This window comes from Bacillus sp. MC1252 (assembly GCF_056838025.1).
On the sequence record NZ_CM166369.1, the window covers coordinates 2240501 to 2297648 of the forward strand.

Sequence of the window (57148 nt, forward strand, 5' to 3'; positions counted from 1 at the left end):
CTCAAAAGGCAACCGTTCTTAGGTATTTATTTTACAATTAAATTGTTCATATTCGCAAATGATTGAATGACTTTAGCTAGCTTGACCATCTGTGCCAAACGATTTTGCTTCAGTTTTTCATCATCCGCATGAACCATTGTGTGATCGAAATAATGAACAATCGGCGCTTTTAAGGTATTTAACGCCTCAAGTGCTAAGTTGTATTCTCCTGCTGCCACATGTCCCTTAACAGCTTTCTCTACTTGCTGATACGCCTCAAATAGCTTTTGCTCGTGCTCATTTTCAAACAGTGCAGGCTGAATCTCTACATCTTCCCCTTTTTTACTGATTGAAATGACGCGGCCAAGTGCCTCAGCCGTTTCTTTGAAGCTTTCTTGTTTCACGCTCTCTTCAAGAACAGCTGCTTTTTTCACGACCGCATAAGGCTCAATATTTTCAACATCAAGCACTGCATCGGCCACATCATGACGGATATGCTCTGCTTGGAGGACATATTTTAAACGCTGCGTCAAAAACTCAATCAGAGCAGCTTCATGTTCTGCCTCTACTTGAGCAAGTGCTAACAGCTCTTTAAATGAAATATTCCAATGACGGTCGAGCAGGATTTGAACGATACCGCTCGCTTGTCTTCTGAGTCCATAAGGATCTTGAGAACCCGTTGGAATCACATCAATTGAAAAGAACGAACAAATAGAATCTAGTTTATCCGCTACTGCGACAATCGCACCAATCAGAGTCGAAGGCGCCTTGTCACCGGCAAAACGCGGCATGTAGTGTTCGTTTATGCTCTTTGCGACTTCTTCGTGTTCGCCAAGTGCTTTTGCATATTTCTCACCCATGATTCCTTGTAATTCTGGGAATTCATAGACCATTTGAGTCACAAGGTCAAACTTAGAAATACTTGCTGCTCTTGCGACACGTTTTGTTGTTTCGTCATCTGTGCTGACATGCGCTGCTAGGCGGGTCGCAATATCTGTCACTCTCTTCAGCTTGTCACCAATTGTTCCAAGCTTCTCATGAAATACAACCTTATCAAGCTTTTTAATATTGTCTTCAATGACTAGTTTTTCGTCTTCTTTATAGAAGAATGCAGCATCTGATAAACGCGCACGAAGTACTTTTTCGTTTCCTCTTGCGACATTTTCCAGCGCCTCACTGTTTCCGTTTCTGACCGTAATAAAATGAGGCAGCAATTCTCCTTGCTCATTTTTCACAGGGAAATAGCGCTGATGCTCTTTCATTGTCGTGACCAATACTTCTTCCGGCAATGCAAGGAACTCTTCTTCAAAGGAACCAAACAACACTGTTGGGTATTCAACAAGATCGTTGACTTCCTCTAGAAGTTCAGGATCAACTGGAATGACCCAGCCTTTTTCTGAAGAAAGGGCATTTAGCTGCTCAGTAATCCATTGCTTTCTTTTACCTGCATCTGCAATGACAAATTGATCGTGTAATGTTTGCTCATAAGAAGCAGGTGAGTCAATGCTGGCTGTCGTACCGAGGAAGCGATGTCCTCTTGTCTCCCGTCCGCTTTTTACGCCTGCAATTTCAACGGGTACGATCTCTTGCCCGAATAAGCAAACAATCCATTTAATCGGACGGATATAGCGTAAATCTTCGCTTCCCCATCTCATGTTCTTTGGAAAGCTTAATGAAGCGGCAATCTCACCTAGCGCTGGGAGAAGGTCTTTGACTTGCTTTCCTTCTTGGAACTTTTGGACATGGACATAATCCACACCTTTGATCTCTTTGAAATAGAGATCCTCTGTTGAAGCGCCTTGTCCGCGGGCAAAGCCCTCAGCCGCTTTTGTCCAATTGCCTTCAGCGTCTTGAGCAATCTTTTTAGCTGGGCCTTTTGCTTCTTCTTTGATGTCTTCTTGTTTTTCTGCGACACCTTTGACAAGCACAGCAAGGCGTCTTGGTGAATTGAATAAAACAGCATCTTCGAATGAAATATTTTGCGTTTCAAACCAAGCTTTTACTTTCTCACCTAGCTGCTTTGTGCTCTCTGGCATGAAACGAGCCGGCATCTCTTCTAAGCCGATTTCGAGTAATACATCTTGTTTATTCATGAGAAGCCGCCTCCTCTTTCAACATAGGGAATCCAAGTTTTTCTCGTTCTTCGTAATACGTTTTAGCCACTTTTCGCGCTAACTGACGTACTCTTCCAATATAGCCGGTTCGCTCAGTGACAGATATAGCGCCCTTTGCGTCGAGCAAGTTAAATGTATGAGAACATTTGAGTACATAATCGTATGCCGGGTGAACAAGTCCTTTGTCCATTTGGCTATGTGCTTCTTTCTCATAGGTTGTAAATAAATCGAACAGCATGTCAGTATTAGATGTTTCAAATGTATAAACAGAGTGCTCATATTCAGCCATTAAGAATAAATCTCTTACAGTAAATCCGTCTGTCCATTCAAGGTCAAAGACATTTTCTTTGTCTTGGATGTAAGAGGCAAGACGTTCAATACCGTATGTGATTTCAACAGAAACTGGCTTACATTCTAAGCCGCCGACTTGCTGAAAATACGTAAATTGCGTAATTTCCATGCCATCAAGCCAGACTTCCCAGCCGAGCCCTGCACAGCCAAGAGATGGATTTTCCCAGTTGTCTTCAACAAAACGAATATCATGTTTCAACGGGTCAATGCCAAGCGCCTTCAATGATTCAAGATACAGTTCTTGAATATTGTCAGGTGATGGCTTAATGATCACTTGAAATTGATGATGCTGATACAATCTATTTGGATTTTCTCCATATCTGCCATCAGCCGGGCGTCTAGAAGGCTCTACATACGCTACCTTCCACGGCTCTGGTCCGATGCTTCGCAGGAACGTGTATGGACTCATCGTTCCAGCACCTTTTTCTGTGTCATACGCTTGCATTAATACGCAGCCTTCATTTGACCAATGCTTTTGCAGCGTCAAAATCATGTCTTGAATATTCAATGATCGCACCTCCGTCTTTTCTACACCATCCGCTATGTATGGCGGGTGGGGACTAGAACCTCATAAGAGAACACAAAAACTCCCGTCTCTATGCTCACAAGGTTCCTTGCAAACATAGGGACGAGAGTTTTTCCCGCGGTTCCACCCTATTTGCTGGTGTCGTAGCACCCAGCCGCTTTGTTTTACGTTGCTCAAGAATGCCTTTCGTTACGCCTCCATCCTTAGCTTACACCGTCCTAAGGTCGCTTTTATGGATTATACGTAAGTACTTCTTTCTGTCAATGCAACATATTTTATCTTAGATGATCTTACAAAAAGTCATGGAAGATGTCAACTTTTGTTTTCTTCACCCATTAGCTTTTTCATGGATTCCATCTGATTCATGAATTTTTTTGATTTTAAATAAAGGCCTGAATACTCGTCATAGTAGTGATCCAGCACTTGACGAATTTCTTGTTTAGTCTGCGGTTTCACGTCAACTTGACCAAGCCTTGATAAATCAAAATAATGAAACAAACGAAGCAGTCTTGCAGCTGCTGGGGATAAGGGCAGTTTATATGGATCTTTAGAAAAGCAATTTTGGCAAATAAATCCGTTATCTCTAATCGAGAAATGGAACTGCCCTTCTTTTTGACCGCAGTGTACACATTGATCCAGTTCAGGCTTCATCCCCATCACTGATAACATTTTAACCTCTACAATAAATAAAATAATATCAGCATCTGTGCCTTCATTGAGATGACGTAAAGATTGAAGAAGGAGCTCAAACAAATAAGGGTTTGGCTTCTTTTCCTCCGTTCCTTTATCGAGTAATTCTGTCATATATGCGGCATATGCAGTCAGAAATAAATCTTCCCGGATGGCCCGCATGCTTTCGATCATTTCACCTTGCTGGAGCGTTCCAAGTCCTGTTGATGATTGGATAAGGAAGGTTCCGTATAAAAACGGCTGGCTTATGGCTGACAGGCGGCTGTTTGATTTTTTAGCACCTCTTGCCATCACACCAATTTTCCCATGCTCTCTAGTGAGCAGCGTGACAATTTTGTTTGTTTCGCCATAATCTGTTGTTCTAAGAACGATTCCTTCACTTTTAATGAGCATTTGTCTACACTCCGAGCGTTGGAGGGGGTCAAGAATTATAAGATTGGAAAATCAAATCGTGCTATCTCTTCTTCAAGTACATCGGGTCTTTCCAGGTTCTCCTTTTCTAACTCTTTGAAAAGCAGATACGTGTCAACGCTTCCTGTTTGTGAAAATACGTTCCATGTAAAATTCAACATAAAAACCCCACCTTTCTTTATTAGAAGCAGCAACGCTACATCCAACATATTAACTTTATCTTGACCAGGCTACCTCCATTTCATGATAAACAATTTTTACTAATCGAACCGCACCATTGTCAGATTTTATGACAAATGCAGCGATTTTTAATATTCGTCTTCTCTAAATCCGAAGTCACGCAAGTGAGTGGATTTATTACGCCAGTCCTTCTGAACTTTTACCCAAAGCTCCAGGTATACTTTTGAGCCTAGAAGTGCTTCAATATCTCTGCGCGCTTTTTGTCCCACTTCTTTTAATAAGCTGCCTCGTTTACCAATAACGATCCCTTTTTGTGAATCACGTTCTACGACAATGGTCGCCGCCACATGGATCTTGCCATTTTCATCTGGCTTAATTGATTCGATCGCAACCGCAATACTGTGAGGAATCTCTTCTCTCGTTAAATGCAGCACTTTTTCACGAATTAATTCAGAAATAATAAACCGCTCTGGATGATCTGTTACTTGATCTGCTGGATAAAATTGAGGGCCCTCTGGAAGATAACCTTCAATTTGCTGAAGAAGCGTATCAATGTTGTTGCCCTCAAGAGCTGAAATTGGCACAATTTCCTTAAACGGATAACGTGTGCGGTATTCATCAATTAAAAGGAACAGTTCATCTGGGTGAATTTGATCAATTTTATTGACGACAAGGAACACCGGTGTAGATGTTTGCTTTAGTCGTTCAATGATGAATTCATCACCTTTGCCATAACCTTCCTTTGCGTTGATCATAAACAAGATCAGGTCGACTTCCTTCAGTGTATTTTGAGCCACCCTCATCATAAAATCACCTAGCTTATGCTTAGGTTTATGAATGCCTGGTGTATCGATAAAAATCGTTTGTGACGTGTTGGTTGTCAAGACACCTTGAACTTTGTTTCGCGTCGTTTGGGGCTTATCACTCATAATGGCAATTTTTTGTCCAATGACACGATTAAGAAAGGTTGATTTACCTACATTTGGTCTTCCAATAATTGATACAAATCCTGATTTGAAGCTTTCGTTAGTCATTTAAATCCTCCGGTGAAAATGCGCCTGGCAATAGTTCGTTTACTGTTGTTTCGTATATATGTCCTTTTAAGTTTGTTAGGATCACTGGCATATCAGGTGCACATAGCTCTGAAATGACCTGTCTGCATGCGCCGCACGGTGAAACAGGTCGATCTGTATCAGCCACTACTGCAAGCATTTGAAAAGATGTGATGCCTTCTGAATAAGCTTTAAAAAGTGCTGTTCTTTCCGCACAATTACACATGCCATATGCTGCATTTTCAATGTTGCAGCCGCCATACACTTTTCCATCATTCGACAATAATGCTGCACCGACTTTGAATTTTGAATAGGGTACATATGCAAAATCTCTTGCTTTGATTGCTTCTGAAATCAACTCTTGTTTGTTCATTCCTAGTTCCCACTTTCAGAAGAAATGGACCCACTGTCACATTTATATTTTACATAATTCACGTGACATTTTCACGCCCATTTCTAAAAATGTTAATAAATAGTAATATTGTTCTATTGCATGATCTTCGGCAGGAAGATCATCAACCCAATCATAACCGAAATCGCGGCGTAAACGCAAACAGCGCCTGCTGCAGCGTCCTTTGCTCTTTCTGCAAGCGGGTGCTTTTCTTCTGTCATAAGATCCACTGTATGTTCAATGGCTGTGTTGACAAGTTCAAGTGCAAAGATTCCCCCACATAAAAGAAGCACGATCATCCATTCGACCGGTTCAATGTGAAACCAAAAGCCGCAGATCACCACGATGATGGCTGCGACTGTATGAAATCGAAAATTCCGTTCATTCAAGAAAGTTCGCCAGATTCCTCTAAATGCATAATAAAAACTCCGAAAAAAACGGGCAAGCGGGCTGCGTTTCTTACGATGATCTCGAAAGGCCATAATCATCCAGAATTTTTGTCTGTTTGGCGAACATTTCTTTCTCATCTTCCTCTGTCATATGATCATAACCAAGTAAATGAAGGAAACCATGAATCGTTAAGAATCCAAGCTCTCTCATAAAGGAATGTCCATATTCTTCTGCCTGCTCTTTCGTTCGATCAACACTAATGATAATGTCACCGAGTACCGGCGGGATGTCGCCCGCGCCAATGATCTCAATCTCACCTTCTCCTTCTTCCTCAAGTGCAAAGGAGATCACATCTGTTGGTGCGTCCTTTCCCCTGTATTCTTTGTTGATTTGATGAATTTCTTCATTCGAGACGATCGACACTGATACTTCCGCTTGATCTTTTACCTCAAGGGCATCCGCAGCAAATTGAAGAAGCTTTTCCATTTCTTCAAGATGCTCTTTTGATACTTGTCCTGTTTCATCTATTAAATCGATTAACAATGTCATTTACTTCACCTTCTGTTTCGGGGCATCTGGATATTCAATCCGAGAATGGAAAATCCCCTTTAATGTTGTACAAATCGTTTGGCTAATAATATTTAATTCTTTAAATGTCAGATCACATTCACTAAATTGCCCGTCCTGCATTTTATCTGAAATAATGCCTTTGACAAGTTTTTCAATCCGCTCTGGATTTGGATTATGCATTGACCGAACCGCAGCTTCAACGCTGTCAGCCACAGAAATGATCGCCGCTTCTTTTGATTGCGGTTTTGGACCAGGATAACGAAATTCTTCTTCTGTCACCTGATCATCACGTTCTTTTGCTTTGTAGTAGAAGAACTTTAAAAGAGATTTCCCGTGGTGCTGTTCTGCAATATCGACAAGCTCTTCAGGAAACTTCTTTTCTCTCAGCATATCAGCACCATCTGTCGTATGGGCAATAATAATATTTTTACTCAGCTGTGGGGAAAGCTTGTCATGCGGATTATCAATGTTCATTTGGTTTTCAATAAAGTATTGCGGTCTTTTCGTTTTCCCAATGTCATGATAATAAGCGCCAACCCTCGCTAAAAGCCCGTTTGCGCCGACTGCTTCACAAGCAGCATCCGCTAAATTCGCCACCATGACACTATGATGATATGTACCTGGTGTCTCTGTTAAAATCTTTTTGAGCAGCGGATGATTTGGATTCGATAATTCAATCAGCTTCATTGTCGAAAGAATGCCAAACATGCTTTCAAAGACAGGCATTAACCCAATAACCAAAATAGCTGATGCAAACCCTGACACAATCGCCATCATGAGGTTCACACCGATTTCAAGTCCTGACGGAGAGGAGTTTTGGATCAGCGTGATTGATAAAACCACAAGAACATTCGTCAAAGCCACCAAAAGCCCTGCCTGCAAAATTTTCGATCTCGCGTTATGTTTTCTCAAAAACAAAATGCCCGCCATCCCGCTAATGAGATAATACGCACAGATAACATAGTTAAAGACGCCGGTTACTCCTTGATTAAACATCATACTTCCGCAAAGGGCAAATACAAGGCCAGAGAAGATCGCTAACCGCTCATTGATCAGCAGCTTGATCAGCATCGTCCCAAGCGCAACTGGCACGACATAGCCTATCGTCGTGTATTTCGTTTCCTGGAAGAGACTGAATACTTCCATGATGATTAAAATAATGGTGAAAATAAGCGAGTAAAGCAGTAACGATTTATTCTTATGGACAAGCGATTTTTTCCTCGTTTCTAATGTGTGAATAATCGCCGCTAAGAAAAGGCCGATCAATATCATAAGACCGCTTACAGGCTTAAACAAATTTGAGCTGTTTAACAGGCCGGTCAGCTCTAATTTGCGATAAACTTCACGGTCGATCAGTTCCCCTTCTTCCACTAAAATTTGCCCTTGCTTGATTTGAACCGGCTGAATATTATCAGCTGCTTCTTGCCTTTTCTTCTCTGTTGCCACTGGGTCAAATACATAGTTTGGAATAATCGCAAATTCACCGATTTCTTTCGCTGCATTTAAATATTTTGAAGGAATCGAATTGTTTTCAAGCTCTGTTTTCACTTGTTTTTTCTCATCTTGTAACTTAGCTGCTGTGATTTCTTTACTCATCAGTGAATTCACCACTGTGATGATGGAATCCTTAGTAAAAGAGAGATTTTCGTCACTTGCTTGGAGCAGTGCTTTGATGGATTGATCCGAAACAGCTTCCTGCATATCTGTTGTGAGTTTTTCTTTTACACGCTTGACCATTTCTTGATCTGTTGGCGGGTTCTCTTTTTCATCAGCGGCTTTCTTCTCTTCTTTAATGGCTTCAAAGAGGGATGAGATGAGGTCAACACGATTGTCAGAATATGCTTTTTTGAGCGTATACTGATCTTCTACTTGATCCGTTGCTTCTTGCTTCTTTTCTTCTGTCGCTTCTTGATCATCGACGGTTGACGGAGAATAGATGGTCTGTTCGCTCACTGAAAACAAATCTAAGTCGAGCGATTCAGGCTTTACATGGAAGAAGAGCACCACGAACAGAATGGCTGCTAAACCAGCGTATAGCAAAACGTTTAAATAACGTGAGCGCTCCATTTTCTGAGGTTCTTTTTTAGACAGCAGTCTTTTGCGCTTACTGCCTTTCTGATTCTTTCTCAAGGAAAGTACCTCCTTTTTTACTTTAAACCACGATCGAAACAAAATGACCCGATGAAGACGATCGGGTCACTCAGTTCATTTTTGCTTTTCGTATGCGCCAATGATCTTCGCCACAAGCGGGTGTCTGACCACATCTGTCTGGTCTAATTCAATGAATGAGATGCCCTTGATCTCTGCAAGCATGTCCTTTGCAGCCGCAAGGCCTGACTGCATGCCCTTTGGCAGATCAATTTGTGTAATATCTCCTGTAATGACCATTTTAGAGCCAAACCCTAGTCTCGTCAAAAACATTTTCATTTGGGCTGGCGTTGTATTCTGCGCTTCATCTAAAATCACAAATGCATCATCGAGCGTCCGCCCTCTCATATAGGCGAGAGGCGCTATTTCAATGACACCGCGCTCAATTAAACGTTCCGTATGATCACTGCCAAGCACATCATGCAAGGCATCATATAGTGGTCTTAAATAAGGATCTACTTTTTCCTTTAGATCGCCTGGCAAAAAGCCAAGACTCTCTCCTGCCTCAACGGCTGGTCTTGTCAGGATAATCCGTTTCACATGTCCATTTTTCAGAGCATGTACCGCATTAACGACTGCCAAATACGTTTTACCTGTACCAGCAGGCCCAATCCCAAAGACGAGGTCATCTTTCTTCATCGCCGCAGCATATTCACGCTGACCGATCGTTTTCACCCTGATCGACTTACCTTTGGCATTTTTCGTAATTTCATCTTCATACATATTCTCAAAATAATTCAGCTTGTTTTTTTGCGCCATTTTAATCGCATAGACGACATCCCGTTCAGAAATCTCGATTCCTTTACGGATGAGATGTAAGAGAGATGTAATCAACTGGCTCACTGTATCTCTTGATGCTTCCTGACCAGAAACATACACTTTCTCTCCACGTGTAATAATGGAGACATTCAGCTCGTTTTCCATCAGTTTCAGATAAGCATCTTGATTGCCAAATAAAGCGATGGCTTCGTTTGGGCTATCCAATTTTTGTTGAATCTCAAGTAAATGTTCTGTCATTCTCTAGTCTCCCTGAACAATAGGTGTTGGTTGAACAATATCTTCTATTACTTGGTAAAGGATGATTAACTTAACTTTACCATTCCCTGTTGTCTCGTGCAAAACTTTTTCACTTTTCACCTCACCTGTTTGACCTAGCTTCTCTTCTAATTCTTTTCTACCTATTTTAATCCCTGCTTGAACTGCTTCTTTATTTGTGTATTCTCGATTGATTTTTTCACTTTCACGTGTGATTTCCTTTTCATAGGAGAATGGCAGCTGGAAGTTTAAGAAATGAAGTGGATGTTCTTCTGTTTCTATTTTTGGCTGCTCAAAATCATCTTTTTTAAAGGAAAATCCCCAAAATGGTAGTGAACCTCCAAATGCGGAGAGCTTGTGCTTTGTCTTCATTTTACCCGTAAAGACGTCAAAAGATGTTCGAAGAGGGACAGAAACTTCAGAACGATACCATGTTTCACCATAGATTTTCGCTTTGGCTCCTACCGTTTTTTGTTGATCTTCACTGCCAATTAGTCCTGAGACGAGCATCTGCCCTTTTTTCACATGTTCATCGACCGCGGCTAGCGGCTCTCCTTTTTCTACATACATCCTCGTGATGACGGCCTTTTTCTTAGCAACGATGTGCTGAGGACTCGTATATTTCTCTTTTTCAGGCTCATTTTTTTCAACGACTTTCATTTGAAATGTCGTACCGTTTAATTCAACGCCGACCCATGTAATGCTTTTAATATTGGTTGTCAGGGATTTTTGAATTTTTTCAGGTGTCCCCATAAGAAACTGAAAACGGCCTTTTTGTACCCCAATGTCGTCTAAATGCTTTCTCATCTGATGCTCTGTCTCTGGGTTTGCACCTGTGATATCAATTTTCCACACCATGTTTGAAAGAGCCAATATCGTCACCAGAAAGAAAACAATCCCAAGGGTGAACCCAATATTCTTCCTTGACCACATAAGAAGAAATGGAAAACCCTTCTTTTGATGAAATGAACATTTCACCTTATGATGTCTACGTAATTTTCTAAAGGCATGTACATCTGATAAGCGAATAAATAAGCGCACGCTGTCCTGACGGCGGCTCACTTGAAAAATTGTGATCCCCTGTCTCGTGCACTCATTCATAAGCCGCTCAATGCCGTTTCCTTTGATCTCCACTTCCACTCTGCCAATAAAATAGGCAAACCATTTATTTTTCACGCTTCTCCCCTCCGTCAGTTAAGAATCAATGTAACGGACCTCATCGATTTTCCCTTCTAATAAGATCTCTTCTGGCAAAATCGTTTTAATCACAAAGTCTTTCCCTGAAATAATGCATTGTCCTTGTTTGAGCATAAGCCTTACCTCTTGATCACTGAAAAGTAAAAGCCCTTTATGGTTCTCTATGTAAATGTGGAGTCTGCCAACCATCGTAATACGGGGAAGATCCATCATCACGTCCGGAGGGATTTCAAGTGTTCTTGTCAGCCATGCTTTAAGTCGATTTTTTCTTTTTCCCATTCAATAAGAACCCCTTCCCACCTCATGTGTATGAGATCAAACTGAAAGATGGTGAGACTGATGAGAAAGTCTCTATATCATCCTATTCCTCAGCGGTTCATATCATGCTAATGAATCCCGTAAAACAGCCTGTTCATCGTTTACGCAAAAAAAGCCCCCTTTTACAAGGGAGCTTTCTTCTTACCTTTTATATGGCCGTTTCATCGTTCGATGCGGTTTTTTAGCGCGGGGCGCTCCAAACACTTCGCCAAGAAGCATGCCTTGAACAACAGTGTTTTGGTTGAGCTTATCAATGATGTGCGGCTTCATTTCCACAGCTGAGGCTTTCGGCCTTGTCAGCTGCCTTTCAAGCGATTGAAACTCTTTGTTTAACTCGCTTTTTCTTTCTTCCATTTCAGCAAGTGTATCCGTATAGCGATCTTGTAAGGACTGCGATGTGTTTTTCTTCATCCCGCCATGATCATGTACATCGCCAAAATCGTCTAGTTGGTCCGTCACGACGAGGTCTGGACTTTTTTGTTTTGTTTGCTGATTTTGGGGCATTGGCTTACGCTGAGGAGCCGACTTGTTTTGCTGGTTCTTTTGTTCATTCTCCTCTTGTTTGCCGATTTTCCCAAAGACAGCAGAGATGATACCGATGATAATCGCAATTAGTAGCGGATTTTCAAATAGAATGTCCAATGGGCTCCCTCCTTAAAGCGTGAGAGGATGCTTATTTGTTTTCATGATCAGATGGACCTTTTGTCATTTTACCAAATGAATCTCTCATATCCGTATCAGCATCGATATTCTTAATGTTCATGTAGTCCATGACGCCAATATTGCCTTCGCGTAGTGCTTCAGCCATTGCAAGTGGTACTTCAGCCTCTGCTTCTACTACTTTCGCGCGCATTTCTTCAACTTTCGCACGCATTTCTTGTTCTTGTGCAACAGCCATTGCGCGGCGTTCTTCCGCTTTAGCCTGTGCAATGTTTTTGTCTGCTTCTGCTTGGTCTGTTTGCAGAATAGCCCCAATGTTCTTACCGATATCAACATCTGCGATATCAATCGAGAGAATTTCAAACGCAGTACCTGAATCTAATCCTTTACCAAGAACCGTTTGAGAAATCATATCAGGATTTTCTAGAACCTTTTTATGATTATTTGATGAACCGATTGTAGAGACAATTCCTTCACCTACACGAGCAATGATTGTTTCTTCCCCTGCACCACCAACAAGTCGTTCGATGTTTGCGCGAACTGTAATACGTGCTTTTGCTTTCACTTCAATCCCGTCCATCGCAACACCTGAGATAAATGGTGTTTCAATCACTTTAGGGTTTACACTCATTTGTACAGCTTCAAGTACGTCACGGCCTGCTAGGTCGATCGCTGCACAGCGTGCAAAGTTCAATTCGATATTCGCACGTTGAGCCGCGATCAATGCATTCACAACACGGTCAACGTTACCACCTGCAAGGTAGTGGCTTTCTAACTGGTTAATCGTCACATCAAGACCTGCTTTATGTGCTTTGATGAGCGGGTTGACCACTCGGTTTGGAATTACTCGGCGAAGTCTCATTCCTACAAGTGTAAAAATGCTCACTCTTACGCCAGCCGCTAGGGCAGAAATCCACAGCATCACCGGTACAAAGGTGAAGAAGATCGATAGAACGATCAAACCTGCTGCGATAATCACAAATAATAGTAAAGTAGATGGATCCATTTTATTCCTCCTATAAAATCAGTATATCTATACTTTCCTCACGACAATGCGTGAGCCTTCCGCTTTGACAATTTTTACTTGTTCATCCTTGTCGATAAATGCACCTTCTGACACAACATCAATACGCTCATCTCCGAGTACAATCGTACCGGATGGACGAAGTGCTGTTGCAGTCAATGCAATTTGTCCAACAAGATCCTCTCTTGTTTCATTTGAGACATAACCACTTTCTTTATTGGTTGAATCGGTTAAAATGAACTTTTTAAAAAATTTCATACGTTTCCCCAACACCTTTGTCAATAAAATAACTGCTATGATTGAAACAGCAGTGGCAATCAAGATGGAAATCGCCATTTCTGTAAAGCTTCCAGCTGCTAAAAATAAGCTGACAACAACACAGATTAGTCCAATGGCACCTAAGATTCCCCCTGGCAAAAACAATTCCAGAATAATGAGTGCAATCCCTGCTAAAAACAGGAACAACGTCTCATATCCTGCAAAACCTGCCACGAGATGACCATAAAAGAATAGAAGAAGCGCTGTGACTCCCATGGTGCCTGGGACCCCAAAGCCGGGAGAATATAGCTCAACAATTAACCCTAAGCTTGCGATGGATAAAAGGATTGGAATGACGATTGGGTGCGTGAGAAAACGCGCAACCTTTTCAGCAAAGCTCACTTCATCGTATTGAACAGAAGTGTCTGCTAAGGTCAGCTTCTGAAGCAAGTCATCCAGATTTTTCGCTTCTCCTTCTGCATACCCGAATTGAAGCGCCCGGTCTGTGTTGAAGGTGAGCAATTCTCCTTTTGGTGCACCGGCTTCTTTTGCATCTATATCTACATCTGCCATCGCAAGAGCATACTTTGGATCACGCCCCTGCTTTTCGGCAGCATCACTCATTTCAGCAAGCCATAGAGATTCAGATTTTTGATCGGCAGCATTGCCTTCTCCATCAATGATCGCAGCAGCCCCCATCTTTCCGTTTGGGGTCATATAAATTTGGTCGGCATTTAATGCAAGGAAGGCCCCGGCTGAAAGCGCTCTATGATTGACAAACGCTGCCACAGGGATATCAGACGCACGAATGGTATCTGCAATTTCAAGCGCCGCATCAACTGCACCACCTGGTGTATTGATGTCGAGAATAATATGTTTCGCCCGTTCCGACTTTGCTTGCTCAAATGATCGTTCAATGAATTTAGATAGTCCCTTTTCTACTGTATCTTCAATTGGAATGACATGAACTTTCTGATCTGCTGATTTCGCGGTCAATTGAACCCCTAATAACAAGCATATTATAAAACAACTGAAGAGAGCAATAGAAATTTTTATTTTTTTCATCTATTTGGTGATCCCTCCTCTCTTTCTTTTATTTTACCGTTCCTTTACATACGTTACAAATGTATCATAGGTTTCATTTTTATATGACAGATTTATGGTGGTACAAAAAAAGTACCCTTCTAACAATAGAAGGATACTTTTTTATTGAGACAGCTGCTCGCTGACAAGTCTGTTAATGACAGCACCATCAGCTTTACCTTTTACTTTTGGCATAATAGCGCTCATCACTTTACCCATATCAGCCTTCGATGAAGCACCTGTTTCAGCGATCGTTTCTTTCACGACCGTTTGCAGTTCTTCTTCAGAAAGCTGTTCAGGTAAATAAACGTCTAAGATGTCAATCTCTTTTTGAACTTTATCTACTAAATCTAAGCGATTAGCTTTCGAAAATTCATGGAGGGAGTCTTTACGTTGCTTAATCTCACGAGAAAGAACGGTCAGTTCCTCATCGCCGGTCAAACTGTCTTTCTTAAGCTTAATTGCTTCATTTTGTAGTGAAGCCTTTACCATTCGAATGACAGCAAGCTTGTCTTTCTCACGGTTTTTCATCATCAGCTTCATATCAGAATTTAATTGCTCAAGAAGACTCATAAATCCACCCTCTTTTAAAATTTACGTTTTCTAGCAGCTTCGGACTTTTTCTTGCGCTTTACGCTAGGCTTTTCATAAAATTCACGCTTTCTTGCTTCTTGCAATGTTCCAGTTTTGGATACACTGCGTTTAAAGCGACGAAGAGCATCTTCAAGCGATTCGTTTTTTCTAACGACCGTTTTTGACATTCTCTTTCCCTCCCTCCGAATACACCAATCGACTGCATTAAAAAAAGATATACATGCAAACATGTACCTAGACATTATAATATAAGCCTAGTGTGAGGTCAACTAAGTGATTTGGAAATATATTTTCGTCATGAGCAGGTAGACAAGTCCATATATTTATTGGTAAGAGGAGGACTTTTCTATGATGGCGATCATTTATTTTTGTGCACTCATTTTCATTTTTTTATGGTCAATGGGTTTGCTGAGAAAAGGATTAATGGCACTGACATCGTCTCGTATTGAGAAATCGCTTCTTCTCTTTACAGATCACCCGGTGAAAGCATTCTTGGTCAGTATTGTGTTTACAGGCGTGCTTCAAAGCAGTTCGGCGTTTATGGTCATTGTCATCGGCTTTGTGAGTACAGGCATTCTGACTTTCAAAAAATCAATTCCAATGATCCTTGGGACCAATATCGGATCCACGTTCACGACAGAATTTATCGCGATTAAGATGGACGTGTTCATGTGGGTTTTAATTGCTACCGGTCTTGTATGTATCATTTTTGGTCAAAGGTCCTTCAGGCATGCAGGAAAAAGTCTATTTGGTCTTGGGATGATCTTTTTTTGCATTCAAGGCTTTTCAAAAATTGCAGGTATGATGACAAGTCAACCGGAAACGCTACGTTTTCTTGAAATGATGCAGCACTCAGATTGGACAGCTATTCTGTCGGGCACAATCCTCACTGCCATTGTTCATTCAAGCTCTGTATGCATTGGTATTTTAATGGGATTTATGAATGAAGGGACTGTGGCGTTGCAGGAGGGAATCAGCTTTGTATTAGGATCGAATGTTGGCACATGCATTACAGCTGTCATGGCTGCGATCTCGGGCGGATTGGCAGCACGTCAAACGGCTTATGCACATGTTGTATTTAATGTTCTTGGGGTTTTATTATGCCTGCCATTTCTCACACTCATAACGCAATTTGTCGCACTTTTAGCGAGCTCTCCAGCACAGCAGATCGCGCATTTCAGTCTATTGTTTAATGTCGCCAGCTCGTTATTGTTCTTCCCGTTCATCCGCCCCTTTCATGCAATCATTTTGTTCCTTTTACCAAATCAAACATAAAAGAAAACCGGCCCCCTAGTGGCAGCCGGTTCTTGTCTCTCTTATGATGTCATTCTCACTTCGTCTGGTTGAATGTCTTCACTCATACGGACGAACTGTCCTTCGTTATAAGGGTAGCCAGCTTTCGTGATTTTCACTTTCACCAATCGACCGATCATATCTTCTGATCCTTCAAAAACGACCTTCATATAGTTATCTGTATAACCAACATAAAGATTGTGTTCTCCATCTTTTTCTTTGAAGGATTCTTCAGGAATAATCTCTAGTACATCTCCTTCGTATGCTGACGCATATTCCTTCGCAAGCTGGTCAGAAAGAGCGATCAAGCGGTGAACGCGTTCGTTTTTCACATGTTCATCCACTTGATCTTCCATTCTTGCAGCCGGAGTACCTGTACGTTTGCTGTAAGGGAATACGTGCAGCTCAGAGAATTGATGGTCTTTGACAAAATTGTACGTTTCCAAAAACTCTTCTTCTGTTTCCCCAGGGAATCCAACGATGACATCAGAGGTCACAGCTAGGCCTGGCAATGCTTTTTTCAGCTTTGTTAAACGCTCTGCAAAGAATTCCATCGTATATTTACGGCGCATTCTTTTCAGCACAGTATTAGAGCCAGATTGAAGCGGAATGTGCAGGTGTCTGACAATTTTATCTGACTGATCCAGCACTTCAATCACTTCGTCTGTAATTTGACTTGCTTCAATTGATGAAATGCGGATTCGTTTTAAACCGATAACACGTTCATCTAATTCTTTTAGAAGCTTCGCGAAGTTATAATCCTTTAAGTCTTCACCGTATCCGCCTGTGTGAATACCAGTTAACACAATTTCTTTATAGCCGGCATCAACAAGCTGCTGTGCTTGATTGATAACCTCTTCAGGATCACGAGAACGAAGAAGTCCGCGAGCCCACGGAATGATGCAGAATGTGCAGAAATTGTTACAGCCTTCTTGGATTTTTAATGAAGCACGCGTTCTATCTGTAAAGGCAGGGACATCCAGCTCTTCAAACACCCGTGCTTTCATGATATTGCCAACCCCGTTAATAGGCTGTCTTTCTCTACGGTATTCTTCAATATAACCAAGCAATTTATGTCTGTCTTGTGTTCCAACCACAATATCAACGCCAGGGATCGCCATGATTTCTGCCGGAGACGTTTGCGCATAACAGCCTGTTACACAAATGACACCATCCGGGTTATGACGAATGGCTCTTCTAATGACTTGGCGGCTTTTCTTATCGCCTGTATTCGTGACCGTACATGTATTAATCACATATACGTCTGCTTTTGATTCATAATCTTTTCTTTCATAGCCAGCTTCTTTAAACAGCTGCCAGATCGCTTCTGTTTCATAGTGATTGACCTTACAGCCAAGTGTATGGAACGCTACTGTTCCCATCATGATTCACCTCTTAATAACTCTGTTTGATAAGATATAGCAGAAAGCGCGTATAGAGGAGCTGTTTCTGTTCTTAAAATGCGTGGTCCGAGCCCGCAAATGACTGCACCAAGCTTTTCAAGCTCTCCAATCTCCTTTTCTGCCAAACCGCCTTCAGGGCCAAAAACCACTAATAAGGTTTGTCCGCCTTTCATCTGTTGAAGCACAGTTTGAAATCGGCTTTGCTCTCCTTCTTTCGATGATTCTTCGTATGCAACGACACATTTATCGAATTCATCAGCCAGCTGTGTCAGCTCTTTAAACGTTGATACTGGATGGACACGGGGAATGATATTCCGGTAGGACTGCTCGGCTGCTTCCTTCGCAATTTTCTCCCAGCGCTCACGTTTTTTATGTGACTTTTTTTGGTCAAGCTTTGTAATAGAACGAGCCGCTTGAAACGGGACAAAAGCACTTGCGCCAAGCTCGGTCCCTTTTTGGATAATCAGCTCAAGCTTATCTCCTTTTGGCAGACCACTCGCTATCGTCACACTGATCGGAAGTTCTCTGTTCTGATTCGTCCAGCCTTCAAGGTGACAAATCACTTCTTCCTTTGTTATTGTATCAATTTTACTGAGCGCTTCAAAGCCGTCTGTCGTTAAGCAAAGGATTTCCTGCCCTGCTTTCATTCGCATGACATTTGAAAGGTGATGTACATCTTCACCTTTTATGACGCTGGCTCCCTTTGCCATCACTTCTTCTTTCGTGAGGTCGATAAAATATCGTTGCATACGTGTCCTGACACCTACTCGCTTTATTTTTTCGCTATAATGCTGACCCAATCTTCCATTGACAGCACTTCAACAATGTCAAAGCCAGCTTCTTCTAAAGCCGTTTTGACTTGTAATTTCTTTTGTCCGATGATGCCTGATGTAATGAAATAGCCATCTTTCTTTAATAAGTCATATGCTTGATCTGTAAAGCGTAAGATGACCTCTGCAAGAATGTTAGCAACGATCACATCACGTTCACCTGAAATACCATCAAGTAGATTGTTTTGTTTCACAGTCACTTGTTCACTAACACCATTTAATTCGATGTTTTGCTTCGCACTTTCAACCGCAACGGTATCGAGATCAAAGGCCTGAATGTCCTTTGCACCAAGCATCGCTGCTGCAACACTTAAAATGCCAGATCCTGTTCCAACATCAATCACCGTATCGTTTTCCTTCACATAGCGCTCAAGCGCCTGAATGCAAAGGACTGTCGTTGGATGCGTACCTGTTCCAAATGCCATTCCAGGATCCATTTCAATGATCAGTTCATCAGAATGAACAGGTGTATATTCTTCCCACGTTGGAACGATGGTGAATTTTTCAGAGATTTTCACAGGATGGTAGTATTTCTTCCATGCGGTTGCCCATTCTTCTTCATTTACTTCACAAATGGACAGCGTATTTCGTCCAAGATCAATATCGTATAGAAGAAGATTGTTGATGGCTTCTTTGATCTCATCTACCGTTTCCATCAAAAAGCTATTCATCGGAAGATAGGCTTTCACAATAACCCCTTCATCCGGATAATCATTCGGATCGAGCTGGTAGATCTCACCGTATACATTTTCACGTTCCTTGATTAAATCAAGCGGGTCCTCAATCACGACACCACTTGCACCTGCTTCATGCAAAATATTGGTGACTGGTTCCACCGCTTCATTTGTTGTATGGACGCTAATCTCTGACCACTTCAATACTACCAACTCCTTATCCGTCTTACTCGCCTTTAAATGCGCGTTTTACCTTATCGAAGAAGCTCATTTCTTGTTCGTCTGGTTTATTTCCGCTCACTTCAGCAAATTTTCTAATGATATCTTTTTGATTGTCAGTTAAATTCGTCGGTGTGACGACACGTACAACGATATGCTGATCGCCTTGGCCATAGCCGCGTACATTTTTCACACCTTTTCCTTTGAGTCTAAACTTTGTTCCAGTTTGAGTGCCTGCAGGAATTTTTAATTTTACTTTTCCGTGTAATGTCGGCACTTCAATTTCGTCGCCTAATGCAGCTTGCGCGAAGGTAAGCGGCATTTCGCAGTAAATGTCATCTCCGTCACGTTCGAAGAATTCATGCGCACGTACATGGAACACAACGAATAGATCGCCTGGAGGTCCTCCATTTATACCTGGTTCACCTTGACCAGATACTCTGAGCTGCTGACCATCATCAACACCTGCCGGAATCGTTACATTGATTTTCTTACGCTTACGCACTTTACCAGATCCACCGCATGTTGAACATTTGTGGTCAATTTGTTTTCCTGTTCCGCTACAGTAATTACATACTCTGCGGTTGACGACTTTACCAAATGGGGTTGATTGCTCGACATTTAATTGGCCAGAACCGCCGCAATGTGAACATGTCTTCGCTTGCGTCCCAGGCTTTGCCCCTGAGCCATGACATGTTTCACAAGATTCTTCACGAGGAATTTCAATGGTCGCTTCTTTTCCAAATGCCGCTTCTTCGAACGAAAGCGTCATTGTATATTGAAGGTCCGCCCCTTGACGCGGTGCATTTGGATCTCTTCTTCTGGCACCGCCGCCAAAAATACTAGAGAAGATGTCATCAAAGCCGCCGAAGCCGCCAAAGTCTCCCCCTCCACCAAAACCGCCGCCGCCAAAGCCTTGGTTTGGATCGGTATGACCGAATTGATCATAATGCGAACGTTTTTGATCATCAGAAAGGGTTTCATAGGCTTCTTTTACTTCTTTGAATTTCTCATCTGAGCCAGCTTCTTTATTAATATCAGGGTGATACTTTTTTGAAAGCTTGCGGTATGCCTTTTTGATTTCGTCCTTTGAGGCGCTCTTACCAACGCCAAGCACTTCATAGTAATCACGCTTACTCATCTCTTCACACTCCCGATTTTCTCACATAAATACGATTGTATCATTTTGATTTAACCTTTTTCAATTCCTTTTCATCGTTGAAAAGAAAAAAGTCAAAGCCAAGAGATCCTGACTTTGACTTTCTGACGAGTACGTTTCAGCAGTCTTTTTCAAAAGTAAAGGTGATTATTTTTTCTCTTGATCGTCGTTTACTTCTTCGTATTCTGCATCCACTACATTGTCATCTGCTTTTTGAGCACCTTCAGCGCCTTCTTGCTGAGCTTGTGCTTGTTTTGCAGCTTCTTCATAGAGCTTTGTCGTTAATTCTTGAACGATTGTTTGCAGCTCATCTTTTTTCGCTTTGATGTCTTCAAGCTCGCCTTTTTCGATCGCAGCTTTTAAAGCATCTTTCGCATCATTTGCTTTTTTGACTTGCTCTTCATCGATTTTGCCTTCTAGATCTTTTAATGTTTTTTCAGTTGTGAACACTAATTGATCTGCTTCATTGCGCACTTCGATTTCTTCTTTTTTCTTTGCATCTGCTTCAGCATTTTCTTCTGCTTCTTTGACCATTTTTTCGATCTCATCATCAGAAAGACCTGAAGAAGATTTGATTGTAATATTTTGTTCTTTTCCAGTACCCATATCTTTCGCACGTACGTTCACAATACCGTTTTTATCGATATCAAATGATACTTCGATTTGCGGTACGCCGCGTGGTGCTGGCGGGATATCAGTCAATTGGAAACGACCTAATGTTTTGTTATCTGCTGCCATAGGACGTTCACCTTGTAAAACGTGGATGTCTACAGCTGTTTGGTTGTCAGCAGCCGTTGAGAACACTTGAGATTTACTTGTTGGAATTGTTGTATTACGCTCAATCAGCTTCGTGAATACGCCGCCCATTGTTTCAATCCCTAAAGAAAGTGGTGTCACGTCAAGAAGAACAACGTCTTTCACATCTCCTGTGATCACTCCACCTTGAATTGCAGCACCAAGTGCAACAACTTCATCAGGGTTTACGCCTTTATGAGGCTCTTTACCTGTTTCTTTTTTGATCGCTTCTTGCACTGCAGGAATACGGGTTGATCCACCAACAAGGATGACTTTATCAATCTCGCTAGCAGATAAACCAGCATCTTTAAGTGATTGACGTACAGGTGTCATTGTACGCTCGACAAGCTCAGAAGATAGTTCTTCGAATTTAGCACGAGTTAACGTTAACTCAAGGTGAAGAGGTCCTGCATCTCCAGCTGTGATAAATGGCAGTGAAATTTGTGTAGATGATACACCAGAAAGATCTTTTTTCGCTTTTTCAGCAGCATCTTTTAAACGCTGAAGCGCCATTTTATCTTTAGAAAGATCAATGCCATTTTCTTTTTTGAATTCAGCCACTAGGTGGTCAATGATGACTTGGTCAAAATCATCTCCACCTAGACGGTTGTCCCCAGCAGTTGAGCGTACTTCAAAGACGCCGTCTCCAAGCTCAAGAATTGAAACGTCAAATGTACCGCCGCCAAGGTCGTATACAAGAATCGTTTGATCTTCTTCTGTTTTATCTAAACCATAAGCAAGTGCAGCTGCTGTTGGTTCGTTAATGATACGTTCTACTTCAAGACCAGCAATTTTCCCTGCATCTTTTGTTGCTTGACGTTCTGCATCATTGAAGTAAGCAGGAACTGTGATCACAGCTTTTGTTACTTCTTCGCCAAGATAGCCTTCAGCGTAAGATTTAAGATGTTGAAGAATGATTGCAGAGATTTCCTGCGGTGTATAGTTCTTGCCTTCAGCTTCTACTTTATAATCAGTACCCATATGTCTTTTCACAGACATGATTGTGTTAGGGTTTGTAATTGATTGACGTTTTGCTACTTCACCTACTTGGCGCTCTCCGTTTTTAAAAGCGACAACAGATGGTGTTGTACGTGCTCCTTCAGCGTTTGCAATAACTTTTGGCTCGCCGCCTTCAAGTACTGCAACACATGAGTTTGTTGTTCCTAAGTCAATCCCAATGATTTTACTCATATTCGATGACCTCCCATTATGTTATGTAGTTATTGATTTACTTTTACCATTGATGGACGAATGACTCGGTCTTTGAGTTTATAGCCCTTTTGCAATTCTTCTACAACGATATTTGAATCGAAGTTTTCATCTTCAACTTGCATGACGGCTTGATGAAGGTTTGGATCGAACTCTTTGCCGACAGCTTCAATTGGTTCAACGCCTTCATTTTTCAACGCTTCTACCAGCTGGCGGTAAACCATTTGCATTCCTTCTAACAAACTTTTCGTCTGCTCATTGTCTGGATCGATTCCAAGCGCTCTTTCAAAGTTGTCAAGAGCTGGGAGAAGATCGCTGACAACATGTTGAGAACGATATTTTTGCACGGTCTCCACTTCAGTTCGAGCACGGCGTTTATAGTTTTCAAAATCTGCTTGAACACGCAGAATTTTGTTTTCTTTTTCGTCTAGAAGCTGCTGCAATTCATCGATTTTCTCTTGGAAGGCAGACTGTTCATCATGCATTACTTCCTCAGTATCTGCTTGAACTGCTTCTTCTTGTGCTTCAACCTCTGCTTCTTGCTCAGGTGTCTGTTTTTCTTCTGACATTGTGTTCACCTCCCTCAAAAAATTCAAGAATACGAAGGGGCTGTGCCCCCGCTTTTCATCACCCTACTCATCATACAAATTGGAAAGTGCGTTTGACAAGTCTTTTGATACATGATGCAAGAGACTGACGACCCGGCCGTAATCCATGCGGGTTGGACCGATGACGGCAATGGAGCCGAGAGATTTTTGATCAATCGAATAGGTCGCTGTGATTAAGCTGCAATTCTCCATTGCTTCCAAATTGTTTTCTGAGCCAATTTTAATGGTGATTCCTTGCTGATTTGGATGAAACAGCTGCATGACATCATTCTTTTGCTCAATGAGCATCATCAGTGAACGAATGCGGTCAATGTCATGAAACTCCGGCTGATTCAACATATTAATCTTCCCGCCAAAGAAAAGTTTTGATTCGTTTTGTGTCGATGTAAATGTGTTGCCTAGCGCATCTAGAATATGATCATAATCTTTTAAATGCATGCGAAGCAGCATGACAACTTCTTTGTACATCCTGTCCTTCAGCTGATCCATCGGGACTCCTGCTAGGCGGCTGTTTAAAATATTCATCAGCTTCTCAATATCGGAGACATCGAGATGCTCAGAGAAGGTAATGGTTTTGTTTTCAACATGACCACTGTCTGTAATCATGATCGCCACTGCTTTGTTTGGCTGAACAGGGACAAGCTGAATTTGCTTTAATCGATTTTCACTTAGCTTTGGACCCAGCACAATCGATGTATAGTTTGTGAGATCTGATAAAATTTCCGCCGATTTTTGAACTGTTTTTTCCAGCTCGAAAATTTTCTCCTGAAAAGCTGACTGGATGAGCACAAGCTCTTTAGATGACAGTTTTCGCGGAGAGAGCAAATGATCTACATAATAACGATATCCTTTTTCGGAAGGAATTCTTCCTGATGAAGAATGGGTCTTTTCAATAAAACCAAGTTCCTCCAAATCAGCCATTTCGTTTCTAATCGTCGCAGAGCTGAATGTGATGTCTTCTTTTTTAGAAAGAGTCCTTGATCCAACTGGCTGCGCCGAACGAATAAAGTCATTAATGATGACTTGCAGAATCAAAAGCTGACGATTTGTTAACATCATCATCACCCCTGTTAGCACTCTCTTTCAACGAGTGCTAATTGTATAAACAAAATTACCAAACTCAAATTAAAATGTCAATTATAACTCACCGAGAAACGCTTGAAACACTTCATTTCCTAACAATTTTCCTTTTCTTGTTAAACGAATCCCAATGTCATCTTGTACAATGAGACCTTTTTCTTCTAATTCTTCAAGAACAGTGGAAAAGAGCGCCTCTGGCATTGCTCCATATTTGGCTTGGAAATGGGCGCTTTTAACACCTTCGATTTTCCGGAGACCTAAAAACATTTCTTCTTCGATTTGTTCTGCTTTTGTCACCTGATGTGTTTCCTTATATGGGAACCCTGTTTGTTCAATCAGCTCCAAATAATGCTTCACTGGTCCAGCGTTCACATTTCGGATACCATCTACATAGCCGTGCGCCCCTGCACCAAAACCGAAGTAATCTTCATTGCTCCAATATGTGAGGTTATGCTGGCTTTCAAAGCCTGGTTTGGCGTAATTGCTAATTTCATATTGCTTTAATCCGTGGCGCTCCATTTCATCCATGACAAGCTCATACATTTCAGCCTCACGTTCTTGCGGCGGCAAATGCAGCTTTCCTTTTTGCATTAAGTTGTAAAAAACCGTTTTCGGCTCCACAATGAGTGAATAGACAGAATAGTGCTCTGCACCTAATGAAAAAGCCGTCTCAAGTGAATTCATGACATGGTGCTTTTCTTGATGAGGCAAACCAAACATGAGGTCGAGACTAATGTTGTCAAACCCAACCGCTCTTGCTCGTTCGAAAGAAGTTAGGACATCTTTCTGTTGATGAACTCGTCCGATTTTTTTGAGCAAATCGTCTTCAAATGTTTGTACGCCAAAGCTCAGCCGATTCACGCCTGCTGATTTCAGGACATGCAGCTTATCAAGCGATAGTTCGTCTGGGTTTGCTTCAACTGCAAATTCAATCAGATTTTTTGTCGGCTTTAATACGCGGTGAATACTGTCCATGAGCTGATCTAGCTGGCTGACTGTCAGTGATGTCGGGGTTCCACCGCCAATAAAGATCGTCTTTAGTTCTTGCTCGCCTTTTTGCTCGATCGTGTGCTGCATTTCTTTTTCAAGAGCGGCTAAGTATTCATCTACTGGCTGCGTTTTAATGAAAAATTTATTGAAATCACAATAGTGACAAATGTGCTCACAAAATGGAATGTGAATGTATGCTGCTTTCATTTGATGACACCTTCTTTACAGGTAAAGAGCCGCAGTTTATCGCTGCGGCAACTTTGTTTGTTTTCGACTATAAACGTCAAGGCGTGCATTGTAAAGCAGGTTGCCTTGAGGATATTATTTTTTCGGTGTGCTGTCGTCCATTTTCAGGACAGCCATAAATGCTTCTTGCGGGACTTCAACAGAGCCCACTTGCTTCATGCGCTTTTTCCCTTCTTTTTGCTTCTCAAGAAGCTTTCTTTTCCGGGAAATATCTCCACCATAACACTTAGCAAGTACGTTTTTACGCATCGCTTTAATGGTAGAACGAGCAACGATTTTTTGACCGATCGCCGCCTGAACTGGTACTTCAAAGTGCTGGCGTGGAATGAGTTCTTTCAGCTTTTCTACAATGAGCTTTCCTCGTTCATATGCATAATCGCGGTGAACAATGAAGGAAAGGGCATCGATCTTTTCACCATTTAGCATAATATCCATTTTCACTAGAGTGGATGGACGATAGCCAATCAGCTCATAATCAAAGGACGCATACCCTTTTGTATTGGACTTTAGCTGGTCAAAGAATTCGTATACAATCTCTGCCAAAGGAATTTCGTAAACAATGCTGACGCGGTTTGCATCAAGGTATTGCATATCAATGAAATTACCGCGCTTTCCTTGGCAAAGCTCCATAACAGAGCCTACATAATCATTTGGCACCATCATTGTTGCCTTCACGTATGGTTCTTCAATTCGTTCAATCTTTTGCGGATCAGGCAGATTGGACGGGTTATCTACAACGATTTTTTCTCCGTCTGTCATATACACATCGTAAATAACACTTGGTGCTGTCGTAATGAGGTCAATTTTAAATTCACGTTCAATCCGTTCTTGGATGATTTCCATATGAAGCATTCCAAGAAAGCCGCAGCGGAAACCGAAGCCAAGTGCTTGGGATGTCTCTGCCTCATATTGAAGTGAAGAATCATTTAATTCAAGCTTTTCTAACGCTTCACGTAAGTCGTTATATTTCGCTGTGTCAATTGGATAAAGTCCGCAGTATACCATTGGGTTCAGCTTTCTGTATCCTGGCAGTGCTTCTTTCGCAGGGTTCTCCGCACTTGTGATCGTATCCCCTACACGTGTATCACCGACATTTTTAATCGCAGCTGTTAAGTAGCCAACATCTCCAACGGTGAGTTCGTCTGTGGGCATTGCTTTCGGTGTGAAAACGCCGACTTCAAGCACTTCAAATTCTTTGCCTGTCGCCATCATTTTAATTTTCTGACCTGGCTTTACTGTTCCTTCAACAATCCGTATGTACGCAATAACGCCTCGATACGCATCATAAAGGGAATCAAAAATAAGGGCTTGAAGCGGTGCTTCTGGGTCTCCAGCTGGAGCCGGCACTTTTTCTACGATTTGTTCTAAAATATCCTCGATCCCAATGCCCGCCTTAGCAGATGTCAGAACAGCTTCAGACGCATCCAACCCGATGACATCTTCAATTTCTTCTCTTACACGCTCAGGCTCTGCACTTGGCAGATCAATTTTATTGATAATCGGCAGAATTTCTAAGTTGTTATCAAGAGCTAAATAAACGTTCGCAAGTGTCTGTGCTTCAATTCCTTGTGCTGCATCAACAACGAGAATCGCACCTTCACAGGCAGCTAGGCTTCGGGAAACCTCGTAGGTGAAGTCGACATGCCCTGGTGTATCAATCAGGTGCATAATATATTCTTCTCCATCCTTCGCCTTATATTTCAGCTGGACAGAGTTTAATTTAATCGTAATGCCGCGTTCACGCTCTAAGTCCATGGAATCAAGTAATTGTTCTTTCATTTCTCGTTGAGTAATCGCCGCTGTTTTTTCCAAAATACGGTCCGCCAATGTTGATTTCCCATGGTCAATATGGGCGATAATGGAGAAATTTCGAATTCTTGATTGCCGTTCTAATCGTTTTTCTTTATCTGTCACAATCTATCACTCCTACTATAAAACGCGGGTTGCGCTAGGTTAGATTATATCAATAGGGCTGTAAAGATTCAATCGAAATCAAGAAAAGCCGCTCATCGGTGTAAGCGGCTTTTCTCAAAAGGGTGATATCTCATGAAATGAAATCCATGGTGGTGCTAATTTGAATGGTTATTTGCCATTCACCCAATCATAAAGAGAACGGGCTGCATGTGTCATACCATCAGATAGGGCTTTTCCGGCCTTGGAGAAGGCATTGAAGCTCTCTATTTCTTCGAGCTGCTTTTGTTTTTCAGCTAAATCCTTTTCTGTGACAGCCGTTCCTAAGATAGAAGCTTCTCTTTCTTGATCGTCTTTCATTTGAATAGAGAAAGCCCCTTTTAATTGCGGATCATGGTAGCCCTTCATTTGCAGCATACCATTATTGGCTTGCTGCATTCCTAAAAAGACACCAAACAGCAAAACCAATCCTAAAATAATGGTTTTTCCAATAAATGAGCCCATACCCGTCACCACCTTAAGAACGTTTTTTCTCATCCTTTGCTTTGCCATTTACTTTTTCTGCGTCCCAGAAAATTTCACTGAACACATCAGCCGCTGCATTGGATGCATTTTTCAATTCTTTCATATTATTATCCACTCCGCCAAATTCTAAAAGAAGGGCTTTATCAGATAAATCTTGATTATAGATTCCATTATCGCCAATTTCTCCTTTTGCAAACACTCCGACGCTGAGACCTTTATATTTTTTCTCCATCAAATGGTGAAACTCTGTTGCCAGCTTTAAATTTTTTTCATAGCTTTGATTCTTCTTCCCCACAACAAACGCGATTCTCGCATATTTCTTTCCTTTGATCTCCACAGTGGTATCTTTCTTTCTCCTTGAGTCACGGTGAATATCAATTAAATATTCGAGGTCATCATTTGCAGCAAGGGCTTCTTTCACGACCAATCTGGATTCATTATACGACTGCGGATACTTTAACCCTTTTTGCAGGAGCCTTTTTTCAATTTCAGTTTTGTCAACTGTATTACCGATTCCTTGCTGATCGAGCGCTTTTCCAAACATGTCTCCGACAAGGGTGACGTTCACTTTTGAGTGCCGTGCATTGTTTGGGTTCGTTTCTCCTTTTAAAAATGGTAAATATGATTCCGTATTGTGTGTGTGATAAATGTACACGGCTTTTCGTTTCCCTGTCGAACGATCCGGCTCTTTAGCAGGCTTTTTCGGCTCATCCTCATCGAGCTTGTCCAGCTCAGCTAAATTCGCTTCTTTCTCATCTTTGATGACTTCACTTGGCGGCGGCGATTCCATTGGCATGTTGGTATAGTCTGTTCCTTCACCCGCTAAGATGATTTTTGTATCAAAATGTTCAAAGCCTGGCAGCTCTCTTCCTAGAAAACTGCGGGGATCTTCTAAATTGATACTTGTCGCAAGCTTGAGTGACAGTCCAGAGAAATTGAACCCTTTTTGATCTTCTGGAACTGTTGAGGCGAAATATTGGTTTTCCATTCCCATCAGTGTGGCAAAGAACGCTCCTGACAACTCATCAGCTACACCATATAACGAAGCTTGAGGTCTAAGCTCAGGTTTTAAAGATGTCAAAGCCCCTGACATGACAAACATGACAACAAGAGAGGCAATAAACAAGAAAATACTTTTCACTACTTTGGTTCCATTAATCGCAACGACCAACTGTCGAGGACGGCGGGGTCTTTTTTTCATGATTTACTCCCTCCAGCACGCTTTCTAGTAATTACACTATGAGCGAGCTAGAGAAAGTAGAACCGATTAATGATTATAAGAACCCATGTTATCTTGAGAGATTTTTTGATGAAGCGCTGTGTTTAATCCATTGGCAAGTACGTTTGCCATATCATCAATGAATGTATCCACTTCCTTCGGCGTCACCATTAAATTTTGTCCTAGCGGCGAAAGCACTTCATGGATCAGCTGTCTTTTCTCTTCATCAGGAAGCGTTCCTACTATTCCTAAGAATGATTGACGCGTTTCTTCATCTGGCAAGTCTTCTTCGTTTAGCACTTTTTTCTTCCCAAATGTCAGACCAGCCGGCACAAGAGAGCGGGAGGGTCTATCATCTTTCAGTTCTCTACCAAAATGCTTTAAGACATAATCAATCGTATCACTTGCGATCGTCACTGCATCAACCACTGTCGGGACGCCAATCGCAATCACTGGAATACCCAAGGTTTCTTTGCTTAATTCCTTGCGCTTATTCCCTACACCAGATCCTGGATGGATGCCTGTATCAGACATTTGAATCGTTGTATTCACCCGTTCCACCGCACGAGCAGCAAGTGCATCTATGGCAATCACAAAATCGGGTTTGGAACGTTCGATCACACCTTGTATAATGTCACTTGTTTCAATTCCAGTCAGTCCCATCACACCAGGTGATAAAGAGGACACTGGGCGATAGCCTTCCTGTACATTTTCCGGCTGTAATTCAAATAGATGACGGGTCACAAGCAGGTTTTCAACTGTGAGTGGTCCTAATGCATCTGGCGTGACATTCCAGTTACCTAGTCCCACTACAAGACAGCTCGCATCTGCCTGAATTCCCCGGTCTTTTAAAAACTGAGCAAAATGATGGGCGAAGACTTCGACTACTTTTTCTTGCATCTCAGAATCCTTCTCCCGAATGCCCTGCGCCTCAAGTGTCAAGTATGTTCCTGCCTTTTTCCCCGTCAGCTCTTCTCCTTCTTTCGTAATCTCCACAGTGCGTATGCGGATCCCGTGCTCTTCCTTTTCTTTCTCGACAATTCCTTGAATGCCATCATTTTTGACGACATTCGGATCGTTCTCTTGTTCTAGTATCTCTTTTGTTTCAACGGCCAAGTCTGTCCGGATTTGATAAGCGCTTAAATCGAGTTTCTGTTTCTTCATAAAAAGGCTCCTTCCACCAAGTAATTAACAGTAGTCTTTCCATCTCTATAAAGAAACATTCGAGCGGTTCATCAATGAAAAATACTTTACATTTATATTGCATTCTAAAGGTGTGTTTGATAGAATACAACTTGTTCTATTGTGAAGATTTAACCTTAAGACAATTGTGTTTAGGTTGTATCTTAGGAGGTGAAACACATGCCAAATATTAAATCAGCGATCAAACGTACAAAAACGAATAACGAGCGCCGTGCACACAACGCAACAATCAAATCTGCGATGCGTACTGCGATTAAACAAGTTGAAGTTTCTGTAGCTAACAACGATGCTGAGCAAGCAAAAGCTGCTCTTTCTTCTGCTGCAAAACGCATTGACAAAGCCGTTAAAACTGGTCTTGTACACAAAAACGCAGCTGCGCGTTACAAATCAAGACTTGCTAAACAAGTAAACGGACTTTCTGCATAATGCTTGCAACGCCTCAGTGATGAGGCACCTGTTTAACTGTACGTCCGTCCTGACCGGCTCAGCCATAAGGACAGACTGGCAATTATACATCTAAACAAAAACGACCCTCTTTTTAGAAGGTCGTTTTTTTTATGTTCAAGCGCCTAATAATCGAAGCAGGAACAATTCTAGCAATAGCTGCTTGTCCTTTTTACCCGTTTTCATTTCATAATCGATCGTTGAGAGCTCTTTGACGATCTGCTTTAGTTCTTCTTCTGAAAACAGTTTTGCCTGGTCCATGGCGAGTTTGACACGGAATGGATGGACCTTCAGGTTTGACGCAATTTGTTTTTGCCCGTACCCCTGCTGAGCAAAGTACTTTGTCTGCAAAATCAGCCGAAATTGATTTGAAATGAGCGCCAATATTTTAATGGGTTCCTCATTTTGCTTTAAGAGGTCATAAAACATTTGCATGGCTTCAGAACGGCGTCTGTTTACAATTTGGTTAATCAATTCGAAAATATTCTGCTCTAAGCTGCGCGCAACAAGCTGATTGACATCCGCCAGCTCGATTTCCTCTCGCTCTCCAATATATGTACTTAGCTTCCGAACCTCTTGAAAAAGTGAGGACAGACTCCCGCCGCATAGCATGACAAGCTGCTCAGCCGCTTCAGCCGTGATCGCCTTTCCTTCTGTCTTCACCAAGGTGATGGTGAAATCAGTTGTTTCTTTAGGGTTTAACTCTTTCGCCTCAACGACAGCCGCTTTCTTTTTTAGTAATTTCGTGATTTTTTTACGTTCATCCAGCTTTTCATATGGCGCTAATAACACGAGAACAGTATAAGGTGCTGGCTTTTCTAAGTAAGCTTCTAATACGGAAAGCTGATGCTCGATCTTCTCCTTTTTCTTTTCTGCTGTAAGAAAATAAGGATTTTTAATCACAACGAGACGTCGTTCTCCCATAAACGGAAAGGTTTCTGCGTCCGTCACAGCCTGTTCAAGCGGCACCTCTTCCATATCGAAGACGGAGAAATTAAAATCCTTTGCTTCCTCGTCAACCACAGCTTGTCTCAGTTTAGCAGCAGTTTCTTGCAGTAAATACGTTTCTTTTCCATATAAGCAATAAACGGGATGGATATCCCCTTTTTTTAAATTGTTCCATATCTCAAAGACCATAAATTGAATCCCTCTCTTTCACTTCCTCCTCTATCCTAAAGTGTGCGAAGACATTAGTAAAGAGGAAGCTGAAAGTGCCGCCTCCTCATTTATAGTAAACGTCTGGCGCAAGCTCCCGGGTCAGCTCGCTGTCAGACGATATTCATAAAATGATCATGAAAAAGGAAAACGGTTACTTTACCTTCTAGCAATTCCAAATGAGTTCAAGTATACTAAAATTAGCCAGGAGGGATGAAAATGAATGAATTTGAAAAAAATGTTCAAAGCAAGCGGAATGATGTGACCGACTCAGCTGTTGGTTTTATCGTCACATTCGGATTTTTCGCCTCAATGTTTATTTTGGCAACAATTATACACCTCGTTGGATCTTAACTTCATGAAGGCTCTATGACTGCCGTTTCGGCAGTTTTTTTATTGATTTTGTAAGATATCATATGGAGGTTGCGAGTAAAACGTTCCAGCCTCTTCGAGAAATTCATAGGTCACACTTCCATCAATATCTGTACGGTACACCCTCGTTTGATAATCATCTAATTTTTTCAAGACTTCTTGATGAGGATGCTGATAACGATTTCGTTCACCTGCCGAAATCAATGCATATGACGGCCTCAGATGCTGAAGCCATTCCTCACTTGTTGATCCTTTACTCCCATGATGTCCAACCTTCAGTACATCCGCCCGCAGATGAGGATAAGCTTCTATGATGTCTCGCTCGCCTTCTTGTTCAAGGTCTCCCGTGAAGATAAAACGCTTCCCCCCAAGAATAAAGGTAAGCACAAGCGAATCATTATTCTTACTTGTCACCCGATCTCGCGCCGGATGAAGAACCTCAAACTCTTGCCCTCCCACCTGAAGCTTATCCCCTCTCTGTAATTCATCAACAGATATCCCTTTATCAGCTGCTTCTTTTAAAATCTGTGCATCCTCTGGACTTCGGGCAAAGCCTTTTGGCACGGCCAGCCGCTTCACTTTATTTCGCTTGATTAAACGAACCGCTTCCCCCATGTGATCTTGATCCGCATGTGTAAGGATGAGGACATCAAGTTTCGCTATACCTTTAGAATGCAGAAACGGTATGAGCGTTTGATCACCAATCGTAGACACTTTTCGTCTTTTTTTCCACGGTTCTTCTTCGAAGGATAGTCTGCCTCCTGTATCTACTAATAAATGCCCCTTGCGATAGGGCAATTGAATAAACAAACTATCCCCCTGCCCTACATCCAGCATCATGACCTCACCTTTTTGAAAAAAATTCGGCGTAACATAGTGTACGCTCAGCACACCAACGAGAAAAAGAATCGCTACAGCATAAGATTTCATAGAGGTTTTGCACTCCAGCATATATAACAAAAAAATAACGGCACTCACTTCAAGAAGAACATGCCACCAAGTAGATTTCATAAAAATTAGGTTAAATCCATCATAAACAGCCATATGTGCTGACAACTGATGACTCAGCTGAATCACTGCATCAAGCAGCTGAAACAATGTTTGACCAAGCGGGAGGTAAACAATAGACAAAAGAAAAAAGAGTAAGGACAGAGGCATGACAACCGTTGTGTAAAAAGGGACAAACACCATATTCAAAGGGACGCTCAGCAAAGAAAATTGCTGAAAATGATATAAAAGAATAGGGAGCGAAGCAAGCTGTGCAATAAAGGAGATGAGTAATAATTGCATCACTGCACTTTTCGCTTTTGATAGGATCCTAGTGGATAACAAAATAAGTTGAAAGCCGATATCAAATAAATAAAGGGGATGAATGGCCAATAAGAGCAAAAACGTCGCACTTAATACCACCACCGAAGGCTGTTTCATTTCTTTTGGCAGGCTAGTGATCACTAAATAGACTCCCGCCATTAGACAAGCTCTTAAAACAGATGGCGAAGCACCTGTCAAACAAGCATAAACCGGTAGAAAGCATAATAAAAGAATACGTGCTGTCTCTCTTGTCACGCCAGCACGAAGCAGACACCAAAATAAACAAGCAAGAAGTGTTTGCACATGCATCCCTGAAATCGCTAGTAAATGAATAATACCGAGCATTTGATAATCTCTTAGCGTGTCAGGATCAATCAATTCACGATCTCCAAAAATGAGTGCCTGTACAATTCCAGCAGAGCTCTTCGGAACATGCTCCTCTAAGAATTTCAAGCCCTTTTGTCTCATAGCTGCAAGGTAATGTGAGGGGCTGTCTTTTTTTGAACAGTTTTTGATCGACTGCGGTAAGAAAATAGCGTCAATTCCTTTTGTTTTTAGAAATTGATCGTATTGAAACCCGTTAGGAATGGTTGCGTGTTTAGGTAGTCGCACATCACCTGCCACTAGACAGCTCATACCTGGCTCTATATCTTTCAGCGCTTCTTTTTCATGCTCAGTTTGAATTGTATAAAAAGCCGCCAGCCGATCCTTCTCTGCTGACACGGTCGCTGAAAAACGATTGCCATCTATTGTCGGAATACTTTCAATTACAACTGAACCAGAAAATGATTTTTCTTTTACCACATGATCCGCCTCAAGAGACTGATGAACCATAAAGATAAGTGTATAGACAGTTCCGCACAAGCTAACCATCAGAAAGAGCTGGGGTGTTTTTTTCAGTAGGCTGAGAAGTAATATCATGAGAAGAAAGAGAAGGAAATACATATGAAGGTGAAATGCGGCCAGGGCAATTCCGACTGCTGCTGAAATCGCCCCGAACGGCAAATAATTAAACATAGGAAGTAAATAATTGATTCGCCTTTTCATGCATGTCTCGTATTTCTGTTTCGCTAAGTCCTGATTCACTCAGCTTGCCGATTAAATCTGCAACAAAGGCTAATTTTTCTTGATTTTTTAAGTCAATGATCATTTCATCTAGTTCAACCTGTTCCGTTTGAACGCCGGCCTGCTCAAATAAATCGACAGCATATGGATGATTTTTATAATCCTTTGCATAATACACTGTTCGAATGCCCGCTTGAATAATGGCTTTACAGCACTGCAAACAAGGAAAATGCGTGACATATATTTCAGCATCAGCCGTTGGTGCACCGAATTTAGCACATTGTAAAATGGCGTTCATTTCAGCATGGATTGTGCGTACACAGTGATGATCAATGACATAGCATCCTACATCTGCACAATGGACATCACCGGCAATGGAGCCATTGTATCCTCCTGCGATAATGCGCTTGTCTCTTACGATGGTCGCCCCAACAGCTAACCGCTCACAGGTGCTTCGTAAAGCAAGCAAATGGCTTTGTGCCATAAAATATTGATTCCATGAAATTCTTTCCACGAGCTGATCCCTCCAGAATGATGGTTGGTATTAAGTGTACATGCCTTTCTTCTATACCGTCAATTCTACTTCACGGTCAATTGAATTTTCAGCCGTTCGACTGTCTTCTCCCCAAAACCCGAAATGTTCCGCAAATCTTCAATTTGTTCAAATTCTCCATGTTCCTCTCTATAGGCAATGATGGCTTCTGCTTTGGCTGGTCCGATTCCGTTAATTGTTTGCAATTCCGCTGTATCAGCTTGATTGACATTGACACCTTGACTCTTTTCATTCCCGGATAACGCGACAGCTGCTGATGTCTGCGTCTCCGCCTCTCCCTGCTTCCGAACATAAATCATCATACTATCCTCTAATTTTGCCGCTTGATTGATTTCATACGTATCCGCTTTACTTGTAAAACCTCCTGCTCTTTTAATCGCTCCCTCAACCCGGTCCTCTGATCGAAACGTATATACCCCTGGCTTCCTTACAGCACCTTTGACCTCTACAACGATGGGTGGTGGTTCACTTTTTGCACTCTCTTGTTTTTCTTCCAATGCGACTGGGCTTTCTTTATTTTCCTTCAATACACTTGGCTCTGCGCTGTTTTCCCCTTTTCCTGCTAAAAAGAAGAAACTGATGGTGATCAAGATCATGATCCCGGTAGCGATATAAAGACTGTATTTTTTCAATAGAATGAGTCGCTTCACGTGCTCACGCTTCTTTCAATCATATTTTTCTATTGCTCAACATACTGTTTAGAAGATAACAGATCCTATGCGTCTAAGGAGGGAGAACGTTTGAATATAGGGATAATCGGTACAGGAAACATGGGTACCATACTTACTGAGGCATTTATTGAATCAAAGGCAGTCAATCCCTCATCCATCACCATCACAAACCGGACCATTGAAAAAGCGTTCAATATAAAAAAGAACCATCCAGAGCTTGAAGTAACGAAACAGCTTTCAGGAGCTGTAACAGATAAAGATTTCATCTTTGTTTGTGTGAAACCACTTGATATTTATCCACTATTAAAAGAGCTCAGCTCTCTTTTAACAGAGCAGCAAACGATTGTCATCATTACAAGTCCGGTTCATCCTGAACAGCTTCAGGATATCGTTCCTTGTCAAACAGCTAGACTGATCCCAAGCATCACAAACCGCGCTTTATCAGGTGCGTCACTTTTAACTTTCGGTTCATCATGCAATGTCGCGACGAAAACAGCGTTAAGACAGTTAGCTTCCCGCATTTCAACACCAATTGAGATCCATCATTCGATTACAAGAGCGGCCTCAGATATTGTCAGCTGCGGACCTGCTTTTATTAGCTTTCTCGTTCAGAAAATGATTGAAGCAGCTGTCGAAGAAACCGATATTTCAAAAGAAGAAGCCACCACCTTATCAGAAGATATGCTTGTAGGACTTGGTCGTTTAATTGAAAAAAGAGTCTATACCCTTCCGACACTGCAAGATAAAGTGTGTGTGAAAGGCGGCGTCACTGGTGAGGGTATTAAAGCTCTTGAAGCAGGTGTTCAAGATATGTTTCACCGTCTTTTTCAGAACACCCATGAAAAGTTCGATGAAGATCTTGAAGCGGTTGCACATCAATATCCGCCAAGTGTGTTTACTGATGATCGCAGAAATTAACGATCTTTGCAATAAGCGAAAAAAGGGTTTTAAAAAACCATCGTTCCATTAAACGATGGTTTTTGGTTTCTTGGCTGAGATAAAATATCTTTCGGCCAATTCCTGAGGTGCTTGATTTGTAAAATCAGCCGTCACTTCAATATTTTCGAAGCCAGCGGACTCAAGGAACGCTGCATATGTCTCAAATGGAAATGTACGCTGTTCATGTGTCTCATCATAACGCTGATACACGTCTCCATCCTTTACAAAAAAGCTTAAATCATGAATGACCGAATACACGTCATCCCCTTTATCGCTCTGCCAAATATAGCTGACCTCTTCATCTTGATCTGCATAAGTAGAACCAGGGAATACCTCTTCCATTTTATAAGGGGTATGAACATCAAAGAGTAAAACCCCATCTGCCTCTAAAAGCTGAAACATGTTTTTAAAGGTTTTTTTGACGTCATTTTCGTTTTTTAAGTAGTTCAGGGAATCACAGCAGATAACGGCTGCTTGAAAGGCTTGTTCAAAGCCAGTAATCTCTCTCATATCTTGATGTAAAAATTGAACGGACTGCTTGTGAGCCTGCGCTTTTTGCTGCGCGAAGGCCAGCATCTCTTCACTTAGGTCAATTCCTGTGACGATGTGACCTTTTTCAGCTAACCGAAGAGAAATCTCCCCAGTTCCACAGCCTACATCGATGATTGCGGCATTTGGCTGGATATACTGCTGTATCCACTGAACCCATTCATCATAAGGTGCATGTGCCATGAGCTCGTCATACACACCTGCAAACCCTTGATAAATCATGAGTTAATGCCAAGTGAAAGCGTTTCTCTCGGCGCATCTCCCCATAACTTCTCTAGGTTATAGTATCCTCTTTCTTCTTTATGGAACACATGAGCAATAACATCTCCTAGATCAATCAATACCCATCTTGCTTCATCAAAGCCTTCCATCTTCTTCACTTCAATTCCACTTTCCTCTGCAAGATGTTTCACTTCTCTTGCGATGGCCTGCACTTGTTTGTCAGAATTCCCGTGACAAATGAGAAAATAATCTGCAACAAGTGAGACTCCTTGCATATTCAGGGCAATAATATCCTCAGCCCGTTTATCATCGCATGCTCCTGCTGCGATGTTTAAAATTGATGATGCATCCATCCAAAATTCCTCCTTATTTGTTCTTATGCACAAGCGAGTTGTAAGTAGCAAGTGTATCTGGAAAGACTGGCTGATTCTTTTTCATTAAAAAAATGATTGTGTTTTTTAACGATTGAATCAATGCACCATCCAAATCATGCTCTGCTAACTCTCTTACTTCTTCTACACCAGGAAAATGACGGCCTGGTTCTATATAGTCAGCGACATAAATGACTTTTTCAAGTAACGTCATATCCGGTCTGCCGGATGTATGGAATTCGATCGCTGTTAAAATGGATTGGTCGTCAATTCCGGCTTCCTTTTTGACCAAATATGCACCGACTGGGGCATGCCAAAGCTCGGGCGAATATTCAAGCAATAGAGGATTCATCTGTTCTTTTTGAATGATGCCCTCCATCTCTTCCTTTGGTCTAAATTTGGCATAATCATGAAAAATAGCGGCGATCTCCGCTTTTCTCACATCTGCACCAAACCGTTCCGCTAATGAAATGGCTGTATCCAAAACCCCAAGTGTATGTGTATATCTATGCTCTGTTAACTGCTCTTTGACACAATTCAATGCTTTTTCACGATTCATATAAATGATGCTCCTTTATATAACGCTCAACAGCTTTCGGAATCAAATAATCTACAGGTTCTCCCTGCTTTATTCGCTGCCTAATCAATGTCGATGATACATCAAAAGCTGGAACATCTGCAAATAAAAGAGGATATGTCGTGCTTCCTTCATAACCTCGTCTTTTCATCCCAATAAAGGTAATCATCTGAAGCAAATCATCAATCCGGTGCCATTTTGGCAAATAATCCACCATGTCCGCTCCAATCATAAAAAAGAACTCATTTTCAGGATGGCGCTTCTTTAACAGCTCCACCGTATCTACTGTATAAGATGGGCCTTCTCGCTCCATTTCAATGAGCTCCAGCTGAAAATGCGGATTAGACTGAATCGCTGTTTCCACCATTTTCACGCGGTGATGACTATCTGCTCGTTTTCGGCCTGTTTTATGAGGAGGCTTGTGATTTGGGATAAACCAAATTTCATCAAGCCCCACTTGAAAGCGTACCTCATTCGCCATCAGCAAATGCCCAATATGCGGGGGATCAAATGTACCGCCGAACAACCCTATTTTTTTCATATCGCATCCACCTTTACGGCAGCTTAATTTGTTTATTTTCCTTAGATTCTTTATAAAGGACAATCACATTTCCGATCGTTTGAACGAGTTCAGCTTTTGCACCCTTTACAAGTGCTTTAGCGACCTCAGTTTTGTCCTCGTCGCAGTTTTGCAATACGCTGACTTTTAAAAGTTCTCTTGCTTCAAGCGCCTCGGAAATTTGCTTGACCATATTGTCATTTACCCCGCCTTTTCCAACTTGAAAAATAGGTGATAAATGATGTGCTTGTGCACGTAAAAAACGTTTTTGCTTACCTTTTAACATGGTGTTCCTCCTAATTTCTCTATCACAATTGACTTCATTTTTCTGGCGTCAGGCGTGACGCCTGTCCACAGTTCAAAGGCTCTTGCCGCTTGACCAACAAACATGCCAACACCATCTACTGTTTTCAAGCCTAACCCGGCTGCTTCACTCAGCAGTTTTGTTTCTATTGGATTATACACAATATCACAAACGACCGCTGTTTTTTTTGCGTTTGTTAAAGAAATCGGGGTTTCTTCAACATTCGGATACATGCCGATCGAGGTTGTATGGATGATGACATCATAGTCTCCAAGCTGGTCTTCTGCTGTATTTAATGCGATTGCATTTGATGTCACTTTTCCATCCGCACTTTGAATTAAAGCCTCCGCTTTTTCAATGGTACGGTTGGTGATATCAAAGCTTTTCGGTGCATACTCAGCAATTGTCGTATAAATTGCTCTTGCCGCTCCGCCAGCACCAATCATGAGAAATGACAGCTCTGATAACGGCTGATCTAAGGCTTCAACCAATGAATGAAGGAAGCCCTCTCCATCTGTGTTGTACCCAACGAGCTGACCTTTTTCAAGCCGCACAGTATTGACCGCTCGCAGGCGTTCAGCTGTCACATCAATTTTGTCAAGGTACTGCATGATCTCTACCTTGTGCGGAACAGTGACGTTAAAGCCGCTGATGCCTAAGGCTTTCATGCCTCTAATCGCATCTTTAAGGTCGCCACCTTCTACTTGAAAGCCATGATAATGTCCATCAATCCCAGCATCCTTTAATGCTGCATTATGAATATCCGGAGACATTGAATGGCCAACAGGGTTACCGATTAATCCGTATAAAGGTTTCAAGGTCTCTCCCCCTTTGAACGTTTAAATTAACGAACGTCTCATAAACACATGAACGCCTTTTGGCGCATAGACTTTGATTTGCTTTCCTGCATCATTCGCTGTTACCCATCCTAATCCTGAAAAGACGATATCCATTTTCGGCTGATCAATGGTAAAGGTATGCGGAACGAGCGGAGGAAAATCTTCCATTCCCTCTTTTGATGGCGGTGATAGCAGTTCTCCTGCATGTTTTTCATATAAGTCATCTGCATTCTCTAACTTTGTCCGGTGAATGTTGAGTTCATTTGGCATATAGCAGACAAATGATGTTCTGCCGCCTTTTACATAGTCAAATCGAGCAAGACCGCCAAAATAAAGCGTTTGGGCTTCATTTAATTGGAACGTTCTCGGTTTCAATTCTTTTTTCGGCGTTAAAATCTTCAAGTCATTTTTACTGACATAGTGCGCCATTTGATGGCGATTGATGATGCCCGGCGTATCGAATAAAGCAGACCCGTCATCAAGCGGAATTTCGATTGCATCAAGAGTTGTACCTGGATATTGGGATGTGGTGATGACGTTCTCTTCTCCAGACACTTCTTTGATGATTCGATTGATAAATGTTGACTTCCCAACGTTCGTACAGCCGACGACATAGACATTTCTTCCCTCACGGTAATGGTCGATCGCTTCCATCACCTCAGGCACGCCTTGACCTCTGCTTGCACTGATTAAGAAAACATCGATTGGGTTTAATCCGTTTTCTTTTGCTTCCCGCTTCATCCAATGAACAAGACGGTCTTTTTTCACTGATTTCGGTAAAATATCCACTTTGTTGCCGACAAGTAAAATCGGATTCCCACCGACAATACGGCTTAGCCCGTTGATCCAGCTTCCGTTAAAGTCAAAAATATCAACGACCTTTACAATGAGAGAATCTGTCTCGCCAATGCTATGCAATATATTTAAAAAGTCGTCTTCTGTTAAAGAAACATCTTGTATTTCATTGTAGTTCTTTAACCTAAAACAGCGCTGGCAGATCACATCTTCTTTCAATAGAGATGCTGCCGGCGCATATCCTAATTGATCTTTATCTTCGGTCTGAATGGCTACACCGCAGCCAATACAAACAACCTTTTCCATTATTACTCTTCCTCCCACTGAATGTGGCCCTTACGCTTTAAGGCTCCTAAAATTCTGCGTTCAATCTGCCTGTTAAACTTTGTGAAAAATCCGTCCGACGCTGCAACAGGAACGACCAAAATCGTATGGAAGCCATGCCTGTTCCCGCCAAGCACATCTGTCATGAGCTGATCCCCAATGACGACCACATCTTCTTTTTTCAATTGCATATCAGCGACTGCCTTATTAAAGGCTCTTCCCATAGGCTTTCTCGCTTTATAAATAAACGGGATGTGAACCGGCTCAGAAAAAAGCTTGACCCTTTTTTCATTATTGTTCGATACAATTGTCACTTGTATCCCGTGATCTTTCATCTCTTGAAACCATTCAATTAAACGGGGTGTCGCACTTGGGCGGTCCCATTCTACTAGTGTGTTATCTAAATCGGTAATAATTCCTTTTACATTTCGTTCTTTTAGTTTTTGCGGTGAAATGTGGAAAATACTTTTCACAAATTCATCCGGTAAGAAATACTTCTTTAGCACAATTTGCACCCTTTCTTCCATTGGTTTTTCAGCGATTGTGTCGAATCAAATCATAATTTGTCTGTCTATCGAATACAATGAAAAAGTTTTCGACATATGATGAGGACCTTCAACAGGTGTGGATAATTTTACACACATTATCCACCTATATTTCATCACGCTTTCATTCAATTATAAACACTCTACCCACAAGTTATCCACTTAACCATGTGGATAACAGAACGATTGTTCTTGTTTCCCATTCATGGTAGATTAAAGGTACTTCGAAGACATTCGATCAACCTATGATGATATGTCTTTTCCTCAAGTTTTATGCCAACTTTTTCAGGGGAGGTGTTTTTCCCATCATATGGGTTTCTAGTATGAAAAAGCTGTCAGATGATTTACTTATAGAATCATATTATAAAGCAAATGAAATGAACTTAAATCGCGACTTCATTGAATTAATTGAGACAGAAATGAAAAGACGTTCGCTCGGGCATATGCTCTCTGTTTCCTCTTAATTCCATATCACAGGAACCATGCCTCCCGAGCACTCTCCTTTTTTAAACTCAGGTGACTGATATTATATCACTTGCGCTATAGGCTTACTACTATTTTCCGTAAAAAACACCCCTTCTTATCAAAGAAGAGGTGTCTTATTTGCAAGACTGTTCGTTCCAAAACCATAACCCTCCGCCTACGACCAAAATGACAACAAGGAACACAACAAGAAAAGCGTAACCGATTCCTGCTCCTTGAGCTGGATAAGGCGAACACGCAGGGTAAGGATAAGGACATCCCCACATATCAGTTACCTCCTTATAGGAAGATATACTGTTAGACTATGCTGGTTGGGTGGTCTTGTTTAGGCGAATGGCCATCATTTAAAAATGTTTGATGACTTCACGCTCTTTCATTTCGTTATAAATGATTCTCGCCCCTTTTGGTGTCATATGATTGCCAGAAGGGTCGATTAAACCTGACTGAATCAAAGCGTTGTCACTATCCTCACCAGCTTCTCGGATGAAAGCTTTCCAATTGTCGACAAGTGGAACTTGCTGATTTTTAGCTACTTCTCTTGTGATGTCATTATATGAGTTTTGCCAAGCTCTTGCCCCGCCTCTCTCAGCAAAATAAGATGCCTTATACCGCGAGTAATAATATAAGCCCTTTTTCCCTCCTTCTACGACAGGTACACAGGTCATGAGAATCGGGGTAATCCCTTCTTTTCTACTTTCAGAAATGAAGTAGGATACATTTTCTTTAAATCGTTTTTTTGTGACACGGGGATGTTTCCCGTCTAAAATCGCCGCATCATTCGTACCGAACATGATGAGGACGTAAGTTGGTTTCTGCTTTAAAATATCCTGCTCAAAGCGAAGCTTCGCGTCTTCAGTCGTCTGCCCGCCAATCCCTGCATTCTTCACTTGTATTTGGCCGCGCTCGACGTTTTTCATGAGATTCACCCATTTTTCAGATGCTGGGTAATCTCGAAAGTCCCAGTTTGATCCTCTTGTATTACTGTCGCCGAATGCAATAACGCTTTCCTGCGCTGGTTTTGAGCATCCAGCAGCGACACACAACAGGATGAAAAGGAAAACATATTTCTTCACAACATTCACCTCCAAAAGCCCTCTTCATATAGTAAACGACAAGCCTTTTGGTTTCAATGAATGACTGTTTTTGACAAATGATCCCTATTGAAAATGAACAGGCAGATATGCTCTGTCATGATGCAGCAGTTCGCTTACTTTCACAAATTCATAGCCTTTATCCTTTAATTCAGGAATCACCTGTTTGAGCGCTTCTACCGTTTGCTTCCGATTTCCACCGCCATCATGTAAAAGGATGATATCGCCGCCCTGAATATGATCAATAATACGGCTTGCAATTTTGTGCGAGCCTGGTCTTGACCAGTCCTTCGGATCTTGCGTGAAAGACCACATGACCACATCGTATCCTTGCTTTGAAAGAATGCGGAATGACTTCATCGTCAGCCTGCCACCAGGAGGACGAAATAATAAAGGACCGCCTGGCTGGAGTGAAGCGATATGAGCCGCTGATTCGTTTAGTTCCTGCTTAATTTCCTTTGATGACAAAAGGTCAAAATATGTATGGTTCATCGTATGATTGCCGAGCTCATTTCCCTCGCCCACAATCCGCTTCGCAATCTCCGGATACGAACGAATTCGGCTCCCTACGACAAAAAAGCTGGCATTCACTTCATGCTCCCTCAGCACATCCAAAATTTGATTCGTGTACACCGGATGAGGCCCATCATCAAAGGTTAACGCAATCTTTTTCCGTTCCTCTCTCATATCCCAAAAGGCCCGTCCCGTTTTTTCCAGGTCGACTCTTTTTAATGTTCGTGCCTCTATTTCATTAGGAACAAAAGTGCATAATAACAAGACACATACAAAGACATGCAACCCTTTCATTAGACCGCCTCCACAGAACATCATTATAGATTAAAATGCCCGCTTTCAGATGAATTCATGCAGGGTGCATGATGATGTCTGCGCCTCGCTGACCTCTTTTTCCACATAAAAAAAGCCGGCCATGCAGGCCCGCTTTTTGTTTCACGTTTGGTTTCTCTCTTCAACTGTCGAACGTTGCTTAGAATTCATACAGACACTCTCCTTCTTGGATTTGATTTTGAGCCCATAATAATTTCTGATAATACTGGTTGGACTTCTGGTATTGTTGAGAGGCTTCTAAGGCTGTCGCAATTTCTAATGAGATATCCTCTATATAAGAGTATAGGCTAAGTTTTTCCAAATAATCAATGGTTTTTTGCAGTTGTTCTTCATTGATTCCCTGAACATATAAAGCATCCAGATACTCAAACATATGACAGAACAGCTGGTCTTCATGCTTCTTTGCGGCTAATTTCCCATCTTCTAAAATACGCAGTGCACGCGCCTGTTCGTTTTGTCTAAAAAGAAGCTTCGCCAGCGTATAGAGCGTATGAGGAAGCGTGGGAAGCACCTCTTTGCGGGCAAGATCAGCCGATTCTGTTAAATATCGTTCCGCTTCCTCTAAATAGCCAAGCTCTCCATAACATTTACCTAAATTGTAAAGAGCTGAACTGTATATGCGCGGGTGATCAATTTGAGATGCGAGCTGTTTTGCTTTTTTCAAATGAGGCAGCGCTCGATCTTTACGTTTTAAATCTTGATAATTTCCTGAGATGACAAAGAGGCACTGAATAATGCGGATGGCATACGCATCATGCTGATCGTATATTTCAAGCGCCTTTAAAATATGGTGCATGGAGACATGCGTTTGTTTCATAATATAGTAGGCTTCTGCTACTTTAAAATGAAACTCAGCTTGCTCAATATCATCAAATACCATCGACAGCTGTTTTTCTGCCACTCGATAATATTTGACGGCTTCTAAATATTCTTTTTGACTAAACTCATGCATGCCACGAAAAAATGCATGGTAATAATGCAGCATATCAGATAACTCATGATTGGAATTTTCGATTTTATCGACAAGATTAGATACTGAGAAAGGTTGATATTTTGAAGGGTGTATATAGTCAAGCATGATTTGGTGCCGAAAACACATGAGCTGATAATAAATCAGTAAATGCTGGTCCTCTTCCATACGTTCAATTTCCGCTTCTACTTCTGCTTTCAGGATTTCAGCATCTGGCACACTGAACTGCCGTATCATTCGATACCATTCATTAATTTTCATACCTACATGTGAAGAAAGAACCTTCCCCATGTTCCGAAAAAACCCCTTCCTTTTCGGTCTAATATTACATATTTTAGCACGCTTCTTGACCGCCAAGCACCGCAAAGAAACCGCAAACATATGAGAAGGGCAGCAAAAACAGACGAACAGAAGCCCGTTTTTTTCGAAAAAGATGATTTTTTCATCGTACAGACACAGACAATCCCCCCTTCACATACATTTGAGGATATAGGCAGTGGCCTAAACATGGTGGAGGTGAAAATCGTGGCAGGAGTATTTACAGCGATGGGATTGATGGTCAAAGAATTGGTGTTTTTAGTGTCCTATGTCAAAAACAATGCCTTTCCACAGCCCCTTTCGGGAGATGATGAAAAAAAATACTTAGCCCTCATGGCACAGGGCGATGAACACGCAAGAAACATGCTGATTGAACATAACCTTCGGCTCGTCGCCCATATTGTAAAGAAATTTGAAAATACCGGGGAAGACGCTGAAGACCTCATCTCCATCGGGACGATCGGACTCATTAAAGCCATTGAAAGCTATTCCTCTGGAAAAGGAACAAAGCTGGCAACGTATGCGGCGCGGTGTATCGAGAACGAGATATTAATGACAAAAGGGGGGTGCGTATAAACGCACCTCCCCATTTAATGAGTTCTTATATGGATGGTCTCTGAATCAACAATCAATACTTCTTCAACAATAAAGTTAATAATGGCTTTTTTGTCTTCCAGCTTCAAATTATCCGCATTGACTGAACTTAAATAATCAAGTGCCCTTTTCATAGCATTTTCTCCTGCTGCGGATCCTTCAGCTTCTTTAATCTCTTTTTCAATTGTATCATGTTGGATCATAAGGTGATTTTGTTTCTTCTGTAGCTCAACAATCTGCGTTTTCACTTCTTCAATATCCAAGTCGTCTTCTTCACTAAGACTAATTAAAGTGATTAAACGCTGACGGCCTTTTTTCGCCTTCTCAATTTCTTTTTGAATCAACTCAAGTTCATCTTCTTTATGAGTGGCTTTTTCCTCTTCTTTATAGACTCTATACTTTTCTGGATTGGTGATGAATTTATATATCTCATCCCATACGATTCTGTTCAGCTTATTTTCTGACATAGATTTACCGCAACCTCTATTTTTGGCTCCAGCATAATTCTTCCTACATTCATACACATAGAAATCTTCCCCATGTGATTTTCTCTTTTTACCAGTCATCGTATTTCCACATTTTCCACAGCGCACTAGACCAGAAAGCAAATATGGATGAGTGCCATATTGCAATTGCTTCCTTCTGCTTTTACCAAGTAGCTCTTGAGCATATTCCCATTGTTCGTCAGAAACAACCGATGGAATTTCAGTAACATAGCGTTCCTCTTCAGACCTCAGTTTCATTATTGCGGGACCACCAGCCTGCTTTGATACATAACTGCCTTCTGTATCATACTTATATTGCTCATACTTCCCTTTATAAGATGGATTCATAAGGATCTGCCGCACTACTTGTCTATGCCAGACTTTTGCTCCTCTTTTCGTTGGGATGCCTAGCTTTGTTAAATGCAACGCAATTCCATTTACTCGGTTGAAGAAGTGACTTGAATGATCCGTAAACAAATCAAAAATCATTCTCACAACTTTTGCTTCTTCTTCTATTATCTCAAGCGTTCTTTTCTCTTTATTCATTCTGTATCCTAATAAACTAGGATCCTTAATTATTATCCCTTTTTTAATTTTTTGAAGTCTACCTGTAGAAGTTCTCTCTTTAATTTTGGCCTTTTCAAATTCAGAAATGGCTCCTCTCATTGAAAAGAACAGCTGCCCTTCAGGTGAATCTGCATAATCCCCATTTACGAAGGTTAAGACTATTCCTTTTTTCCGTAATTCATCATCTATAATTAATTGATTCATTAGTTTCCGCGACAAACGATCAGGATCATAACAAATCAATTCAGTTATTAATCCTTTGCGTGCATCTTCTCTCAGACGGTTTAAAGCTGGCCTTTCTAATAATTCACCTGAGAAGCCTTCATCTGCATATTTCAGGACATTTGTAGTCCCTGCTTTCTTCACACAAGCTTCAATCTGGTTGTCTATGCTCGACCCTTTTATCGCTTGCTCCTCGGTCGATACCCTCACGTAAATTGCTTTCACGATTAATCTCCTTCCTCCACCACTTAATCAAATAGTGATAACAATCATTAATACGTGCGTCAACATTCTGTCCTTCAATGATTTTGACCTTCATCTTAGATCACCTCATGACAGGTTATGCCGACATGGATTGTCCCTATTTCATAAAGAAAACGAGTTTACCAGTAGATATAAAAAAGACCTGACTGAGTTTCAGCCAGGTTCATGAAGGGGTCAATCTTATTCTTATTATAACGAAATTAAAACAACTAATCAAACGTTTGTTCTTATTTACTCTTTCGAAATTTTCCATAATAAAGTAAAGTGTAATTATAGATTTTTGATTTAATTAAATTAAAAGGAGGCATCAGATGAACACAGGGTTATTTGAAAGTTTTATTAAGAACACGCTTAAAGAAGAATTTGATAAGATACTTCACTTATCACTTATCAATGAAGAATCTGTAGCAAACAAAACCTATCTTACTATGAACGAAATAACTGAACGGACAAAACTTACAACATATACAATAGGTGATTTAATTCGAAGAAGAGCCATGCCACATTTAAGAGTTAAAAGCAGGATTATCTTTATTGAAGAAGAAATTCTTCCTACTATTAATCATTATAAAAAACATGGTTGGACTGATCCAGATGATTTTTGGAGTGTTAGCAACGTTATAAAAGAAGTAGAAGATCTTCGAAATGATGAGGAGGAACCTAAATTGATTGAAGAAGCAATTAGAAAAATTATCTCTGATGAATTAGAGGTTTTTTCAGATGAAATTAAAAATTTGATAAATAAGAACAACAACAAAGTACATACCCTTTTGACAGTTAAGGAAGCTGCAAATTATTTCAGAGTTAGCACTTCAACAATTTTCAGCTTAATTCATGAAGATGAGATGCCACACATGAAAATAGGGAGTAAATTCATAATTGTCCTCGAAGAAGCTGAAGCATTTCTTTGGAGAGAAACTGCAAAAAAATATGCAGACACAGGCAATATTTATTGGACCAGAATTTTAGAACGTATTGACTATGAAGAGAAAAAAAGAAAAGCAGCTTTTGATAAAGCAATGGAGCGTATAGCGAATTCCTAATCTAATGAAAACTATAGTAATGATTAGGCCCCAATCCGTCCCCATAAAAAAACAGACCCTTCATGGTCTGTTTTTATTTTGCCTATTAGTTTTCAGATGATGTTGTATTTCGATTGATCGTCGTGTGTTTCGATCAAAAAAAGAGACGAATTCGCCTCTCTTGAGTCACTTTATTATTTCATACTTCCCCAAATAGATCTTCCACCAGTATGACCTGTCTTAGCGTGTTCCCAAGTATTCACTAATTGCATTCTACCTACTTGTTGATGGTGATGCCAAGTATAGCCGTCTGGTGTTACACCTTTTTCTATTTGACTAAGTTGTTTCTTATTAAATTTACCCATCTCTGTAATACTTTTAGATACTTTTTTCTTTAATGCAGCATTTGCTAATTTAAACTGTGTAGCATTCGATGATTTCAATTGACTTAATGGGAGGGTCATCACAGCCTTAGCATTGAAAACCGGAAAACCTTGCCCATCAAATTTAACACCAGTCACAGGATGTTTCTTACCAGCTAAATGTCCATTTCTAACATAAACCGTACGAACTTTTTTAGGTGTATGCTTTTGAACAAACCTTTTTGTTTTTGTCTTATTTCCTACTTTAACTGTTTTTTGTGTTACAGTAGGCTTCGCCAATAATTTTAATGCTAAGGTAATGCCTCTGACTACCATTGCTTGAGCCTTATCTTTACTAGAAAGTGTCCCATCTTCGTATACTGTAGGTAGGGACTGAAACTCTTCCACAGGTATTTCTTCTAAATCTTCATCGGCAATTAAATCATCTTCCGTTTGACCAGGAATATATTGTTGTCTACCTGGTTCAACCGCAGCTTTAGCCTTAGGATTTTCAGCTGCATTCAAAAAATCCATCGGAATGCTTGATACAAGTAACGTGATTGCAAATAACAAAAATAAAAACTTCTTCAAAATAACATTTCTCCTTATAACTAGTATTTTTGTCACACACTAATTATAAGTCCAATATCTTAATTTTTTTCTTAAAATTACCTTAAATAATGCACTCAAACTCAATAAGAATAAGTTCGCCTATATTTACTACAAGTGGATCTTCATTTTTTTGTAAGAAATCAGTTATTTGTTGCACAAGCTCTTTAATATTATTATTGATCGGCATCTTTTGATTTAATGAAAGAAGTGAGTTAATGGCCGATCCTACTTCATACAGAACATCTTCATCTTTCACATTCTCAATGTGATTTTTTATCGTATCGAAAAACCATTCAATCTCTTCTATTTCCTTCATTGGATAGTATTGAATTTTATAGATATCATCTGTATCTGGGTTCTCCATCTTTAATATAGCCTGAAGTTCTTCTTTACTTAAATACTCATTTGGAATCTCATACTCAATTTCTGCTTCTGCTTCTTCATCGACAATATACTCAACTGTATAAAGTCCCTTGATAAGTTCATCAAAAGAATCTGCTAATTTGAAATCTTCTTCCATCTCTAAATCAAAGTAATGAATTGGAGGATTCTCTTTCGTCTTTCGATAATCCATTGCAACCCATGTGTGGCCATCACCATTGATTAAAATTAATCCTTTTGGCAACTCCCACTCTTCTATTAAATATTCACTCTCCATAATACCATCATCTTCTGCAATTCCTCTTAGATGTGTAAATTGGATATGATCCTCAGACCACGAATTTGGTTGGGTTGTAGGAAATGCATTGTGAACGATATACCCACCATTCTGTTCTAGAATGAGCTTTTTGTATGTATCGGGTAAAGTCACTCCAAGTTTCTTTTCTGCCTCAGTAATTTCCTTTTCATTTATCTTTTCTAGTGTGTAGTAGTTTTCTTCTTCGTCAATTTCCCAAAATTGTTTCAAGGTTTGTACCCCCTAGTATAATATGCACATAAGTATACCATTTTTAATGATTTTGTTTAACAAGTTTTCATTTTGATAACTGCTTTGAAAATTGATTTATTTATTGACGGAAAGTATAAAAAATTGAAGTGGCTTGTGAGGAATTGATGTGGGATAAAGAGAAAAGAGAATAGCGGTTTTAAGAACATTTCACAGTCTCGTCACAAATGATGGGACTTTCATTTAGTCTGTTTTTACCATTTTTATAAAAAGTATGGAAAATAAAGCCTGTTAATTGTTACCATACGGGTGTAGGACAATACTTTTAGGGGGAGGATGTTTAGTATGAACGGTTTATTGCGCAAGCTCAATGTAAAACTTACACTTGTATTAACACTTATTGTGACTCTTGGAATCACATCTGCTTTTGGTCAGGCATCAGCCAAAGAACAATGGGACCCTCAAAAACAACAAAGAATTGCACAGGCTATTTTCGAAGCTGCTGCATACAATGAAGTAGATAAAACTTTTTTCTTTGATGAATCCAAAGTTATCAATGCTGGTTTACCAAAGGATATTTCATTAGAGATCAAAAATCATTTAGAATCATTGACCGGAACTGCTGCTGAAAAAGTGTATCAAGATCAATTAGCTACACAGAAAAAAGGTGAAGTGACAACTATGGTTGCTCCGCTAGTGATATGGGCGGCCAAAGTATTGGCTGGCGCAGGTCTAGCATGGTTAGGTAAAAAGCTTTTAGATATGGGCGGCCATGAATTTTGCAAACGATACAAGAACGAAAATAAAACAACTAAGTATGTTTGCAAATTCCTTTAATTTTTGAAAGGAAGTGGTTTAATTGAGAAAAACAAATTGGTTTCTGTCTGTGTTTATAACTGCTTTAATCTCCTTTGTAATTCAATCGGGATTAAGTAAGTTCGGCGTGATTAACATGTCAAATATTTGGGCAGATTTGGTCAGTTGGATAGTAATATTCTTTGTCGTATTCATTGGCGTTGAAGCGTCTTTTAGAACGATCAATAAAATGAGACATCGAACCGAATAAAGACAAACAAAAAGCCCTTCCGTTTGAAGGGGCTTTTCAATAACTTTTAAATATATGTACAAAAGTAAAAAAGGAGCCCGCGCATTCGCAGTCCCCTTTATCTACTTTTATTATACACAATTCGCACAAAGGTATAAAAAGACCATACGTTCTAATTTAATTTATTATACCTTTATGTTTAATAATTAAACTTAAGGGTATAATATTTATAGCCATGGCTTTACAAAATCGTTAACGATTTGTATAATGTTATTAGGGTTCGAGGTTAGCTCGGACGGCCACCGTAATGGTGGTTTTTTTATGGAAAAACTTTTAGACCATAACCATTGTAGTATGGATAGCTAAAGATTTTCTTCTCTATTACTTCAAAAGCCATATCTTTTTGATTCAGCTTCACATATTTGTGGATTGGATAAGAAACAAGATCTGCTAACTCCAAAGAAACAAAAGACATCTTTTTATCATGTCTATCGCTCCATTTAGGGTTAAAATAAACCCCCTGTATACAAGAAAAATCCTCACTTCTCCAATATTCATTGCCATTCTCCAACATGTCGATAATATATTTTAATATCTCCGCGTCTTCTTTTTTGCCTCGCGATTCTAATAAAAGTATACCTTTTCTTCCCATTAAATAACGGCAGTACCTTTCTAAGATAAATTTTATGCATAATGTATATACTGGCCAAGGGTTATTATATTTCCTTATATGCTCTGCCTTATCAATTGATGCGCTGAAAATTTCAAACGGAGTATTTTCCATCATGTCACTTATATCAGACATTAATTCTGGATAATTTATTAAATTCGGATTAAATGGACCAATCCTTTTCCGAATATCTCTTGAATGTAAAACCACTCTTTGAGTTCCCTTTTTATAATCAAAAAAACCATCTTCCCAGTGCTTATATTTAACATTGCTAATACATTCTTTAAAATGTTGATAATTATCACAATCGATAGCCGTTCCTGTTATTGTAAACCATCTATCAGGATGATCTAGTTTTTCTAATACTTCACCAATATTCTTTCTTACCCCCTTTAAATCTGTGGTCCCATTCTCATCAAGAGAAAGGATTGAATCAAATGTACCATTTATCTCATGGATTATTGTTGGTCTCTCTCTCCAATTTGTTGTCATTTTTTACTCATTAAAAACAAAAAAGCCCCTTCCCTTAATTGGAATAGGGGCACCCATAGACATTTAGCTGTATATTTTTATTTTAATAGTTTTTCTAACGCAACTTTAGTCTTCGGTCCATAAATGCCGTCAGCAGCAAGACCGTGCATGAGTTGGAACCGCTTGACCGCATTCGCTGTCTTTGGACCATAGTATCCGTCAATACCGTTATTTTTTGCACCTTTATCGGGGTAGTAATACACAGCAGCCAGAGCCTCCTGCAATGCTTTTACTCCAGCGCCCTTTGTCAAAGGCTTTGTTATTTTAATGATGCCAGATGGTAAGTTAAACGTTTTTTTAGGCTTACTCGCTTTTGGCTTGGATGGTGTGTTTTTTACAGGTGTCGCCGGCTTCGCTGTTGCCTTTTCCCCTGTATGAGCGGTTGCAATACCCGCCTTGAAGCTGTCCCAGCGATTAAGCAGCTTTCGTGGACATTGTTTACCGCTCCATCTCTTATGAGGCACAACGTTTGCCAATGGAATGCCTTGTTCTGTCATCAGCTTCCGAATGAGCCATTGAGCATTTTCAACCGCTTTTTCAAAATTGCCGTCTGCATTTTCACAAATCTCAATTCCAATTGACTTCATGTTTCCGGTTCCTCGGCCATCTCCTGCATGCCATCCGTTTTCATTTAACGGCAGATGTTGATAGATGCAATTTTCATCCACCGTATAGTGCCAGCTTACACCTGTACTAGATCGTTTCACAAACGATGCGTGACTCGCTGCGTTTGCCCCTTTTGCTGTGTTAGCTGTGTTATGAACCGTAATATATAAAGGTTTCATATAGTTGCCTGGTCTGTTGCGGTTACTCTTTGGAATAAAATCTTTAATGATTTTTACCACGTTCATCGTCTCCTTAAATTTTGATTTTGATAATTAAAAAAAGCCGCCTAATGGCAGCCGTTTATTTTGAAAGTCCTTTTTGTTTCAGAATTTCTTTCTGTTGTTTTCCTTTTTCGGTAACATAGTTATTTTTGAACCACGCTAAAAGGGTTGTTACGATTGTAAAGATCATTGAGCCAGCAAGGTACAATGTCTCAGCCAACGAAGTGACTTGATCCTCGCTGATCGGCAAGATTGGCTTGCCAAATAGAAATAACGTTTGGTTGATCAATGCCATAAATAGAAGCACTGTGCGGATCACCGTGCCTTTGTCGAAGTTTTTCATAAATGTTTCCTCCTATTTTAAATTCCGTTCAATTTTATCGAGCTTGTCGATCACTACGTCATACTTCTCACTAAACTTTGCTAACACTTCATTTTGCGCTTCGATTTGTTCATTGAGCTTGTTTTCTCTTTCTTTTGTTGTGTTTAACACGTAAAACAGCACCCAACAAAAAAGAACCGCAAAGGGTCCTTGTGTCATTAAATATTGAGCCAAATCCATTTCCACCATACTCACCTACTCCCTCACTTTGTCCACCCCCTTAAAGAAGGCAAAATAAAAAGCCTTTCTACTCGGCTTCTGGCGTTTCTTTATATACTTTACCGGTTATATCTTTGTATTGATCATGTGTAACATATTCCTCTTGAACGCCCTCTACTAAATCGTCAATAGTACAGTCATCAAAGAAAATTGCTTGTTTAACCATTGCAGTTGTGGCCCATTTATAAAATAGGGCTAACACCCAAAAATTAAGATTCATCAGTAACCCCCCCTTTTAATTTAAGGATTTCTATTCTCATCTCGGCCAGTTGCTGCCCTATCGTTGCATTTACTCTTTCTGACTGTTGACGAGCAATTTTCTCTTTCGCTAACTGCTCTCCAATAAGGAGTAATTGCTTTTCAACCTGAGTCATAGGCTGTTCATTGTCTAATTTCAAATACTCTTGCCATGCAGCATCCAACTCTTCATCTGAAGGCATCGGTTCTTCTAATAACCATTTGTCAATAAATTGTCCTTCTCCATCATCACGAACCGAATAATCCTCACCTAGTTCCGCATTTGGGTATAAATATTTGATCGCAAGCGCCTTATTCATCTTTTCCCTCCTATCTCAACTGAGACATGGTAACGTAAGCTGTGTTTATTGATACTGTTTTTTTGGTCCCTTTTGGTGTTATATAGAAAGTTACCTTATCTCCAGCTTTAAATTTTTGTAATAAATAAAGCACACACGTACTTGATGATGTCGCTGGATTCCAGTTTCCAAACCTTTGATACTCTGATCCATTGACATAACAAGCTAAAATATTATCTGATCCGACTGTGATGTTAGTGCTAGTAACATAAAGCCTTATCAAATAAAGACCGCTATTTTTCAGTGTAATTTCTGCGCGAGAGCGGTTATACTCTGATAAGTCGTCTGCTCGTGTTGCCCCAAAAACAAGCTTTGTTGCAACATTTTCAGCGGCTGAAACAGATGAATTATCTTGGTCATAAGTATCAACAAAAGTTCTGTTTGCCATATCCTCCACCGTTAAAACTTGTTTCCATCCTTTGAAAATTCCATCAGTGTGAACAGTACCGTACCAGTACATATTGTCAAAACTTCTCCATAAACGAATGTCTTTTCTTGTTCCTGCGGTTCTGACATCAATATTAAACCACGATGAATCATTTGTGGTTGGCTTGTTTGTAAGATACTGTCCAGCTGCATAATAACTCCCAGCTGGTAAAGATAAGATATCCGTTCCATCCAAAACAGTTGGGAGCGGCTTACGATCTCCCGAATCTTGCGTCAGTTTATAGAGTTGGCCACTGTTCCATTTATCTTTTTCAGAAGCTGTAGGCAGCTGCGTCCAAGTGATAGAAATATGGGTAGAATTATAGTAGAAGTAATAGGCATTACCTGACGTGTCTACCGCAAAACCGGTTCCGATGTTGTTTTGTCCCACCGTCTGAATACCTCTCAAATAGGCATTGCTGGGCGCTGGGGAATCTTCTACACCTGGAGAAGCGATAAAGGTACAGGTTCCTTTGTCTTTAATCAGATCATAAATATTTTTGTCAGCTGGAACAGAGATCAAGTATTTTCCGTCATCAGCTGTGATCTTATATAGCTGCGATTCATTCCATTTCTTCTTCTCTGCTGCAGATGCATGCGGCTTAGTATCGTCAACATGGCCAATGATCTGATCTAACAGTCCAGTATCATTTTCAAGTAATACCTTCACCATGTCATTGAACAGATCGGCATGAGCTTTATCACTTGTTTCAAACACTTTAGGAGATTTAATGTCCATCTATGAGCACTCCTTTCCTAGTAAATATCATCAATCTCAAAGATGAATTCAATGTCACCATCTTTTTGCTTGTCTGTCATGGTGCGAATGGCCGTAAACTTTCCATCTTCATCAACTAGAGCCAATTCGTTGATGACTTCACCAGCAAGCTCCCCTTCTGCGATGGTGCACGTGTACCGGATCTTCGCCGGTTCCATGAATTCATATGAATCAATTTCTTTTTGTACAAGCTCACTCTTTAATTCTTGTTCTGTTCCATCCAGAGAGATTGGCTTTCCGTCCTTAGTTCCACCATTCCCAAAAGCCATCTTAACCACTTTTGTGAGCTTCGTTCCTTCTGCTCTAGCCTTCGCCATTTGTTGGCGAGCATAAAGCGTTGTAACGGTTAATTGATCAGCCATAATGATCCTCCTTTATAAATCTATTTGTTTAGACGTGGCAGCTAGATATTTTGAACCGTCTAGCGGTACCGATCCATCAAGCGTCCAATATTTCTGTTTGATAATGACACTTCCACTCTGATCATTTGATACATGAGTAGCTATGCGGAATGTCATCTTCTTTTTTTCTTTCCTAACATGATTGAAACGAGATCGGAGTGTAAGAGCTGCTTGTTGATCCGTTTCGTGTCTTGCCCCTACCATGACATATCTTGTACGGCCAGAAACTTTCATTTCTTTTTTGAGCTTCATGGCCATCTTTAAAAATTGCCTGAAGCGCACTGGAATATCTGTTGAATTGCGCGATCCGCTAAGATAAAACGTACCATTTAATAAAAATTCACCATTGAGTAAGATAGGAATGTGATCAAAAAAGCCCACTCTGCTGCGAAGTGTGAGCCTGTTATGATAGTCTTTAATTTCTTTTACATCTGTATGATGAATGCTTGTGAATTTGTAAGCCAAATGAGCCGGTTTGAGATTTTCCAGTGTTTCAACGATGTATCTTGTGTTTTGCAGATCATCCAGGTTCACACGTAAGGCGAAGTGATAGCGGCCTGTCGTTAGACGAACCACTGCGCTAGGGTTCTTCAAGAACCGGTTGACTGCCCTCTCTAAAGA

General features: G+C 40.8%; 64 protein-coding genes, 1 pseudogene and 1 other annotated feature (1 of these 66 only partly in view). Of the genes and pseudogenes, 8 read left to right on the forward strand and 57 right to left on the reverse strand.

Annotation, left to right across the window (positions count from 1 at the left end; all coding sequences use genetic code 11):
* Positions 1-26: 26 nt before the first annotated feature.
* The 17 genes from glyS to rpsU all read right to left on the reverse strand — a co-directional run bounded on the left by glyS (position 27) and on the right by rpsU (position 15138).
* On the reverse strand, positions 27-2072 hold the full coding sequence (gene glyS, locus ACYH0L_RS11420) for a glycine--tRNA ligase subunit beta (RefSeq protein ID WP_482354025.1): 2046 nt from the start codon (positions 2070-2072) through the stop codon (positions 27-29).
* Positions 2065-2952, reverse strand: coding sequence for a glycine--tRNA ligase subunit alpha (glyQ, locus tag ACYH0L_RS11425; RefSeq protein ID WP_003217487.1), 888 nt, complete (start codon positions 2950-2952; stop codon positions 2065-2067). Before glyQ ends, glyS begins: the two co-directional genes overlap by 8 nt.
* Positions 2953-3065: 113 nt before the next feature.
* Positions 3066-3243 (reverse strand) — a binding site (T-box leader).
* A gap of 39 nt (positions 3244-3282) precedes the next feature.
* Positions 3283-4053, reverse strand: coding sequence for a DNA repair protein RecO (gene recO, locus ACYH0L_RS11430; protein ID WP_410608519.1), 771 nt, complete (start codon positions 4051-4053; stop codon positions 3283-3285).
* A gap of 35 nt (positions 4054-4088) precedes the next feature.
* The gene (locus ACYH0L_RS11435) at positions 4089-4232 is read right to left on the reverse strand and encodes a YqzL family protein (protein ID WP_003217288.1); all 144 of its coding nucleotides are present in this window, start codon (positions 4230-4232) and stop codon (positions 4089-4091) included.
* A 147-nt stretch (positions 4233-4379) separates the two neighbouring features.
* A complete protein-coding gene (gene era, locus ACYH0L_RS11440) occupies positions 4380-5285 on the reverse strand; it encodes a GTPase Era (RefSeq protein WP_099726610.1) in 906 nt (301 codons plus the stop codon).
* On the reverse strand, positions 5278-5676 hold the full coding sequence (locus ACYH0L_RS11445) for a cytidine deaminase (RefSeq protein ID WP_008356263.1): 399 nt from the start codon (positions 5674-5676) through the stop codon (positions 5278-5280). Before ACYH0L_RS11445 ends, era begins: the two co-directional genes overlap by 8 nt.
* A 113-nt stretch (positions 5677-5789) precedes the next feature.
* On the reverse strand, positions 5790-6176 hold the full coding sequence (locus tag ACYH0L_RS11450; protein ID WP_099726609.1) for a diacylglycerol kinase family protein: 387 nt from the start codon (positions 6174-6176) through the stop codon (positions 5790-5792).
* Positions 6154-6633: an rRNA maturation RNase YbeY gene (gene ybeY, locus ACYH0L_RS11455; RefSeq protein ID WP_099726608.1), complete on the reverse strand. Its 480-nt coding sequence runs from the start codon at positions 6631-6633 to the stop codon at positions 6154-6156. The genes ACYH0L_RS11450 and ybeY overlap by 23 nt, the downstream gene beginning before the upstream one ends.
* Positions 6634-8745 carry an HD family phosphohydrolase gene (locus ACYH0L_RS11460; RefSeq protein ID WP_370461107.1) on the reverse strand — a complete coding sequence of 704 codons (2112 nt, stop codon included), beginning with the start codon at positions 8743-8745 and terminating at the stop codon, positions 6634-6636.
* 114 nt (positions 8746-8859) lie between these two features.
* Entirely contained in the window at positions 8860-9819 is a 960-nt protein-coding gene (locus ACYH0L_RS11465) for a PhoH family protein (RefSeq protein ID WP_034319485.1), read from the reverse strand.
* A 3-nt stretch (positions 9820-9822) separates the two neighbouring features.
* Positions 9823-11013, reverse strand: a complete 1191-nt coding sequence (gene yqfD, locus ACYH0L_RS11470) for a sporulation protein YqfD (RefSeq protein WP_230030404.1) — start codon at positions 11011-11013, stop codon at positions 9823-9825.
* A gap of 18 nt (positions 11014-11031) precedes the next feature.
* On the reverse strand, positions 11032-11313 hold the full coding sequence (yqfC, locus tag ACYH0L_RS11475; protein ID WP_012010618.1) for a sporulation protein YqfC: 282 nt from the start codon (positions 11311-11313) through the stop codon (positions 11032-11034).
* 180 nt (positions 11314-11493) lie between these two features.
* The gene (locus tag ACYH0L_RS11480) at positions 11494-11994 is read right to left on the reverse strand and encodes a hypothetical protein (RefSeq protein WP_099726604.1); all 501 of its coding nucleotides are present in this window, start codon (positions 11992-11994) and stop codon (positions 11494-11496) included.
* 31 nt (positions 11995-12025) lie between these two features.
* Positions 12026-13018, reverse strand: a complete 993-nt coding sequence (floA, locus tag ACYH0L_RS11485; RefSeq protein WP_099726603.1) for a flotillin-like protein FloA — start codon at positions 13016-13018, stop codon at positions 12026-12028.
* A 27-nt stretch (positions 13019-13045) separates the two neighbouring features.
* Positions 13046-14359 carry an NfeD family protein gene (locus ACYH0L_RS11490; RefSeq protein WP_482354026.1) on the reverse strand — a complete coding sequence of 438 codons (1314 nt, stop codon included), beginning with the start codon at positions 14357-14359 and terminating at the stop codon, positions 13046-13048.
* A gap of 141 nt (positions 14360-14500) precedes the next feature.
* Positions 14501-14950 carry a GatB/YqeY domain-containing protein gene (locus tag ACYH0L_RS11495; RefSeq protein ID WP_249705052.1) on the reverse strand — a complete coding sequence of 150 codons (450 nt, stop codon included), beginning with the start codon at positions 14948-14950 and terminating at the stop codon, positions 14501-14503.
* A gap of 14 nt (positions 14951-14964) precedes the next feature.
* Complete coding sequence (gene rpsU / locus ACYH0L_RS11500; RefSeq protein ID WP_003152957.1) at positions 14965-15138, reverse strand: 30S ribosomal protein S21; 174 nt, start codon at positions 15136-15138, stop codon at positions 14965-14967.
* Positions 15139-15319: 181 nt separating this feature from the next.
* On the opposite strand from rpsU, the gene ACYH0L_RS11505 reads away from it, so the two are divergent.
* The gene (locus ACYH0L_RS11505) at positions 15320-16246 is read left to right on the forward strand and encodes a Na/Pi symporter (RefSeq protein WP_249705051.1); all 927 of its coding nucleotides are present in this window, start codon (positions 15320-15322) and stop codon (positions 16244-16246) included.
* 41 nt (positions 16247-16287) lie between these two features.
* On the opposite strand, the gene mtaB is transcribed toward ACYH0L_RS11505, so the two are convergent.
* The 12 genes from mtaB to gpr all read right to left on the reverse strand — a co-directional run bounded on the left by mtaB (position 16288) and on the right by gpr (position 30296).
* The gene (gene mtaB / locus ACYH0L_RS11510; protein ID WP_230030550.1) at positions 16288-17646 is read right to left on the reverse strand and encodes a tRNA (N(6)-L-threonylcarbamoyladenosine(37)-C(2))-methylthiotransferase MtaB; all 1359 of its coding nucleotides are present in this window, start codon (positions 17644-17646) and stop codon (positions 16288-16290) included.
* On the reverse strand, positions 17646-18416 hold the full coding sequence (locus ACYH0L_RS11515; RefSeq protein ID WP_099726598.1) for a 16S rRNA (uracil(1498)-N(3))-methyltransferase: 771 nt from the start codon (positions 18414-18416) through the stop codon (positions 17646-17648). The genes mtaB and ACYH0L_RS11515 overlap by 1 nt, the downstream gene beginning before the upstream one ends.
* A gap of 23 nt (positions 18417-18439) precedes the next feature.
* Positions 18440-19375 (reverse strand): 50S ribosomal protein L11 methyltransferase, encoded by a 936-nt coding sequence (gene prmA / locus ACYH0L_RS11520; protein ID WP_230030409.1) that lies wholly within the window; start codon positions 19373-19375, stop codon positions 18440-18442.
* A 22-nt stretch (positions 19376-19397) separates the two neighbouring features.
* Positions 19398-20531 carry a molecular chaperone DnaJ gene (gene dnaJ, locus ACYH0L_RS11525; protein ID WP_099726596.1) on the reverse strand — a complete coding sequence of 378 codons (1134 nt, stop codon included), beginning with the start codon at positions 20529-20531 and terminating at the stop codon, positions 19398-19400.
* Between the two features lie 165 nt (positions 20532-20696).
* On the reverse strand, positions 20697-22535 hold the full coding sequence (dnaK, locus tag ACYH0L_RS11530) for a molecular chaperone DnaK (protein ID WP_230030410.1): 1839 nt from the start codon (positions 22533-22535) through the stop codon (positions 20697-20699).
* A gap of 29 nt (positions 22536-22564) precedes the next feature.
* Complete coding sequence (gene grpE / locus ACYH0L_RS11535; protein WP_099726594.1) at positions 22565-23122, reverse strand: nucleotide exchange factor GrpE; 558 nt, start codon at positions 23120-23122, stop codon at positions 22565-22567.
* 63 nt (positions 23123-23185) lie between these two features.
* Positions 23186-24217, reverse strand: coding sequence for a heat-inducible transcriptional repressor HrcA (hrcA, locus tag ACYH0L_RS11540; protein ID WP_099726593.1), 1032 nt, complete (start codon positions 24215-24217; stop codon positions 23186-23188).
* Positions 24218-24298: 81 nt separating this feature from the next.
* Positions 24299-25438 carry a radical SAM family heme chaperone HemW gene (hemW, locus tag ACYH0L_RS11545; protein WP_230030411.1) on the reverse strand — a complete coding sequence of 380 codons (1140 nt, stop codon included), beginning with the start codon at positions 25436-25438 and terminating at the stop codon, positions 24299-24301.
* Positions 25439-25552: 114 nt separating this feature from the next.
* Complete coding sequence (lepA, locus tag ACYH0L_RS11550; protein ID WP_099726591.1) at positions 25553-27391, reverse strand: translation elongation factor 4; 1839 nt, start codon at positions 27389-27391, stop codon at positions 25553-25555.
* A 168-nt stretch (positions 27392-27559) separates the two neighbouring features.
* Entirely contained in the window at positions 27560-27892 is a 333-nt protein-coding gene (locus ACYH0L_RS11555; RefSeq protein WP_099726590.1) for a YqxA family protein, read from the reverse strand.
* A gap of 13 nt (positions 27893-27905) precedes the next feature.
* Positions 27906-29114, reverse strand: coding sequence for a stage II sporulation protein P (locus ACYH0L_RS11560; RefSeq protein WP_099726589.1), 1209 nt, complete (start codon positions 29112-29114; stop codon positions 27906-27908).
* 66 nt (positions 29115-29180) lie between these two features.
* Positions 29181-30296 (reverse strand): GPR endopeptidase, encoded by a 1116-nt coding sequence (gene gpr / locus ACYH0L_RS11565; protein ID WP_099726588.1) that lies wholly within the window; start codon positions 30294-30296, stop codon positions 29181-29183.
* 198 nt (positions 30297-30494) lie between these two features.
* Between gpr and rpsT the strand changes: the two genes are divergently transcribed.
* Positions 30495-30761, forward strand: coding sequence for a 30S ribosomal protein S20 (gene rpsT, locus ACYH0L_RS11570; RefSeq protein ID WP_008342485.1), 267 nt, complete (start codon positions 30495-30497; stop codon positions 30759-30761).
* A gap of 135 nt (positions 30762-30896) precedes the next feature.
* Here rpsT and holA read toward each other — a convergent pair whose 3' ends face one another.
* Positions 30897-31916, reverse strand: coding sequence for a DNA polymerase III subunit delta (holA, locus tag ACYH0L_RS11575; protein ID WP_256498825.1), 1020 nt, complete (start codon positions 31914-31916; stop codon positions 30897-30899).
* Between the two features lie 237 nt (positions 31917-32153).
* On the opposite strand from holA, the gene ACYH0L_RS11580 reads away from it, so the two are divergent.
* Positions 32154-32288, forward strand: a complete 135-nt coding sequence (locus ACYH0L_RS11580; RefSeq protein WP_012010638.1) for a YqzM family protein — start codon at positions 32154-32156, stop codon at positions 32286-32288.
* A gap of 39 nt (positions 32289-32327) precedes the next feature.
* Here ACYH0L_RS11580 and ACYH0L_RS11585 read toward each other — a convergent pair whose 3' ends face one another.
* From ACYH0L_RS11585 to ACYH0L_RS11595, 3 genes are all read right to left on the reverse strand, one after another.
* Entirely contained in the window at positions 32328-34634 is a 2307-nt protein-coding gene (locus ACYH0L_RS11585; RefSeq protein ID WP_482354485.1) for a DNA internalization-related competence protein ComEC/Rec2, read from the reverse strand.
* Positions 34627-35196 carry a ComE operon protein 2 gene (locus ACYH0L_RS11590; protein ID WP_039180075.1) on the reverse strand — a complete coding sequence of 190 codons (570 nt, stop codon included), beginning with the start codon at positions 35194-35196 and terminating at the stop codon, positions 34627-34629. Before ACYH0L_RS11590 ends, ACYH0L_RS11585 begins: the two co-directional genes overlap by 8 nt.
* A gap of 65 nt (positions 35197-35261) precedes the next feature.
* Positions 35262-35885: a helix-hairpin-helix domain-containing protein gene (locus ACYH0L_RS11595; protein WP_482354027.1), complete on the reverse strand. Its 624-nt coding sequence runs from the start codon at positions 35883-35885 to the stop codon at positions 35262-35264.
* Positions 35886-35975: 90 nt separating this feature from the next.
* Between ACYH0L_RS11595 and comER the strand changes: the two genes are divergently transcribed.
* Positions 35976-36824: a late competence protein ComER gene (comER, locus tag ACYH0L_RS11600; protein WP_482354028.1), complete on the forward strand. Its 849-nt coding sequence runs from the start codon at positions 35976-35978 to the stop codon at positions 36822-36824.
* Positions 36825-36872: 48 nt separating this feature from the next.
* Here the strand turns inward: comER and ACYH0L_RS11605 are convergent, their stop codons facing one another.
* The 8 genes from ACYH0L_RS11605 to ACYH0L_RS11640 are packed head-to-tail and all read right to left on the reverse strand — an operon-like array spanning position 36873 to position 41891.
* Positions 36873-37616, reverse strand: a complete 744-nt coding sequence (locus ACYH0L_RS11605) for a class I SAM-dependent DNA methyltransferase (protein ID WP_099726583.1) — start codon at positions 37614-37616, stop codon at positions 36873-36875.
* A complete protein-coding gene (rsfS, locus tag ACYH0L_RS11610; protein ID WP_034319428.1) occupies positions 37613-37969 on the reverse strand; it encodes a ribosome silencing factor in 357 nt (118 codons plus the stop codon). The genes ACYH0L_RS11605 and rsfS overlap by 4 nt, the downstream gene beginning before the upstream one ends.
* A 13-nt stretch (positions 37970-37982) precedes the next feature.
* Positions 37983-38546 carry a bis(5'-nucleosyl)-tetraphosphatase (symmetrical) YqeK gene (yqeK, locus tag ACYH0L_RS11615; protein WP_099726581.1) on the reverse strand — a complete coding sequence of 188 codons (564 nt, stop codon included), beginning with the start codon at positions 38544-38546 and terminating at the stop codon, positions 37983-37985.
* Entirely contained in the window at positions 38536-39105 is a 570-nt protein-coding gene (locus ACYH0L_RS11620; RefSeq protein WP_099726580.1) for a nicotinate-nucleotide adenylyltransferase, read from the reverse strand. Before ACYH0L_RS11620 ends, yqeK begins: the two co-directional genes overlap by 11 nt.
* Positions 39106-39118: 13 nt before the next feature.
* Positions 39119-39409 carry a ribosome assembly RNA-binding protein YhbY gene (yhbY, locus tag ACYH0L_RS11625; protein WP_008342507.1) on the reverse strand — a complete coding sequence of 97 codons (291 nt, stop codon included), beginning with the start codon at positions 39407-39409 and terminating at the stop codon, positions 39119-39121.
* Positions 39403-40245: a shikimate dehydrogenase gene (gene aroE, locus ACYH0L_RS11630; RefSeq protein ID WP_230030417.1), complete on the reverse strand. Its 843-nt coding sequence runs from the start codon at positions 40243-40245 to the stop codon at positions 39403-39405. Before aroE ends, yhbY begins: the two co-directional genes overlap by 7 nt.
* 21 nt (positions 40246-40266) lie before the next feature.
* Complete coding sequence (gene yqeH, locus ACYH0L_RS11635) at positions 40267-41367, reverse strand: ribosome biogenesis GTPase YqeH (RefSeq protein WP_099726578.1); 1101 nt, start codon at positions 41365-41367, stop codon at positions 40267-40269.
* 2 nt (positions 41368-41369) lie between these two features.
* The gene (locus ACYH0L_RS11640) at positions 41370-41891 is read right to left on the reverse strand and encodes a YqeG family HAD IIIA-type phosphatase (protein ID WP_008356191.1); all 522 of its coding nucleotides are present in this window, start codon (positions 41889-41891) and stop codon (positions 41370-41372) included.
* 362 nt (positions 41892-42253) lie between these two features.
* Here ACYH0L_RS11640 and ACYH0L_RS11645 point away from each other — a divergent pair, with 362 nt between their 5' ends.
* Entirely contained in the window at positions 42254-42394 is a 141-nt protein-coding gene (locus ACYH0L_RS11645; protein ID WP_003217327.1) for a sporulation histidine kinase inhibitor Sda, read from the forward strand.
* Positions 42395-42529: 135 nt separating this feature from the next.
* On the opposite strand, the gene ACYH0L_RS11650 is transcribed toward ACYH0L_RS11645, so the two are convergent.
* The 4 genes from ACYH0L_RS11650 to ACYH0L_RS11665 form a co-directional block, all read right to left on the reverse strand.
* Positions 42530-42679: a hypothetical protein gene (locus ACYH0L_RS11650; protein ID WP_180275482.1), complete on the reverse strand. Its 150-nt coding sequence runs from the start codon at positions 42677-42679 to the stop codon at positions 42530-42532.
* 78 nt (positions 42680-42757) lie between these two features.
* The gene (locus ACYH0L_RS11655; protein WP_230030418.1) at positions 42758-43486 is read right to left on the reverse strand and encodes an SGNH/GDSL hydrolase family protein; all 729 of its coding nucleotides are present in this window, start codon (positions 43484-43486) and stop codon (positions 42758-42760) included.
* 84 nt (positions 43487-43570) lie between these two features.
* On the reverse strand, positions 43571-44311 hold the full coding sequence (locus ACYH0L_RS11660) for a polysaccharide deacetylase family protein (RefSeq protein ID WP_230030419.1): 741 nt from the start codon (positions 44309-44311) through the stop codon (positions 43571-43573).
* 178 nt (positions 44312-44489) lie between these two features.
* Positions 44490-45611, reverse strand: coding sequence for a response regulator aspartate phosphatase (locus ACYH0L_RS11665; protein ID WP_230030420.1), 1122 nt, complete (start codon positions 45609-45611; stop codon positions 44490-44492).
* Between the two features lie 234 nt (positions 45612-45845).
* Between ACYH0L_RS11665 and ACYH0L_RS11670 the strand changes: the two genes are divergently transcribed.
* A complete protein-coding gene (locus ACYH0L_RS11670) occupies positions 45846-46214 on the forward strand; it encodes a sigma-70 family RNA polymerase sigma factor (protein WP_073979130.1) in 369 nt (122 codons plus the stop codon).
* Between the two features lie 14 nt (positions 46215-46228).
* On the opposite strand, the gene ACYH0L_RS11675 is transcribed toward ACYH0L_RS11670, so the two are convergent.
* The gene (locus tag ACYH0L_RS11675) at positions 46229-47731 is read right to left on the reverse strand and encodes a recombinase family protein (RefSeq protein WP_482354029.1); all 1503 of its coding nucleotides are present in this window, start codon (positions 47729-47731) and stop codon (positions 46229-46231) included.
* A 350-nt stretch (positions 47732-48081) separates the two neighbouring features.
* Here ACYH0L_RS11675 and ACYH0L_RS11680 point away from each other — a divergent pair, with 350 nt between their 5' ends.
* Positions 48082-48813: an excisionase family DNA-binding protein gene (locus ACYH0L_RS11680; protein WP_482354030.1), complete on the forward strand. Its 732-nt coding sequence runs from the start codon at positions 48082-48084 to the stop codon at positions 48811-48813.
* Positions 48814-48986: 173 nt separating this feature from the next.
* Here the strand turns inward: ACYH0L_RS11680 and ACYH0L_RS11685 are convergent, their stop codons facing one another.
* Together ACYH0L_RS11685 and ACYH0L_RS11690 are read right to left on the reverse strand one after the other, a co-directional pair.
* On the reverse strand, positions 48987-49745 hold the full coding sequence (locus ACYH0L_RS11685; protein WP_482354031.1) for an HNH endonuclease: 759 nt from the start codon (positions 49743-49745) through the stop codon (positions 48987-48989).
* 82 nt (positions 49746-49827) lie between these two features.
* On the reverse strand, positions 49828-50673 hold the full coding sequence (locus ACYH0L_RS11690) for an SMI1/KNR4 family protein (protein ID WP_482354032.1): 846 nt from the start codon (positions 50671-50673) through the stop codon (positions 49828-49830).
* 324 nt (positions 50674-50997) lie between these two features.
* On the opposite strand from ACYH0L_RS11690, the gene ACYH0L_RS11695 reads away from it, so the two are divergent.
* Positions 50998-51489: a hypothetical protein gene (locus ACYH0L_RS11695; RefSeq protein WP_482354033.1), complete on the forward strand. Its 492-nt coding sequence runs from the start codon at positions 50998-51000 to the stop codon at positions 51487-51489.
* Positions 51490-52016: 527 nt separating this feature from the next.
* Here the strand turns inward: ACYH0L_RS11695 and ACYH0L_RS11700 are convergent.
* The 9 genes and pseudogenes from ACYH0L_RS11700 to ACYH0L_RS11740 form a co-directional block, all read right to left on the reverse strand.
* A complete protein-coding gene (locus ACYH0L_RS11700) occupies positions 52017-52859 on the reverse strand; it encodes a DUF3800 domain-containing protein (RefSeq protein WP_482354034.1) in 843 nt (280 codons plus the stop codon).
* A 77-nt stretch (positions 52860-52936) separates the two neighbouring features.
* Positions 52937-53743, reverse strand: a complete 807-nt coding sequence (locus ACYH0L_RS11705) for a peptidoglycan recognition protein family protein (protein WP_482354035.1) — start codon at positions 53741-53743, stop codon at positions 52937-52939.
* 61 nt (positions 53744-53804) lie between these two features.
* On the reverse strand, positions 53805-54068 hold the full coding sequence (locus ACYH0L_RS11710; protein WP_482354036.1) for a phage holin: 264 nt from the start codon (positions 54066-54068) through the stop codon (positions 53805-53807).
* Positions 54069-54080: 12 nt separating this feature from the next.
* The gene (locus ACYH0L_RS11715; RefSeq protein ID WP_025092921.1) at positions 54081-54293 is read right to left on the reverse strand and encodes a BhlA/UviB family holin-like peptide; all 213 of its coding nucleotides are present in this window, start codon (positions 54291-54293) and stop codon (positions 54081-54083) included.
* A 61-nt stretch (positions 54294-54354) separates the two neighbouring features.
* Positions 54355-54546 (reverse strand): XkdX family protein, encoded by a 192-nt coding sequence (locus tag ACYH0L_RS11720; protein ID WP_482354037.1) that lies wholly within the window; start codon positions 54544-54546, stop codon positions 54355-54357.
* Positions 54536-54883: an XkdW family protein gene (locus ACYH0L_RS11725; protein ID WP_482354038.1), complete on the reverse strand. Its 348-nt coding sequence runs from the start codon at positions 54881-54883 to the stop codon at positions 54536-54538. Before ACYH0L_RS11725 ends, ACYH0L_RS11720 begins: the two co-directional genes overlap by 11 nt.
* A gap of 10 nt (positions 54884-54893) precedes the next feature.
* Positions 54894-56087 carry a hypothetical protein gene (locus tag ACYH0L_RS11730; RefSeq protein ID WP_482354039.1) on the reverse strand — a complete coding sequence of 398 codons (1194 nt, stop codon included), beginning with the start codon at positions 56085-56087 and terminating at the stop codon, positions 54894-54896.
* Between the two features lie 17 nt (positions 56088-56104).
* On the reverse strand, positions 56105-56488 hold the full coding sequence (locus ACYH0L_RS11735; RefSeq protein ID WP_008361274.1) for a phage tail-collar fiber domain-containing protein: 384 nt from the start codon (positions 56486-56488) through the stop codon (positions 56105-56107).
* Positions 56489-56983: 495 nt separating this feature from the next.
* Positions 56984-57148 (reverse strand): annotated as a pseudogene (locus tag ACYH0L_RS11740) (YmfQ family protein); its annotated part runs 276 nt beyond the window's last position; the annotation flags it as partial.

Excerpts from the sequence above, each read along its gene's own strand:
- ACYH0L_RS11710 (WP_482354036.1), bottom strand. The coding sequence starts at position 54,068 with ATGAAAAACTTCGACAAAGGCACGGTGATCCGCACAGTGCTTCTATTT.
- ACYH0L_RS11585 (WP_482354485.1), bottom strand. The coding sequence starts at position 34,634 with ATGTTTAATTATTTGCCGTTCGGGGCGATTTCAGCAGCAGTCGGAATT.
- yqfC (WP_012010618.1), bottom strand. The coding sequence starts at position 11,313 with ATGGGAAAAAGAAAAAATCGACTTAAAGCATGGCTGACAAGAACACTT.
- glyS (WP_482354025.1), bottom strand. The coding sequence starts at position 2,072 with ATGAATAAACAAGATGTATTACTCGAAATCGGCTTAGAAGAGATGCCG.
- ybeY (WP_099726608.1), bottom strand. The coding sequence starts at position 6,633 with ATGACATTGTTAATCGATTTAATAGATGAAACAGGACAAGTATCAAAA.
- yqeK (WP_099726581.1), bottom strand. The coding sequence starts at position 38,546 with ATGAATCGTGAAAAAGCATTGAATTGTGTCAAAGAGCAGTTAACAGAG.
- rpsT (WP_008342485.1), top strand. The coding sequence starts at position 30,495 with ATGCCAAATATTAAATCAGCGATCAAACGTACAAAAACGAATAACGAG.
- ACYH0L_RS11620 (WP_099726580.1), bottom strand. The coding sequence starts at position 39,105 with ATGAAAAAAATAGGGTTGTTCGGCGGTACATTTGATCCCCCGCATATT.
- ACYH0L_RS11490 (WP_482354026.1), bottom strand. The coding sequence starts at position 14,359 with ATGAAAAAAATAAAAATTTCTATTGCTCTCTTCAGTTGTTTTATAATA.
- ACYH0L_RS11505 (WP_249705051.1), top strand. The coding sequence starts at position 15,320 with ATGATGGCGATCATTTATTTTTGTGCACTCATTTTCATTTTTTTATGG.
- ACYH0L_RS11695 (WP_482354033.1), top strand. The coding sequence starts at position 50,998 with ATGAACGGTTTATTGCGCAAGCTCAATGTAAAACTTACACTTGTATTA.
- ACYH0L_RS11720 (WP_482354037.1), bottom strand. The coding sequence starts at position 54,546 with ATGAATCTTAATTTTTGGGTGTTAGCCCTATTTTATAAATGGGCCACA.
- ACYH0L_RS11665 (WP_230030420.1), bottom strand. The coding sequence starts at position 45,611 with ATGGGGAAGGTTCTTTCTTCACATGTAGGTATGAAAATTAATGAATGG.
- rpsU (WP_003152957.1), bottom strand. The coding sequence starts at position 15,138 with ATGTCAAAAACGGTCGTTAGAAAAAACGAATCGCTTGAAGATGCTCTT.
- ACYH0L_RS11580 (WP_012010638.1), top strand. The coding sequence starts at position 32,154 with ATGAATGAATTTGAAAAAAATGTTCAAAGCAAGCGGAATGATGTGACC.
- ACYH0L_RS11605 (WP_099726583.1), bottom strand. The coding sequence starts at position 37,616 with ATGATTTATCAAGGGTTTGCAGGTGTGTATGACGAGCTCATGGCACAT.
- era (WP_099726610.1), bottom strand. The coding sequence starts at position 5,285 with ATGACTAACGAAAGCTTCAAATCAGGATTTGTATCAATTATTGGAAGA.
- recO (WP_410608519.1), bottom strand. The coding sequence starts at position 4,053 with ATGCTCATTAAAAGTGAAGGAATCGTTCTTAGAACAACAGATTATGGC.
- ACYH0L_RS11680 (WP_482354030.1), top strand. The coding sequence starts at position 48,082 with ATGAACACAGGGTTATTTGAAAGTTTTATTAAGAACACGCTTAAAGAA.
- ACYH0L_RS11730 (WP_482354039.1), bottom strand. The coding sequence starts at position 56,087 with ATGGACATTAAATCTCCTAAAGTGTTTGAAACAAGTGATAAAGCTCAT.
- ACYH0L_RS11700 (WP_482354034.1), bottom strand. The coding sequence starts at position 52,859 with ATGACAACAAATTGGAGAGAGAGACCAACAATAATCCATGAGATAAAT.
- rsfS (WP_034319428.1), bottom strand. The coding sequence starts at position 37,969 with ATGGATGCATCATCAATTTTAAACATCGCAGCAGGAGCATGCGATGAT.
- ACYH0L_RS11660 (WP_230030419.1), bottom strand. The coding sequence starts at position 44,311 with ATGAAAGGGTTGCATGTCTTTGTATGTGTCTTGTTATTATGCACTTTT.
- ACYH0L_RS11645 (WP_003217327.1), top strand. The coding sequence starts at position 42,254 with ATGAAAAAGCTGTCAGATGATTTACTTATAGAATCATATTATAAAGCA.
- hrcA (WP_099726593.1), bottom strand. The coding sequence starts at position 24,217 with ATGTTAACAAATCGTCAGCTTTTGATTCTGCAAGTCATCATTAATGAC.
- hemW (WP_230030411.1), bottom strand. The coding sequence starts at position 25,438 with ATGAAAGCAGCATACATTCACATTCCATTTTGTGAGCACATTTGTCAC.
- ACYH0L_RS11465 (WP_034319485.1), bottom strand. The coding sequence starts at position 9,819 with ATGACAGAACATTTACTTGAGATTCAACAAAAATTGGATAGCCCAAAC.
- grpE (WP_099726594.1), bottom strand. The coding sequence starts at position 23,122 with ATGTCAGAAGAAAAACAGACACCTGAGCAAGAAGCAGAGGTTGAAGCA.
- dnaJ (WP_099726596.1), bottom strand. The coding sequence starts at position 20,531 with ATGAGTAAGCGTGATTACTATGAAGTGCTTGGCGTTGGTAAGAGCGCC.
- yhbY (WP_008342507.1), bottom strand. The coding sequence starts at position 39,409 with ATGTTAAAAGGTAAGCAAAAACGTTTTTTACGTGCACAAGCACATCAT.
- ACYH0L_RS11445 (WP_008356263.1), bottom strand. The coding sequence starts at position 5,676 with ATGAACAAACAAGAGTTGATTTCAGAAGCAATCAAAGCAAGAGATTTT.
- ACYH0L_RS11555 (WP_099726590.1), bottom strand. The coding sequence starts at position 27,892 with ATGGGCTCATTTATTGGAAAAACCATTATTTTAGGATTGGTTTTGCTG.
- yqeH (WP_099726578.1), bottom strand. The coding sequence starts at position 41,367 with ATGGAAAAGGTTGTTTGTATTGGCTGCGGTGTAGCCATTCAGACCGAA.
- ACYH0L_RS11725 (WP_482354038.1), bottom strand. The coding sequence starts at position 54,883 with ATGAATAAGGCGCTTGCGATCAAATATTTATACCCAAATGCGGAACTA.
- ACYH0L_RS11450 (WP_099726609.1), bottom strand. The coding sequence starts at position 6,176 with ATGGCCTTTCGAGATCATCGTAAGAAACGCAGCCCGCTTGCCCGTTTT.
- ACYH0L_RS11560 (WP_099726589.1), bottom strand. The coding sequence starts at position 29,114 with ATGAAAAAAAGACCCCGCCGTCCTCGACAGTTGGTCGTTGCGATTAAT.
- dnaK (WP_230030410.1), bottom strand. The coding sequence starts at position 22,535 with ATGAGTAAAATCATTGGGATTGACTTAGGAACAACAAACTCATGTGTT.
- mtaB (WP_230030550.1), bottom strand. The coding sequence starts at position 17,646 with ATGGGAACAGTAGCGTTCCATACACTTGGCTGTAAGGTCAATCACTAT.
- holA (WP_256498825.1), bottom strand. The coding sequence starts at position 31,916 with ATGGTCTTTGAGATATGGAACAATTTAAAAAAAGGGGATATCCATCCC.
- ACYH0L_RS11495 (WP_249705052.1), bottom strand. The coding sequence starts at position 14,950 with ATGAGTCTTCTTGAGCAATTAAATTCTGATATGAAGCTGATGATGAAA.
- ACYH0L_RS11735 (WP_008361274.1), bottom strand. The coding sequence starts at position 56,488 with ATGGCTGATCAATTAACCGTTACAACGCTTTATGCTCGCCAACAAATG.
- floA (WP_099726603.1), bottom strand. The coding sequence starts at position 13,018 with ATGGATCCATCTACTTTACTATTATTTGTGATTATCGCAGCAGGTTTG.
- ACYH0L_RS11435 (WP_003217288.1), bottom strand. The coding sequence starts at position 4,232 with ATGTTGAATTTTACATGGAACGTATTTTCACAAACAGGAAGCGTTGAC.
- ACYH0L_RS11515 (WP_099726598.1), bottom strand. The coding sequence starts at position 18,416 with ATGCAACGATATTTTATCGACCTCACGAAAGAAGAAGTGATGGCAAAG.
- gpr (WP_099726588.1), bottom strand. The coding sequence starts at position 30,296 with ATGAAGAAACAGAAACTCGATTTAAGCGCTTATCAAATCCGGACAGAC.
- ACYH0L_RS11650 (WP_180275482.1), bottom strand. The coding sequence starts at position 42,679 with ATGTGGGGATGTCCTTATCCTTACCCTGCGTGTTCGCCTTATCCAGCT.